The sequence below is a fragment of the Gordonia sp. NPDC003424 genome (genome assembly GCF_053588655.1).
Genome location: NZ_JBSFQJ010000005.1, coordinates 1 through 57,671, shown reverse-complemented (window position 1 = coordinate 57,671; position 57,671 = coordinate 1). Strand labels below are relative to the sequence as shown.

The following is a 57,671-nucleotide window of genomic DNA, read 5'->3' as shown; positions in this document are numbered from 1 at the left end:
CGGGCATCACCTTGTGCGCCACCACATCTGGCTTTACGCCCTCGGCTGCGATCTCTTCGGCGGTCTTGCCGAACGCCAGCACCTTGGTCTGCGCGAAGTAGTTGCTCATCAGCAGATCGTGCATCGAGCCGGTGCCGTCGGCGGTCGGGAGATCGTCGGTGGGCTCGGCGAATCCGATGAAGTCGGCCGGCACCAGCCGGGTGCCCTGGTGCAGCAGCTGGTAGAAGGCGTGCTGTCCGTTGGTTCCCGGTTCGCCCCAGAAGATCTCGCCGGTGTCGGTGGTGACCTGATGTCCGTGTGCGGTCACCGATTTGCCGTTCGATTCCATCGTGAGCTGCTGCAGATAGGCGGCGAATCTCGCCATGTCGTTGGAGTAGGGGAGGACCGCGCGGGTCTGGGTATCCCAGAAGTTGCCGTACCACAGGCCGATCAGGCCCAGGATGACCGGAGCGTTCTGCTCGAGCGGCGCGGTGCGGAAATGCTCGTCGACGATGTGGAACCCGTCGAGGAATTCGGCGAACCGCTCCTTGCCGATCGCGGCCATCACCGACAGCCCGATAGCGGAGTCGACGGAGTAGCGGCCGCCGACCCAGTCCCAGAAGCCGAACATGTTGGCGGTGTCGATGCCGAACTCGGCGACCTTCTCCGCGTTGGTGGACACCGCGACAAAGTGTTTGGCGACGGCGTCGGCGCCCGCGCCGAGCCGGTCGAGCAGCCAGGTGCGTGCGGCCGCCGCATTCGTCAACGTCTCCAGGGTGGTGAACGTCTTGGAGGCGATGATGAACAGCGTCGTCTCGGCATCGAGGTCGGCCAGGGTTCCGACCAGGTCGGCCGGGTCGACGTTCGAGACGAAGTGACAGCGGATGTCGGTGCCGACGTAATGCCGCAGCGCCTGATACACCATGACAGGACCCAGATCCGAGCCGCCGATGCCGATGTTGACGACGTCGGTGATCGATTTCCCGGTGTGGCCCTTCCATTCTCCGCTGCGCAGCGTGTCGGTGAAGGCGCCCATCGCGTCGAGCACCTCGTGCACGTCGGAGACAACGTCCTGTCCGTCGACGTGCAGTGTGGCGTCCTTGGGTAAGCGCAGCGCGGTGTGCAGCACGGCGCGGTTCTCGGAGGTGTTGATGTGTGCGCCGGCGAACATGTCGTCGCGACGATCCTCGAGCCCGGCTTCGCGGGCGAGGCTGCACAGGAGTTCCAGTGTTTCGGGCAGCACCCGTTGCTTGGCGTAGTCGATATGGAGATCGCCGACGTCGATGACCATCTCGCGGCCACGGTCCGGGTCCACCGCGAAGATTTCTCGGAGGTGCATCTTGTAGACGTGCGGCTGATGTGCGGCCAACGCCTGCCAGGACTGGGTTGCGGTGATGTCGTGATCGGTGGTGTCGAAGTCGCTGCCGGAGACGTCGCTCATGGTTCTCACCCTATTCGGTCGGTGCGAGCCGTGCGGCACTACCCGGAGGGTGACACCGATCTGCTCAGCGCCCGAGTGGTCCGCGGCCCAGTCGTAGCAGCAGCATCGCGAGGGTGTGCCCCTCCTGGCCGAGTTCGGCGAAGCGGTCGAGCACCTTGACCTCGCGGCTGTGCACGAGTCGCGGACCGCCCGAGGCCATCCGTGCCGCACCGATTTTCTTCGAGACGGCGGACCGGCGTTTGACGGCGGCCAGGATCATCGCGTCCATGCGGTCGATCTCGAGACGCAGCGTGTCGATGTCGTCGGGCAAGGCATCCACGTCGGACGACAGGTCGTAGGCATCCACGTCGAATGCGATTGCGGTGCCTGCGGTGCTGCCGGTCTGCTCGTCGGGTGTCTTGGCGTCGGTCACCCGACCGATTTTGCCACGCGGTCGGTGGCCCGTGAGACTGGAGCCCATGCTGAGCAGGCGGACGGTGTCGTCGGTGGCGATCGCACTGATCGTCGCGCAACTCGTGCTCCGGGGGTGGCTGGCGGCGGGTGGCAACTTCTACTGGGACGATCTGATCCTGATCGGCCGGGCCTCGTCGCATCCGATCCTCAGTTGGGACTACCTCGGACACAGCCACGACGGTCACTTCATGCCCGCCGCATTCCTGGTCGCCGGGATCTCCACCGTCATCGCGCCGGTCACCTGGACGGTGCCCGCGATCACGCTGATCGTCCTGCAGGCGATCGCCTCGCTGTGTGTGTGGCGGATGATCCGCGTGCTGGCGCCGGCCGCCGGCGTGGGCGCGATTGCGGCGCTGGCGTTCTACCTCTTCACGCCGATGACGGTCCCGGCGTTCGCGTGGTGGGCGTCGGCGCTCAACTCGTTGCCGATGCAGGCGGCGATGGCCTGGATCGTCGCCGACGCGGTGCTGCTCGCCCGGTCGGGCGGGACTGTCGCGGGGGCACGGGCGATCGTCATCAGGTCGTCGATCGTGTTCGTGATCGCGCTCGCGTTCTTCGAGAAGTCGCTGTTCATCCTGCCGGTGGCCGCGGTCGCCGCGGTGCTCGCGTGCCGTCGCCTCGGGGAAAGCGGCGCCACCGACGCCGACGCCACCGACGCCGACACGACCGACACCCCGGACTACACCGACACCGCGCTGACCCGCGCCTTCGTCGGCGCCCGCACTCTGTGGGCGGTACTCACGGTGATCTTCGTGCTGTGGACGCTGCTGTTCTTCTCGGTCTCCGACGCGACCGCCGGCGTGCACTCGGTGGCACAGACGATCCGCCTCGTCTGGCGGTCGGTCAACAACGCGATCGTCCCGTCGCTCGTCGGAGGACCGTGGGAGTGGGACCGCTGGGTGCCCAGCCCGCCGATGGGCTTCGCGCCGTTGTGGATGATCATCGCCGGCTGGGTGGTGCTCGGCGCGGTGAGCGTGTGGGCGGTGATGCGCCGGCGCGGCGCGGCGGCGGTGATCCTCTGCGCCGCGATCTACGCCGTGGTCGCGCAGATCCCGGTGATGTGGAACCGGTCGAGTTCCGACACCGCGCTCGAGCTGGCGCAGACCATGCGCTACCTGCCCGACACCGCGGTGGTGATGACGATCGCCATCGCGCTCGTCATCGGTGCACCGCCGTCGGCGAGGTCATCGGCCGACGCCCGACGGCATGCACGGTCGACCGACGACGCCGGGTCCCCGGCCGTGGTCGCCTTACTCGTCGGCGCCCTGCTGATCGTCTCGGCGTCGATCTCGCTGGTCTCGTTCTCCCGGTCGTGGCGCAACGATCCGACCGGCGACTATCTCGCCACCGCCAAGCGGTCGCTGGCTGCCAACCGTGACCACGCGATGTTCGATCAGGCGCTGCCGCTGGAAGTCCTGCTGCCGGTCGCCTATCCGGAAAACCAGATCAGTCACACCTTCGGCCGGGTCCGGGAACGACCCGAGTTCGCCTCGACCACCGACCGCCTGAACGTGCTCGACACCGCCGGGAACCTGGTGCCCGGAGCGATGACCCGCGCTCGTGGCATTCTCGCGGGTGCCGGGGCCTGTGATCGTCCGGAGGTGACCGGGCCGGTCCGGTTGCGGCTGGACGGACCGTTGATCACCTGGCGCTGGACGGTCGCGTTGGGGTACTGCGCCAACCGCGACGGCGTCGTCACCATGTCGCTCGACGGCGGTACGCCGGTTCGCGTACCCGTGCGGGCCGGACTGCACGTCGCCTACGTCCGACTCGACGGGCGCGGCACCGAACTCTCGCTGACCCCGCGAACCCCCGGGCTCGCACTGCACACCGGGGAGGGTCACGTCGGGGAGGTCGTCGACGCGCGATACGTCGGGTGACCGTGGGTGCCCGCGATCAGGCGGGCGCCTGGTCGTACACCCGGAGTTTCTCGGTGTCGACGCCCTGCGCCTGGGCCAGCTTGCGGAGTGCGTCGGCGACCTGTGTCTCGGCGACGAAATAGGTGATCGCGCGATCCCCGGCGGACGCGACCTGTTTCTTGAGCTGATCGGTCAGCAGCGCGGTCCCGGCCCAGTTCGGGTCGAACCCCGATGCGGTCACGTGCTCGGCGTAGCCGGGCGCGAACGCGACGAAGAGGTTGCCGTCCGGACCGATGCCGTCGAACAGGTAGTCGCCGATCTGGACGACATAGCTGCTGGGCAGCCCGGTCACCTCGTCGCTGTATTTCGCGGCGGCATCCTTCTTCGAGCCGGTGCGGACCATGGTGATCGGCGACTCCGACGACTTCTCCTGGTGGTCGATGTAGTCGTTGAGCATGCCCGCATCCAGCTCGCGGAACGGTAGGTACTGATAGTTGGTGGTCGGCTTGACCACATTGCCCGACGGCAGATTGGTCGCGGCGCAGTTGGTGGTCGCCTTGGCGCCATACGCCACCACGACGACGCGGGTGCACGTGCCGCCACGGACACCCGTCGGCTGGTTGTCGACGGCGAACGTCACGGTGATCCCGAAGTTCACGTGACCACGCAAGGCCGCCAGGTCGTCGGCGTACTGGGGGAGGATCGCGCCGCTGACCGTCGTCACGAAGTCGCACGAGGCGGGGGTGCAGCTGCCCGGTCCCGGCCCGGTGGAGACCCGGTCGCCGGCCAGCGGGATACCGGGCGCGGGCGCGTTCGTCAGGTCGGGCACCAGCTTGCGTTCGTTGTCGAACAGGTCGCCGAGGTCGTCGGCGGACAGCGGCGTGACGTCGGTGTCGAGGGAGATCTCCTGGTCGCCGTCGGTGAAGGTGCCCTTGATGTGGGTGACCGCGCCGGTGTCGGGGTTGTAGGTGGTCGTCATGTCGCCGACCTGCACCGTGTTGGGCGCGGGCGTGGTGATCTCCGGATCGCTGGTCGGCCAGAACCGAGCGTCGGGCAGTCCCTTGTTCGGTGACGGCAACTCGAGTCCGGGTTCGGGCGCGCGAACGCGCTCGGTGTTGCCGATCCGGCCTGCGAGACTGACCGGAGTGAGGATCTGCCCCAGGTCGGGGACGCCGGAGAACGTCAGCTCCGCCCACGTGTTGTTCGTGGGCTTCAGGTCGAGGTAGGTCAGGACCGACAACCCCTTGAACAGGTCGGTCCAGATCTGCGAGGGGCCGTTCATCCACCGGTAGTTGCCGATCTGCCGGTACTGCGCGGTGTTGTTCTCCAGCGTGATCGTGCCCTCGGCATTCTTCGTCGAGGTGACCGTCAGGTCGGAGAAACCGAAGGTACGGGGCTCGGAACCCTTGAACGTCGACGTCACCTTCCCGGAGTAACGCGCGCCCGGGCTCGTCCCGAGCTTGAATGCGACCGCGTCGAGTCGCTTCTGGGTCGCGAACGCCGCGGTCGGCGACGCCGAGCCGTTCTGCGGGAACGGGATGAAACACACCACCAGCGCCGCCACGAGCACGAGAAGACCTGCGGCGAGCACGATCGCCGGAACGGTATTGCTCTTCGGCTTCATCTCGATTCCTCCCCCGGGATGTCGGCATATCGTAGCGTCTGCGGACCCGGGGGCGGCCATGTCGGTCGCCGTGGCTGTCACAGGTCTGCAGTAGCCTGAACCGTGATGACAAGCTCCACCCGTGATACGTCCCGTACCTCCCCGAACGCCGCTGCCGACGAGCATTCCGAGCGTCTCCTCGACGGCCTGAATCCGCAACAGCGCGCGGCGGTGGTGCATACCGGTGCCCCGCTGCTCATCGTCGCCGGCGCCGGTTCGGGCAAGACCGCGGTACTCACCCGACGGATCGCCTATCTGCTCGCCGAGCGCGACGCCACCCCCGGGCAGATCCTCGCCATCACCTTCACCAACAAGGCGGCCGCCGAGATGCGTGAGCGGGTGATCGGACTCGTGGGTCCCCGGGCCGCGTACATGTGGGTGTCGACCTTCCACTCGACGTGCGTGCGCATCCTCCGCGCCCAGTCCGCGTTGCTCGGCTCACGGAACTCGAACTTCTCCATCTACGACGCCGACGATTCAAAACGCTTGCTGGGCATGATCATTCGTGATCTCGATCTCGATCCCAAGAAGTTCAACCCGCGCGGCGTCGCGGTGTCGATCTCCAATCTGAAGAACGAACTGATCGACCCGGACCAGGCGCTCGCCGACGCGTCGGACGGCGAGCCGACGGTCCTGCAGGTCGCGCAGATCTACGCCGAATACCAACGGCGACTGGCGGCGGCGAACGCCTTCGACTTCGACGACCTCATCGGGGAGACGGTCTCGTTGTTGCAGCGTCATCCGGAGGTCGCCGAGTACTACCGGCGCCGGTTCCGGCACGTGCTGGTCGACGAATACCAGGACACCAACCACGCCCAGTACGTGTTCATCCGCGAGCTCGTCGGCGAGGGCCCCGACGACGCGGCGGTGCCGCCGTCGGAGCTGTGCGTGGTCGGTGACGCCGACCAGTCGATCTACGCGTTTCGCGGTGCGACGATCCGCAACATCGAGGAGTTCGAACGGGACTTCCCGAACGCCGAGACCATCCTGCTCGAACAGAACTACCGCTCCACCCAGACGATCCTGTCCGCCGCGAATGCCGTGATCGCGCAGAACAGCAATCGTCGGGAGAAGCGACTGTGGACCGATTCGGGCGATGGTGAACTCATCGTCGGGTTCGTCGCGGAATCCGACCGCGAGGAATCCATGTTCATCGCCAAGGAGATCGAGGAGCTCACCGACTACTCGATCGGCGGATCGTCGTCGCACAAGTACTCCGACATCGCGGTGTTCTACCGGACCAACACGGGGTCACGATCGCTGGAAGAGGTGTTCGTCCGGCACGGCATCCCGTACAAGGTCGTCGGCGGGACGAAGTTCTACGAACGCAAGGAAGTTCGCGACGTCGTCGCCTACCTGCGTGTGGTGGCCAATCCCGACGACTCGGTCAGCTTGCGCCGCATCCTGAACACGCCGCGTCGCGGTATCGGCGACCGTGCCGAGGCCTGTGTGGCGGTGCACGCCGAGAACCGGGGTGTCAGCTTCTACGAGGCGCTCGTGGAAGGTGCCGAGGGCAAGGTGGCGCTGCTGAACACGCGGGCCGTCAAGCAGATCGGCGGGTTCGTGGAGCTGATCGAGGGGTTGCGCAACGATTTCCTGGCGACGTTCGGCGCCGCGGGCGAGGCGAGTGAGGATGTCGCGGTCGCCGACGCCACCGAGGAGGGCGCCGACATCGGCGAACTCGTGGACGCGATCGTGGAACGCACCGGCTATCGGGCCGAACTCGAGGCCTCGCGGGATCCGCAAGACGGTGCCCGGCTGGACAACATCAACGAACTCGTCGCGGTGGCACGGGAATTCAGCGCCGACGCGGCCGGTCTGGCGTCGTCGGACGACCTCGACGATCTCGACGACCTCGACGACGACATCCCCGCGAACGACGGTGAGCCCGAACCGGGTTCGCTGGCGTCGTTCCTGGAGAAGGTGTCCCTGGTGGCCGACGCCGATCAGGTGCCGGACGAGGGCGACGGCGTCGTCACGCTGATGACCCTGCACACCGCGAAGGGCCTGGAGTTCCCGGTGGTGTTCGTAACCGGTTGGGAGGACGGACATTTCCCGCATCTGCGGGCACTCGGCGATCCGGCCGAGCTCAGCGAGGAACGTCGGCTGGCCTATGTCGGGATCACGCGCGCCAAGGAACGGCTCTACCTCACCCGATCGGTGATGCGGGCGTCCTGGGGAACGCCGGTGTCGAACCCGGAATCGCGCTTCTTGCAAGAGATTCCGCAGCATCTGATGAATTGGCGGCAAACCGAGAAGCGGCGTTCGGCGAGCCGGCAGTTCGGTTCGTCCGGCGGTGTGTTCGGTCGACGCGACTCCGGTTTCGGTGGTGAGGCGCGTGGCCGGTCGTCGTATTCGCCGGACCCGGCACGTGGACGCAACAAGCAGGTGCACTACGAGGTCGGTGACCGCATCAACCATCCGAAGTACGGTCTGGGCAAGGCGGTCGCCAAGGAGGGCAGCGGACCGACCGAGCGGATCATCTTCGACTTCGGCGGCAACGTCGGCCGGATCGCGCTCATGACGCTGGGTGGGCTACCGGGAGAGAAACTGTAGGTTTCGCCGCACTCCGGTCCGTAGGATCGCCTCATGAAGCAATCAGACGGCGAGTATTACGTCACCGGCGACGAGGTCGCGGCCTTCCGGGATTCGGGCAAGAAGCATTGGTACATGGCCGAGGACGGCTCCACCGATCTCTACTCCGACGACCTCGAGATCACCCACGGCTGGCCGATCTATCTGATGGCGCGCGACGACGACTGGTTCGCCAAGTGGGACGGCAAGTTCGAAGAGGCCGCCGAAACCGAATTGAACCCGCATCTGATCAAGACGTTCGAAGAGCTGATCCTGCAGGGCAACTGGCCCCACGATCAGGACTGAGGAGAAATCCGCTCGGGAGCCGGATCAGCCGCCGACGTAGGCCGACATCCGCACGCCGTGTGCCGCGAGCCAGGGTGCGGGATCGATCTTCATCGTCCCGTTCTTCCAGACCTCGAAGTGGCAGTGCGGACCGGTGGAGAAGCCTTCGCTGCCGACCAGTGCGATCACGTCGCCGGCGGTGACCCGCTGGCCCTTCTGCACCAGCACGCCCGACGACGCCATGTGGCCGTACATCGTGACGGTGCCGTCGTCGGCGCGGATCTGAACCCAGTTGCCGTATCCCGACGCCGGGCCCGCCTCGATCACGACGCCGTCGGTCGCCGCGTGGATCGGGGTGCCCAGGGGCGCGGCGAAATCGACGCCGCCGTGGAAGCTGCCCCATCGCATCGCGAAGGTCGAGGTGAACTGGTACTGGCCGACGGGCAGGGGGGAGACGAACAGCGGTCGCCGCAGCAGGTTCTCGCGAGCGGCCTCGGCGGACGCCAGCTGCTTGCCGACCGCCAGCTGGTCGGTGAAGGTGGCCATGTCCTTCGTCGCGGACGCAGCGGCGACACCGGGACCCAGATCGGGGGTGGCGCCGGCCGGGTCGACGTTGGCGGTGTTGGCCGGAGTGGTGACCGTGTCGGAGGAGTTGACCTGAGCGACCGCGGTCACGGCGGCGCCGGCGGCCATGGCGATGAGTGCGGCGCGACCACCCTTGAGGGCGTTCGGCGGTGCGGGCAGGCGGTGCTTGCCACCTCGGCGGGTGGACTGGCCCTGTGTGGCGGGGAGGGTGGCGAACGGTTTCTGGTCCACCTGGCCGGCATCGTCGTCATCCTCGAAGGAGACGTCGCGGTAGGAGCCGAACTCGGCCTCCGGGATGACGATGTCCTGGGTGATCTCCGAGCGGGTGGGACGGTACTGGCGGTGTCGGCGCTCGGCGTCCCACGCGGGCGCGTCGCCGGCGATCTCGTCGATCGGGATGATCGTGGTCATTTCGTTGGCCGACTCGGCCCAGTCATCGCGTCCGGTGGTCGTGAGCGGTTCGGCGGCAGTGCCTCGTCCCGTCAAATCGTCCACCCGCTCTCTGCAATCGAGGACTACTGCGGTACCGCCTGTAATCCTTCTGTGACCCGTGCTGCCAGCCGACGGTAACGAAATGATTGCGGCAAGTCCAACGGTCGACCCGAAAATCCTGGGCAAATGTGAGTTGCATCACAAACATGTCTCGACAGATGAGTTCATCGGCAACTCGAGATTCGCGATGGCACATCGTCGTCGATCGGCGACAGACATGACATCACAGGTCGCCGGCGTCACATCGGGCGGGGTGCGAGACCGTACCGAGCGAGTGATCTGTCGCACAAGAGGCGGAGGTGGTGTAATGCCCGCTACTCCGCGGGTTTAGAGTCCGATATGGCCCGCGACAACCTCCCTTTTCCCGGCGGGCAAATCTACGAGATGGTGAGCTGAATGGATCTCTTCGAATACCAGGCGAAGGAACTGTTCGCCAAGCATGGGGTTCCCACCACACCCGGGCGGGTGACTGACACTGCCGCCGATGCGCGGGCGATCGCCGAGGAAATCGGCAAGCCCGTGATGATCAAGGCGCAGGTGAAGGTCGGTGGACGTGGCAAGGCCGGTGGCGTGAAGTACGCCGCCACCCCTGATGACGCACAGTCGCACGCCGAGAACATCTTGGGCCTCGACATCAAAGGCCACGTGGTCAAGAAGCTGTTGGTGGCCGAGGCCAGCGACATCGCGGAGGAGTACTACATCTCCTTCCTGCTCGACCGCGCCAACCGCACCTACCTGGCCATGTGCTCGGTCGAGGGTGGCGTGGAGATCGAGGTGACCGCCGAGGAGAACCCGGACGCGCTCGCGCGGGTGCCGGTCGACGCGGTGACCGGAGTGGACCTGGCGCTGGCCCGCGAGATCGCCGAGAAGGGCAAGCTGCCCGCCGAGGTGCTCGACGCCGCCGCCATCACCATCCAGAAGCTGTGGGAGGTGTTCGTCGGCGAGGACGCCACGCTGGTGGAGGTCAACCCGCTGGTCCGCACCCCCGACGACCAGATCCTCGCGCTGGACGGCAAGGTGACCCTCGACGAGAACGCCGACTTCCGGCATCCCGACCACGAGGCCTTCCAGGACCGGGACGCCACCGATCCGCTCGAGCTCAAGGCCAAGGAGAACGACCTCAACTACGTCAAGCTCGACGGTCAGGTCGGCATCATCGGGAACGGTGCCGGACTGGTCATGTCGACGCTGGACGTGGTCGCCTACGCCGGTGAGGCCCACGACGGTGTCAAGCCCGCGAACTTCCTCGACATCGGCGGTGGCGCCTCGGCCGAGGTGATGGCCGCCGGCCTGGACGTCATCCTCAACGACGAGCAGGTCAAGAGCGTGTTCGTCAACGTGTTCGGCGGTATCACCTCCTGTGACGCGGTCGCCAACGGCATCGTTGGTGCGCTGAACAAGCTGGGTGACGAGGCCAACAAGCCGCTGGTCGTCCGCCTGGACGGCAACAAGGTCGAGGAGGGTCGCAAGATCCTGGCCGATGCGAATCACCCGCTGGTGACGCTCGCCGAAACGATGGACGCCGGCGCCGATAAGGCCGCCGAACTGGCGAGCAAGTGAGGAACTGAGCCAATGTCGATCTTCCTGAACAAAGACAACAAGATCATCGTGCAGGGCATCACCGGCGGTGAGGGCACCAAGCACACCGCCCTGATGCTCAAGGCAGGCTCGAACATCGTGGGTGGTGTCAACGCACGCAAGGCCGGCACCACCGTGAGCCACACCGCCAAGGACGGCTCCGACCTGGAGCTGCCGGTGTTCGGCAGTGTCGCCGAGGCGATCAAGGAAACCGGCGCGGACACCTCCATCGCGTTCGTGCCACCGAAGTTCGCCAAGGACGCGATCATCGAGGCCATCGACGCCGAGATCCCGCTGCTCGTCGTCATCACCGAGGGAATCCCGGTGCAGGACAGCGCGTACGCGTGGGCCTACAACGTCGAAAAGGGCAACAAGACGCGGATCATCGGGCCGAACTGCCCCGGCATCATCACGCCGGACGAGTCGCTCGTCGGCATCACCCCGGCCAACATCACCGGCAAGGGCCCGATCGGTCTGGTGTCCAAGTCGGGCACCCTGACCTACCAGATGATGTACGAGCTGCGCGATCTCGGGTTCTCCACCGCCATCGGCATCGGCGGTGACCCGGTCATCGGCACCACCCACATCGACGCCATCGAGGCGTTCGAGAAGGACCCCGAGACCAAGGTCATCGTGATGATCGGTGAGATCGGCGGCGACGCCGAAGAGCGTGCCGCCGACTACATCAAGGCCAACGTCTCCAAGCCGGTCGTCGGGTACGTCGCGGGATTCACTGCGCCGGAAGGCAAGACGATGGGCCACGCGGGCGCCATCGTGTCCGGCAGCTCGGGTACCGCGCAGGCCAAGAAGGAAGCCCTCGAGGCGGCCGGCGTGAAGGTCGGCAAGACCCCGTCGGAGACCGCCAAGCTGGCGCGCGAACTCTACGAGAGCCTGTAGAGCGCTCCGCGATTCGACATCCGCAGCCGCTGTCCTGCCAAGGGCACAGCGGCTGCGGTGTTTTGGCCTAGGATTCATTCGTGGACAAGGACGTACCGCGTGACGTGGCGGTGGTGGTCGGCGCGGGTGCGCTCGGGGTCCGGCTGGGCGTCGGTGCCGCGCGGGCGGCCAGGGCGGGTGTGCGATACGCCCTGCGCCTGCCCGTCGTCGGTCCGGTGGGGCAGCGTGGCATCGATCGGCTCGCCGCCGACGGCCGGCGCGTCCTGAGTGCGGCTCCGGTAGCCATCGACGCGGCGACAGCCCTTGTGGTGGTGGTTATTTCGACGATCGTCGCGGAGCTGGACCTCACCGGCCTGGTGCGCGACAACGTCGACCTGAACGAGGTCGCGGCGGGTCTGGACATTTACGCCATCCTCGACCGGGTCGATCTGAACTCGGTGATCACCGAACGCGTGGATCTCGATGCGGCGGTGGCCAATGTCGACCTGGACAAGATCGCGGCCGGCCTCGACATCGACGCCATCGCCGCACGCATCGACGTCGACGCCATCCTCAACCGCGTCGACCTCATCGGACTGGCGAACGACATCATCGAAGGTGTCGACCTGACGGGCATCATCCGGGACGCGAGCACATCGGTCACCGCGGACGTGATGACCGATGTCCGGAGCAGTGGTGAGCGGGCCGACGATGCGGTCGCGAACATCGTCGCCCGGGTGCTGCGCCGGCATCCGGCCGCCGAGATCGAGGGGCCCCGGCCGGAAGCCGAACCGCATGACTGACGACGCGGCGACGCAGCCGCATCACCAGGTGCAGGACAGTGACCGGACCGCCGGCATCGTCAGCCGCAGTGTCGGCGCGACCGTCGATCTCCTCACCGTCGCCGCCATGCTGGGCGGGGTGTACATCGGTTTCACGATGGTCCTGCTCGTCGTGAATGCGCCCCAGGTGAAGTTCCCGAATCCGGGTCCGCTGTTCACCGCGACCGGATGGATCGTCGCCTCGATCCTCTACAACACGCTCTGCTGGGCCATTTCCGGACGCACCCTCGGCTGCGTGCTCATGGGACTACGGGTGCGCGGACGACGACGAAACGTCATGCGGCCCAGTGTCGCGTTGCTGCGCGCGGTGTTCTACACCTTTGTCCCGATCGGGCTCGCCTGGGTTGCCGTCGACCCCCGACGCCGTTCGATCCCCGATATCGTGCTCGGGACCAAAGTGGTGTACTCGCGCTGACGTGTCGCCGAGCGTCCGGGACGTCAGGGCTGCTTTTCGACGGTGGATTTCAATGCCGCCAAACCCTTTTCGAAGTCCTTGCCGATCATCCGGTCGAAGAGTCCCAGTGGTGCGGCGATGCGGGAGAACAGCGAATGGGGACCGGTCATCGTCCAGGTCACCTCGGTCATCGCGTCACGGGGAGCGAGGGTGAAAACGCTTGTGCTGGTGGACTTCATCGGCTTCTCGAACGCGACGTCGACGGCCACCCGGGAGGGTTCGGTGACGTCGGCGACCTTCATCGTGCCCTTGCCCGCCTTGCGGTTTCCCGACCAGGCGTAGCCGGCACCGGGACCGGCCTGTGGGCCGGAATACGTCCGGTCGAGGTGGGGATCGAGGCCCTCCCACGGCGACCACTTCCGCCATTCGTGCAGATCGACGATCAGGGGATAGATCTGCTCGGCCGGGGCGGCGATCAGCTCGGTGCGGGTCACGGTGTAGTCGGACACGATCGGGTCTCCTCGTTTGGGCGTTCGGCAACTGCATTATGGCGCCAGTCGGGCACCGGATCATGGTTTGGCGGTTCGATCGCCATACAGTGACATCGTGACGGAGCGAATCCTCGGGGTGGGCGCCATCATCTTCGACGACGACGGCCGACTCCTGCTCGTCCTGCGCGGCCACGAACCGCAGGCCGGGCGGTGGAGTGTGCCGGGCGGCAAGGTGGAGCCCGGCGAGTCGTTGCGCGACGCCGTCGCCCGCGAGGTGTGCGAGGAGACCGGGTTGCGCGTCGAGGTGGGCGAGTTGGCGTGGGTGGTCGATATTCCGGGCGCCGGGAGCGGAGCGAGCGGGCCGAATGTGCTCGGCGCCGGGAGCGGAGCGAGCGGGCCGAATGTGCTCGGCGCCGGGAGCGGAGCGAGCGGGCCGAATGTGCCGGGCGCCGGGAGCGACACAGTCTACGAGGTGCACGATTTCGTGGCCGTGGTGTCGTCGGGGACGCTGCGCGCCGGTGACGACGCCGCCGATGCCCGGTGGTTCACCGTCGAGGAGATGGCCCGGGTGCCGCTCACCGACGGGTTGATCGATCATCTGGTTCGTGCCGGCCTCTTGCACCAACCGTCGACATCGTCGGCGCTCACGGAGCAAGCTGAAGAAGATGCGACTCCACAACGACGTGAGGAGACACGATGACCGACCTGCTGCCCTTGAACCCCGATGAACTGCTCAGCACCACGCGCTCGGTGCGCAAACGGCTCGACCTCGATCGGCCGGTCCCGATGGATGTGGTGCACGAATGCCTGGAGATCGCGCTGCAGGCGCCGTCGGGTAGTAACACCCAGAGCTGGCATTGGATCGTGTTGACCGATGCGGACCTCAAACAGCAGATCGCCGATCACTACGCGCGGTCGTACGCCGATTACGCCGCCTCCCGGCCCAAGACCGACGACGCCACGATGGGGCGGATCCGGTCCAGTGCCCAGTATCTCGCCGACGTGATGGGACAGGTGCCGGTGCTGGTCGTCGGGGCGATCGACACCGGCAGCGATCTACCGGCCGGGAACCAGGCCAGCATCTGGGGATCGCTGCTGCCGGCGGCGTGGAGCTTCAGCCTGGCGTTGCGGGCCAGGGGACTGGGGTCGTCGTGGACGACCCTGCATCTCATCTACGAGAAGGAGATCGCCGAACTCCTGGGAATCCCGCCCTCGGTGCATCAGGGCGTGCTGCTGCCGGTGGCCTACACGAAGGGAACGGAGTTCAAGGCGGCGTCGCGTCACCCGCTTGACGACGTGCTGCACATCAACGGCTGGTGAGTCGACCGCACCCCGGTGATCCGCACGTCCGCCGGTAGAGTGCGGATCACCATGACCTCGTCGCCCACACCGTCGGAGCCGGTCGCGCGGACGCGCCGCGGCCAGGCGAAGGCTGCGCGGCGGACCGAATTGCTGGATGCGGCGGCACGATTGATGGCCGACCGCGGGTTCACCGGGGTGACGCTCGAGGACATCGGCCGTGCGGTCGGGGTGAGCGGCCCGGCCATGTACCGGCACTTCTCGTCGAAGACCGATCTACTCGATGCGATGCTCGTCGACATCAGTCAGCGACTGCAGGGCGGGGGTACCGAGGTCGTCGAGCGGGGCGCATCGCCGGAGGAGACGCTGCGCGACCTGATCGGTTTCCACATCGACGTCCTGGTCACCAAGCCCGATCTGATCGCGGTTCAGGACCGCGACCTGGGATCGATGACGCCGGAGGCCAACCACAAGGTGCGGTCTCTGCAGCGACGGTATGTGGAGGAGTGGGTCGACGTGCTGCTCGCCCTCGCCCGTGACCGCGGCGCGCAGCTCGGCCGCGACGAGGCCCGGGTGCGGGTGCACGCCACTTTCGGGCTGCTCAACTCCTCGCCCCGGCTCCCCGTGTTCCCGGAAACCGATCTGCGGCGGGTGCTGACCTCGATGGCGTGGGCGGCGTTGTTGTCGGATGTGATGTCGAGTGGGCGCTGAATCCCGTCGAGTGGGCGCCAGGTCGAACCCTGCGTGCCCAGTCAACGGAATTCGACGCCCACTCGACGGAATTCAGCGCCCACTCGACGGGACGTGTCAGATACCCAGAGTCGCCCGCATCCTGGCCAGCTCGCCGTGGTACCGCTCGACGTTGCCCATCTTGATGCTCTCGTAGCCGCGGACCATGTCGGGCAGGTCGGCCAGGGCCACCGCCGTCGGGATCTGTTCGGCACCAATGCGTCCCGAGGCCAGTCCGGCCAGCAGGGCGTCGACGACCTCTCGGTATTCGATGATCAGCGCACGCTCGGTGCGGCGGATCTCGCTGCGCCCGAACGGGTCCAGCTTGGTGCCGCGCAGCTTCTTCATGCGGGCCAGGCCGGCGAGCGGCTTGTCGGCCCACGCCCCGAGTGACATCTTCTCGCGCATGCCGAGCTCACGCAGCGTCGGCGGGTGCAGCCGCACCGCGACCTTCGCGTCATCGCCGTACTGCTCGGCGATCTGGGCCGCGAACACCGGGTCCGCGGTCAGGCGGGCCACCTCGTACTCGTCCTTGTAGGCCATCAACTTGTACAAGTTGCGTGCCACCGCGTCGGTCAGCGAATCACCGTGTCCCGCCACGTGAACGCGTGCCACCGTCGCCAGATACTCACGCGCGTAACGCTCGTCGGCGTAGGCGATGAGTTCGTCGTAGCGGATGGCGATCGTGGACCCGAGTTCCTCGTCGACGCCGAGGCCGGCGACCGCCGCGAGTGCCGCGGCACTCGGCGCCTGCTCGGCGACCTCCGCGGTGGTGCCGTGCAGATCCGCGATCGTGGTCGCGACCGCATCGGCATCGGCGACGACCTGCCGGCCGCGTCGGAAGGCCTGCGTGTTCGCTTCCACCGCAACACCGTTGAGGTCGATGGCCTGCTCGATCGAGTCGGCTGTGATCGCCAGCGCCCCGGCCTGGTACGCGGCACCCACCATCAACATGTTGGCGAACTGCTCATCGCCGAACAACGACGTCGACAGCTCTCCCGGATCGAGATAGACCGCGCGGGTGACCTTGGCGTCGATCGCCGCGTGCACCTGGGCGTCGGCCGGGAAGCCGACGGAGGTGTCGATGACCATCCGCCCGGTCGGGATCTGGGTGGTCGATACGACGGCCACCGTCTTGTCCGCGGCGGCCACCTTGAGGTTCACCGGGTCGGTCCCGACGAGCGGATCGCACGCCAGGTATAGATCGCAGTCGTCGGAGGCCACCTTGGCCGCCTGCTCGATGCCGTCCGGAGAGACCTTCACGTCGGAGACGACGGCGCCGCCCTTCTGGGCGAGACCGGTCATGTCGACGGTGCGGGCGGCGTGGCCGTCGAGCACCGCCGCGGTCGCGAGCACCTGTGACACGGTGACCACACCGGTGCCGCCGATGCCGGTGACGCGCAACGAGAACGTGTCCCGCAGCGTGGGCAGCGCCGGGGTGGGCAGCGCCGAGCCGGTGATGGCGGGCGCCTTTGCTGCGGCCCGCTTGGTGCCGGGAGTGATCGTGACGAACGACGGGCAATCGCCCTTGAGGCACGAGTAGTCCAGGTTGCACGAACTCTGGTCGATGCGGGTCTTGCGACCGAACTCGGTCGAGACCGGGTGCACGGAAAGGCAATTCGACTTCTCGCCGCAATCGCCGCAGCCCTCGCAGATCCGTTCGTTGATCATCACCCGGGTGGCCGGGGTGTTCATCGTGCCGCGCTTGCGCTTCCGCCGTTTCTGGGCCGCGCAGTACTGGTCGTGGATGAGGACCGTCACGCCGGGCACCGCCGCCAGGTCTTGCTCGACGGCGAGCATGTCGTCGCGGTGGCGGACCTCGACATTGCGGCCGAGGCCGCGGGCGCGGGTGTTGTCCGGGTCGTCGGAGGTCACCACGATGCGTGCGACGCCCTCGTCGTCGAGCAGCGAGACGAGGCGCGGCAGGCTGAACTCGCCGACGGCGTCCTGTCCGCCGGTCATGGCGACGGTGCCGTTGTAGAGCAGCTTGTAGGTGATGTTCTCACCGGCCGCGACGGCGGCGCGCAGGGCGAGCGACGCGGAGTGGGTGAAGGTGCCGTCGCCGACGTTCTGCACGAAGTGATTCGCGGTGACGAACGGCGCCATACCGAGCCACTGCGCACCCTCGCCACCCATCTGGGTGAGGCCGGTGACGTCGCCGACCTGCTTCGGGTCCATCAGCAACACCATGGCGTGACAACCGATCCCGGCGCCGACGAGCGTGCCGTCGGCGACCTTGGTGGAGCTGTTGTGGGGACAGCCGGAGCAGAAGTACGGCGTGCGTACGGCGAGCGGGAGTTCGATGCGCACCGGACGGGCGGCCTTGCGGTCCAACCAGTTCCGCGCGGCGTCGACGTGGTGATGGTGTGCGAGCCGATTGGCCAGGCCGCGGGTGACCGAGTCGACGTCGAGTTCGCCGAACCGGGAGAACAGTGTCGAGCCGTCCTCGTTGGTCTTGCCGACGATCTTCGGCGCCCGGGGATGCCGGAACAGGATGTCGCGCATCATCGTCTCGATGAAGTCGCGCTTCTCCTCGATCACGATGACCTCGTCGAGGTCGCCGGTGGCGGTGTCGAACATGAAGCGGTTGAGGATGTCTCGTTCGATCGGATAGACCATGCCCAGCTTGAGGATCCGGATGCCGAGACGGTTGAGGTCGGCGTCGGTGATCTGCATCAGCCGGAGCGCTTCGCGCAGGTCGAGGTAGGTCTTGCCGGCGGCGACGATACCGATCCGGTCGTCGGAACTGGACACGGTGATCTTGTTGAGCCCGTTGAGCCGGGCGTACTCCAGTGCACGCGGGATGCGCGTGGTGAGCTGATTCTGTTCCAGCTCCATGAGATTCGGGCCGAGCAACACGCCGCTCGGTACGTGCGGGCTGCGGCCCAGGTCGCCGTACACCGGCATGACGCGGTTGGGGTCGACGTGTGCGGTCGACGCGCCGTCGGCGACGTGCGCGGAGATCTTCATCGACGTCCACAGGCCACTCACGCGGCTCATGACGGCGGCGTGCACACCGAGATCGAGGATGTCCTGAGAGTCGGCGGGGTAGAGGATCGGCATGTACAGGTCGGCCAGCGCCATCTCGGAGGCGCACGGTACCGAGGAGCTCTTGGCGCCGGGATCGTCGCCGACGAGTGCCACCGCACCGCCGGACGGATGGGTGCCGATGAGGTTGGCGTGCCGCAGTGCGTCGGTGGCCCGGTCGAGGCCGGGGGCCTTGCCGTACCAGTAGCCGACGACGCCGTCGCGGACGACGCCTTCGGTGTCGGGAGCGAGGTCGGCCACCTGCGCGGCCACCTGCGAGCCCATCACCGACGTCGCGGCCAGCTCTTCGTTGAGTCCGGGGCGGTGGACGATGTCGAACGGTTCGAGGTAGTTGCGGCGGCGGGCGATCTCGAGGTCGTAGCCGGCGAGCGGGGAGCCCTCGTAGCCGGAGATGAAGGAGGCGGTGCGCAGATTCTGCCGGCGGTCGATGCGGGCGCGGTCGCGGACCATGCGCACGAGTGCCTGGATACCGGTGAGGTAGATGGAGCCCGATTCGCGGGTGTAGCGATCATCGAGCGAGAACGATGCTCCGGTGAATCCGTTCGGGCTGGGCTCGGTCGGGGTGGAGTCGTTGCGAGTGTGCGCGCCGATTTTTCGCGCGCGGTCATCTGCGAGGGTCATGGGGTTACCTGGCCTTCTTCATATATGTGGTCCGCGGCGACCGGGGTGGTGGCGTCGCGGGCATCGGTTATCGCGCCCGGGGGTGGTGGGCACCGTCCACAGTAACGGATTTTGGTGAGCCGCGTCACGTTCGCTGCGAGAATGAGATGGGGCGTGACAATCGCCGTGTTCGTGTCGTACGATGCGTTCAGTTAATCGCCACTAACTGAAAGGTCGATGGTGACCAGCACATTCAGCATTGACGCCGCGCCGGACGCGGGTGGTTTCCGGGAGAGCCACCTGGCCGGTGTGGATCGTCTCCAGCAACGACTGCGTGAGGTTCGACTCGGTGGCGGCGCGAAGGCCCGTGAACGCCACATCTCGCGTGGCAAGCTCCTGCCGCGCGATCGCGTCGACGGCCTGCTCGACGTCGGCTCGCCGTTCCTCGAGGTGGCGCCGCTGGCCGCGACCGGCATGTACGACGACCGGGTGCCGTCGGCCGGCGTCGTCGCCGGCGTCGGCCGGGTCGCGGGCCGCGAATGCATGATCGTCGCCAACGACGCGACGGTCTCCGGCGGCACCTATTACCCGATGACGGTGAAGAAGCATCTGCGTGCGCAGGAGATCGCGGCGGCCAACCGGTTGCCATGCATCTACCTCGTGGACTCCGGGGGCGCGATGCTGCTCCAGCAGGACGAGGTGTTCCCGGATCGTGAGCACTTCGGCCGGATCTTCTACAACCAGGCGACGATGAGCGCCGCCGGTATCCCGCAGATCGCCGCGGTGCTCGGCTCGTCGACCGCGGGTGGCGCCTACGTACCGGCGATGAGTGACGAGACGGTGATCGTGCGCAACCAGGGCACCATCTTCCTGGCCGGGCCGCCGCTGGTGAAGGCGGCGACCGGCGAGGACGTGACCGCCGAGGAACTCGGCGGCGGCGCGATGCACTCGTCGGTCTCCGGCGTCACCGACCACCTCGTCGACAACGACGAGCAGGCGCTGGCCAAGGTGCGCGAGATCGTCGCCACCCTCGGTCCCCGTGATGCCGCGCAGTGGGAGACCGTTCCGGTGCGGGACCCGAAGCGTCCACAGACCGACATCTACGACGTCGTGCCGACCGACCCGCGCACCCCCTACGACATCCGCCAGGTCATCGAGATCATCAGCGACGCCGGCGAATACACGGAGTTCAAGGCGAACTACGGCACCACGCTGGTCACCGCCTTCGCGCGCGTGCACGGACATCCGGTCGGGTTCATCGGCAACAACGGTGTGCTGTTCTCCGAATCGGCGCTCAAGGGAGCGCATTTCATCGAACTCTGCGATCAGCGCCGGATACCGCTGGTGTTCCTGCAGAACATCACCGGCTTCATGGTCGGCCGGGCCTACGAGGAAGGCGGCATCGCCAAGAACGGCGCCAAGATGGTGAACGCCGTCGCCTGCGCGCGGGTGCCCAAGCTGACCGTGATGGTCGGCGGATCGTTCGGCGCGGGCAACTATTCGATGTGCGGGCGCGCCTACTCACCGCGATTCCTGTGGTGCTGGCCCAACGCGCGCATCTCGGTGATGGGTGGTCCGCAGGCCGCCGACACCCTGGCGACGGTGCGGCGCAACCAGATCGAACGGTCCGGCGAGCAATGGGCGGACGCGGACGCCGAGGCGTTCAAGGCGCCCATCCGGGAGCAGTTCGAGCGGCAGTCCGACGCCTACTATTCGACCGCGCGACTCTGGGATGACGGCATCGTCGACCCCGCCGCGACCCGAACCATGCTCGGACTCGCGTTGGAGACCTGCCGATACGCCCCCCTCGAAGACCCGCGCTACGGCGTCTTCCGGATGTGATCATCATGAAGCGAGGAACCCCAGTGACCACGACCCCCACGCAGCCCGTCCGCAGTGTCCTCGTCGCCAACCGCGGCGAGATCGCCTGCCGAGTCATCGACACCCTGCGCCGCATGGGTATTCGCAGCATCGCGGTGTACTCGGACGCCGACGCGGACGCCAGGCACGTCCGCGAGGCCGACGTCGCCGTGCGACTCGGACCGGCGCCCGCCACGCAGAGCTACCTCGACATCGACGCCGTGGTGCGTGCGGCGCAACAGACCGGAGCCGATGCCGTCCATCCCGGCTACGGATTCCTTTCGGAGAACCAGAAGTTCGCGGCCGCACTCGCCGATGCCGGGATCGTCTTCATCGGTCCGCCCGCCGAAGCGATCGCCACGATGGGCGACAAGATCACCGCGCGTGCCGCCGTCGTCGAGCGCGATGTGCCGGTGGTGCCCGGGCTTTCGCGTCCCGGGCTCACCGACGAGAATCTGATCGCCGCGGCCCCCGACATCGGTTTCCCGGTCTTGATCAAGCCGAGCGCGGGTGGCGGCGGCAAGGGGATGCACCGCGTCGAGAAGCCGGACGATCTCCCCGCCGCGCTGCAACGGGCGCGCCGCGAGGCCGGATCGGCATTCGGCGACGACTCGCTGTTCCTCGAGCATTTCGTCGACACGCCACGGCACATCGAGGTGCAGGTCCTCGCCGACACCCACGGCAACGTGATCCATCTCGGCGAGCGCGAGTGCTCGCTGCAGCGGCGCCACCAGAAGGTGATCGAGGAGGCCCCCTCGGCGCTGCTCGATGCCGACACGCGGGCCCGGATCGGCGAGGCGGCGTGCGACGCGGCCCGCAGTGTCGGCTACACCGGTGCCGGCACCGTGGAGTTCATCGTCTCCGCGAAAAAACCCGACGCGTTCTTCTTCATGGAGATGAACACCCGCCTGCAGGTCGAGCATCCGGTAACCGAACTCGTCACCGGCGTGGATCTCGTGGAACAACAGATCCGGGTCGCCCGCGGCGAGAAGCTGTCGCTGACACAGGACGACATCGTGCTCGACGGTCACGCCATCGAGGCGCGTGTGTACGCCGAGGATCCCGCCAACGGCTTCCTGCCGACCGGCGGGACCATCACCCACCTCATGCAGCCGGAAGAGTCGAAAGCCGGTGGCGTACGAGTGGACTCGGCGATGTTCGAGGGACTCACCGTCGGCAGCGACTACGACCCGATGCTCGCGAAGGTGATCGCCCACGGCAGCGACCGGGAGGAAGCCCTCGAACGCCTCGACGCCGCGCTGGCCCACACCCGCGTGCTGGGCGTCGTCACCAACGTCGACTTCTGCCGATACGTCCTGGCGCAATCCGCCGTGCGTGACGCCGAACTCGACACCGAACTCCTCGACCGTCTCGTCGTCGATTACGTCGTGCCCGAACCGGTTCCGGAGGCTCTGGTCGTCGTCGGCATCGACCGGATCGGGCCCCGTGATCCGCACGACGTGTGGAACTCCGCGATCGGCTGGCGGATCGGGGACACCGCACCCGTGGTGACCCGACTGGTCCACGCCGGCCGGCACCACACGGTCGCCATCGGAGTCGAGGAGTCCACGCAGGACGCGCTCCGCGGCCAGGCGACCGTCACCTACGACGACGATCCCGAACGTGAATCCTGGAGTGCCGCCGTCGAATACCGCCGGATACGGCGCGGCGAAGGGGGCAGCGTCACCGAGCTGCGCCGCCTCATCGTCGACGGTGTCAGCCAGTCCTGGTCGAAGGAGGAGATCGACGGAACGTGGTGGGTGTCGGGCCCACGCGGCACCTGGACACTCGAACTCGCCCGGCCGCTGCTCGACGAGGCCGCCGACGAGAAGGCCGGAGAGGTCCTCAGCCCCATGCCGGGCACGGTCGTCGCGGTGGCCGCCGCCGCCGGCGACGAGGTCACCGCCGGCAGCCCGATCATCGTGGTCGAGGCGATGAAGATGGAACACACACTGACCGCGCCGACCGACGGCGTCGTGGCGCTGTCGGCCCGGGTCGGAGACAAGGTCGCGGCCGGGCAAGCCCTCGCGGTCGTGACGAAGGAAATGGAGAACTGATGGAACTCACGCAGGAGTACACCGATCTCGTGGCGACGGTGCGCGACTTCGCGCAGTCGGTGGTGGCGCCGGTGTCGGCGAAACACGATGAGGAGCACAGCTTTCCGTACGAAGTGGTGGCCCAGATGGGCAAGATGGGGCTGTTCGGTCTGCCGTTCTCCGAGGAATACGGGGGAATGGGTGGCGATTACTTCGCTCTCGCTCTCGCGCTCGAAGAACTCGGCAAGGTCGACCAGTCCGTGGCCATCACGCTCGAGGCCGGGGTCAGTCTCGGTGCCATGCCGATCTACAAGTTCGGCACCGAGGAGCAGAAACAGCAGTGGCTGCCGGACCTGACGGCCGGTCGTGCGCTGGCCGGGTTCGGCCTCACTGAACCGGGAGCGGGCTCGGATGCCGGGGCCACCGCGACCACCGCCAAGGCCGACGGCGACTCGTGGATCATCAACGGCGGCAAACAGTTCATCACCAACTCGGGTACCGACATCACCTCGCTGGTGACGGTCACCGCGGTCACCGGAGTGAAAGAGAGTGGCCGCAAGGAGATCTCGACGATCATCGTGCCGTCGGACACCCCGGGCTTCACCGCCGAACCGGCCTACAACAAGGTCGGCTGGAACGCGTCTGACACCCATCCGCTGTCGTTCACCGATGCCCGTGTGCCGCAGGAGAATCTGTTGGGGGAACGCGGACGCGGCTACGCCAACTTCCTGTCCATCCTCGACGAAGGACGCATCGCGATCGCCGCGCTGGCCACCGGCGCCGCCCAGGGGTGTGTCGACGAGAGCATCAAGTACGCCAAGGAACGTCAGTCGTTCGGCAAGCCGATCGGCGAGTACCAGTCGATCTCGTTCGCCATCGCCCGGATGGAGGCCCGCGCGCACGTGGCGAGGACCGCCTACTACGACGCCGCCGCAAAGATGCTGGCGGGCAAGCCCTTCAAGAAGGAGGCGTCGATCGCCAAGATGGTGGCCAGTGAGGCGGCGATGGACAACGCCCGGATGGCCACCCAGATCCACGGCGGCTACGGCTTCATGAACGAGTATCCCGTCTCCCGCCACTACCGTGACTCCAAGATCCTGGAGATCGGCGAGGGCACCACCGAGGTGCAGTTGATGTTGATCGCGCGGGAACTGGGGTTCGCATGAGCGAGCAGACGGTGGACGCACAGGCACAGACCAGGGTCGTCCAGCGGGGCCTGTGGTTCGAGGAGTTCGTCGACGGCACCATCTACGAGCACCGGCCCGGCCGCACGGTCACCGAAGCGGACAACGTGCTGTTCACCACCCTGACGATGAACACCCAGGCCCTGCACCTCGACGCTGCGTGGTCGGCTCAGCAGCCCGGATTCGGCGGGCAACGGCTGATCAACTCGATGTTCACGTTGTCGACGATCGTCGGTCTGTCGGTGTCCCAACTGACGCAGGGCACGCTCGTCGCGAACCTCGGATTCAGCGAGGTCGCCTTCCCGGCGCCGCTCTTCGCGGGCGACACCCTGTACGCCGAGACCCTGTGCACCGGGAAACGTGAATCGAAATCCCGGCCGGGGGAGGGCGTGGTGAACTTGACCCACATCGGCCGCAATCAGCACGGCGAGGTCGTCGCGCGGGCCGCGCGAGCCACGTTGGTGCGGAAACAACCCGTGGAGTGATGATGGAATTCGCGAACTCGCAACTGGCCAACCCCTGGTCGCCACCCGGACCGGCGATGTTGTTCTGTCCGGCCGACCGACCCGAACGGTACGAGAAGGCGCTCGACCGCGCCGACGTGGTGATCCTCGATCTCGAGGACGCGGTCGCGCCGGACAATCGGGCGGCCGCGCGCGAGGCGCTGATCGCTCACCCCCTCGATCCCGACCGGACGATCGTGCGGATCAACCCGGCCGGCACCGGCGACTATCGGCGCGACATCGCCGCCGTCGTCGAGACCAACTATCGCGTCGTGATGCAGGCCAAGGCCGAGGACCCCACGTCCATCATCGACACCGCGTTGCAGACGATCGCACTGATCGAGACACCGCTCGGCGCCACCCGTGCGCACGAGATCGCCGCGGCCGTCAACTGCATCGGGTTGATGTGGGGCGCAGAAGATCTGGTGGCCGGTCTGGGCGGCAAGTCGAGCCGGTTCGGGCCCGACGAGAAGCGCGCGGGGCAGTACCGCGACGTCGCCCGGTGGGTGCGTTCGTCGGTGCGGATCGCGGCGGCCGCGCACGGCAAGTTCGCCGTCGACTCCGTACATCTCGACTTCCGTGACGTCGACGGTCTGGTCGACGAGGTCCGGGACGCGGTGGCACTGGGCTACACCGCCACCGCCTGCATCCATCCGTCGCAGGTGCCCTACATCCGCGACGGCTACCGCCCGTCCGACGACGAGATCGCCTGGGCGCGACAGGTCGTCGACGGTTCCGCCGAACGGGGCGGCGGCGTGTTCAGCATCGACGGCCAGATGGTCGACGGACCGGTGCTGCGCCAGGCCGAGGTCGTTCTCGCCAGAGTCGCTGCCCTGCAAGATGTTCCGACCGCAACCTCCACAATCGAAGCGGAGTGACACCATGACCGAACTGGCCCACACACGTGGCGAGGACGTGCCGGATCTGCTCACCGAGACCATCGGGGCCACACTGGCGCGCACCGTCGACGCTTTCGGGGACAACATCGCACTGATCGACGCCGCAGCCGGAAAACAATGGAACTACCGGGAATTCCATCGAGACATCCGAGCCGTCGCGGCCGGTCTGTTGCGTCTCGGCCTGCAGCCGGGAGACCGGGTCGGGATCTGGGCACCCAATCGCTTCGAGTGGGTGCTGGTCCAGTACGCCACCGCGGAGATCGGCGTCATCCTGGTCAACATCAATCCCGCCTACCGGCAGAACGAGGTCGAGTACGCGCTGATCCAATCCGGCATCAGCGTGGTGATCGCCGCGGAGCGGTTCAAGGACTCCGGCTATGCCGCAATGCTCGCCGAGGCGCAACCGAAATGTCCTGATCTGCGGCAGATCATCCTGTTCGAGAACCCGGAATGGGCTGCGCTGCTGGCAGATCCGGACGCCGACGAGCTCGCCCGGGTCGCCGAGATCGCCGCCTCGCTCGATGCCGACGATCCGATCAACATCCAGTACACCTCGGGGACGACAGGATTTCCCAAGGGCGCCACGCTGACTCACCGCAACATCGGCAACAACGGTTATCTGGTCGGCGAACTGCTCAATTACACCGATGCCGACCGGATCTGCATTCCCGTGCCCTTCTATCACTGCTTCGGCATGGTGATGGGGAACCTCGCGGCCACGAGCCACGGTGCGACGATGGTGATCCCGGCGCCCGCCTTCGACCCGGAGGCGACCTTGCGTGCCGTGTCCGACCACGGATGCACCAGCCTGTACGGGGTGCCGACGATGTTCATCGCGGAGTTGGCGCTGATGGATCATCTCGGCTCTGAGTCGGACTTCGATCTCTCGACGCTGCGCACCGGCGTCATGGCCGGGTCGCCGTGCCCCGAGCACGTGATGCGACAGGTCGTCGACCGCATGCACATGCGCGAGGTGTCGATCTGCTACGGCATGACCGAGACCTCGCCGGTGTCCACCCAGACACGCGTCGACGACCCGCTCGAACTGCGGGTCGGCACCGTCGGGCGCGTCGGACCGCATCTCGAGATCAAGGTCGTGGACGCGGTGAGCGGTGAGACGGTGACGCGCGGCGAGACCGGCGAGTTCTGCACCAAGGGCTACTCGGTCATGAAGGGCTACTGGAACGACCCGGAGAAGACCGCCGAGGCCATCGACGCGGACGGCTGGATGCACACCGGCGATCTCGCGGTCATGGACGACAACGGCTACGTGAAGATCACCGGCCGTATCAAGGACATGGTCATCCGGGGCGGCGAGAACATCTATCCCCGGGAGATCGAGGAGTTCCTCTACACGCACCCCGACATCCGCGACGCGCAGGTGATCGGAGTGCCCGACGAGAAGTACGGCGAGGAACTCATGGCGTGGATTCAGCTCCGCGAGGGCGTCGTCGACTTCACCGAAGAGGACCTCCGCGTCTTCGCCGCCGGCAAGATCGCGCGACACAAGATCCCCCGATACGTCCACGTCGTGAAAGATTTCCCGATGACCGTCACCGGCAAGGTGCGCAAGGTGCAGATGCGGGCCGAGGCCACGGACATCCTGGGCTTGTAGCGCAGGCGTGACGCGGCGGGGCAGCCCGCCGCGTCATTCGAATGCGCGAGACGAGGAGATCGGCCAGGTCGTCGTGTCCCCGGCATGTACTAGTGTCGGCCCGGAACCATGCGCTCACCGCGGGGGCGAAGCGACGATTGAGCAGGAGAAGTGATGACCTACCAGCCGGGATCGGGATACGGGCAGCAGCCCGAATCTAATCAGCAGTCCTACGGCTCGGGCTATCCGCAGTCCGGGCAGCAAGAGTCAGAGCAGCAGGGCTACGGACAACAGGGTTACGGGCAGCAGCAGGGTTACGGCCAGTCGGGCTATGGCCAGTCGTACGGCCGGCAGGGGTATGGCCAGGGCTATGACCCGCAGTCCTACGGCCAGGGTTATGGACAGTCCTATGGCCAGCAGGGATACGGCCAGCACAGCCATGGACAGTCGGGCCATGGGCAATCGGGCTATGGCCAGCAGGGTTACGGCCAGCAGGGTTACGGCCAGCAGGGTTACGGGCAGCAGGGTTACGGGCAGCAGGGTTACGGGCAGCAAGGCTATGGCGGCCAAGAGTACGGGCAGCAGGCCTACGGCCAGCAGGGCTACGGTTACTCCGCTCCGAAGCCGGAGAGTCAGGGCTTGCCGGCCAACATCGGCCAGATCCTGGCCATCGCGATCGCGGCGTTGTCGCTGGTCAGCGTGGTGCTCAGCTTCTGGGACTACGGCGCCCACATGGAAGGCAGTCTGTTCCTGGGCGTCCTCGCGCTGCTCACACTGGTGCCGCAGGTCAGCGCCAAGCTGATCGTCCCGGTGATCACCGCGTTCGCGGTCGCCGCGGCGTTGTCGACCGTCTACCAGTCGATCTGGAGTTCCACCCACAGCATGTTGTCGTCGGTGCGTAACTCGGGGATCGAGTACACCCAGCTCGCTCTCGGATTGATCGTCGCGGCAATCGCGATCTTCTGGCTCCTCGTCGTCCTCGAGAAGCTCAAGGTGGCCCCCGCGACCGGCGATACCCCCGCGACGTCGGCCGCGACCACCGCGAACGTTGCGCCCACGGCGTCGACACCGGCCGACGCCGGATCGCTGACCAACGCGCAGACGACTGTGGTCGGCCACGGCGACGCGCAGGCCGGCGCCTACGGAACCTCGGGCGCACAGCGGAGCTCGCAGCCCGGATATGACGCGGCGGCCTACACGCCCTCGTCGCACACCCCCTCGTCGCACGCGCAGGCACCCGCCCCGTCGGCCGGCGCCTACAGCCCGTCGGCCGGGGCCGGGGCCTCCGACAGTGCCGCGCCGTCGGCATACCGGGCCGGTGGGAGCGCCGCATCGGCGGGCGCCGACGATGCGGGAGTGGAGAACTCCACCACGATCATCAACACGTCCGACAAGTCGACCGGTCACTGACGCCGAAGCGCTGAGCCCGACGCCCCGCCGACCCAGGTCGGCGGGGCGTCGGGCATGTGCGAGGTGCGTCGCTTTCCGCGATTGCTGCGGCGCGTCGGACGAATGTGACGGGTGGGGCATGTCAGGCTCGTACCGATGCCTGCGCCACCGACCGATAGCCTCGCGTCGCGTCTCCGTCAGATGCGACAGCTGAGTCGTGCCCAGCGTTCGATGTCCGAGGGCTCGGCCCGCGAACTCGTCGTGGTGGCCTTCGCCGTTCCCGTTCTCACGATGGCACTCGTCGTGCTCGCGGTGCTGGCCATCCTGTTGCTCGCCGGAAGCGGGCTCGCCGGGCTCGGCACGACGGTCGGAGCCCTGTGGCTCGCGATCCATCAGGTCCCGGTGACGATCAGCGGCGTCACCATAGGGGTCCTGCCGCTACTGCCGACGCTGGCGATCGCGGCTGCGACGGCCCGGATGGCGTGGTCGGCGAGCGGACCAGAACGTCCGACGTCGGAGTTGACCGCTGTCGGCCTCGCCGCCGTCGGCGGACCCCTGTTGATGACTGCGCTCTCGTTGGCGGTGATGATGGACGGGGCGTCGGTGACGCAGGTACAGAGCCCGGTCGCATTGATCGCCTTCGCCTACACCCTCGGCATTCACGCGGCGGCCGCGGCAGGCGGTATCGCGTTCCGGCGTCGGCAAGACCTCTTTCATCGCTTTGCCGTGACGGGGGCCGATCGCCGTGGACTGCGCCTGGGCGTGGTGGCGGTGACCGCGCTGCTCGGCTGCGGCGCGGTGGTCGTCCTTGTGCGGTTGATTGTCCGGTGGCATGACCTGGGCTCGGCGATCGCCGCCGGTAACGACTTCGACGGCTATCTGGGGCTGACCCTGTTGTCCGTGCTCTATCTCCCGAACGCGGTGGTGGGCGCGGCCGCGGTGCTCGTCGGCTCCGACGTCCACCTCGGCACCGCCTCGGTCGATCTGTTCACGGTTCATCCCGGGCCGTTGCCGCCGCTTCCGGTGGTCACTGTGATCCCGCAATCGGCGCCCGGGACCCTCGGCCTGCTCGCATGTGCCGTTCCCGCCGGGATCGCACTCGTCGTCGCCTTTCGGTGCCGCGATGTCGATCCGCTCGCCAATGTCCGATCCGTGGCGGTCGCCGGCGCGGTCGCCGCGTCGGCGATGGTGCTGCTCTGCGCGATGGCAGGGGGAGCCCTGGGCGAGTTCGGTGCCGTCGGAATCACCGTCCCGACCGTCGGAGTGTTCACCCTCGGATGGATCATCGTCGTCGGTCTGGTGGTCGCCCTGATCCACGGATGTCTGCCCTCGACGCGGGCGGCTCGGCTCGCCGTCGACGACGAGCTGTGGGACGACGACGAGGTCGGCTATGACGACGACTACCTCACGGACGAGTTCGACGACGAGTATGCCGACGAGTATTCGGAGGATGACGAATACGGCGAGGACGACCTCGACGTCGATCCCGACGGCTCCGATCACACCGGCAGTGACTACACCGATGACGAGTACTCGGACGACGAGTTCACCAACGCCGACACCGTCGAATACTCTGCCGACCCGCGTTGACCGGGCGGTGTTGCGGTCCGAGACCCGACGCGTCTGGCATCCGCGCGTCCCACTAGGCTGACACGCGTGAATGCAGCCCCGGCCACCCGATCCGTGTCCGCGGCTCGGGTTCCCATCGTGGTGATGGCGTCGGGCACCGGCTCGCTGCTGGAATCCTTGCTGCGACGTACCGAATCCGACGAATCGCCGTTCCGCGCGGCCGCGATCGTCGTCGATCGTGACTGCCGGGCCGCCGACATCGCCCGTGACGCCGAGATCCCGTTGATCGACTGTCGGCTGTCGTCGTATCCGGACCGCGCGGCCTGGGATGCCGCGCTGGCCGCCGCGGTGGGGGATGTGGAGCCGGAGTGGGTGGTCACCGCGGGTTTCATGAAAATCCTTGGGCCCGCATTCCTTTCTCGATTCGGTGGGCGCATCGTCAACTCGCATCCCGCGCTGCTGCCGTCGTTTCCGGGCGCGCACGGTGTCGCCGACGCGCTGGCGCACGGGGTCAAGGTGACCGGTGCGACCGTCCATCTCGTCGATGACGGGGTCGACACCGGGCCGATCCTCGCCCAGGAGGCCGTCGCGGTCCGCGACGACGACACCGAGGACACCCTGCATGAACGAATCAAGTCGGTCGAGCGGGTACTGCTCGCCGACGTGGTGACGGCCCTCGTCGCCAATGGTGTAGTGATCGACGGACGAAAGGCCACCATCAAGTGAACGCACAGAGCCCTGCCGACGGCGCCCGCCGACCGATCCGCCGTGCCCTGGTGAGCGTGTACGACAAGTCCGGACTCATCGATCTCGCAACGGCACTGAACTCTGCCGGGGTCGAGATCGTCTCGACTGGTTCCACCGCGAAAACCATTGCCGATTCCGGCGTGGCTGTGACCGAGGTCTCGACCGTCACCGGGTTCCCCGAATGCCTCGACGGTCGTGTCAAGACGCTGCACCCGAAGGTGCACGCCGGCATTCTCGCCGACAGCCGCAAGCAGAGCCACGTCGACCAGCTCGCCGACCTCGGTGTCGCACCGTTCGATCTCGTCGTCGTCAACCTCTATCCGTTCACCGACACCGTCGCATCGGGCGCGTCGCCGGACGAGTGCATCGAGCAGATCGACATCGGCGGACCGTCGATGGTGCGTGGCGCGGCCAAGAATCATCCGACGGTGACCGTGGTCGTCGATCCCTACGACTACGACGCCGTCGCGGAGGCCGCGCAATCTGGCGGATTCACCCTCGCGCAGCGACAAGAGTTCGCGGCCAAGGCATTCCGTCACACCGCCGACTACGATGTCGCGGTCGCGTCGTGGATGTCGAGTGTCGTGGCGCCCCCGCAAGACGGCTCCCGGTTCCCGGAGTGGGTCGGCGCCACCTGGAACAGGTCGTCGGTGCTGCGTTACGGCGAGAACCCGCATCAGGCTGCCGCACTTTATCTTTCGACCTCCGCGCCGAGTGGCCTGGCGTCCGCCGAGCAACTGCACGGCAAGGAGATGAGCTACAACAACTACACGGACTCGGATGCGGCGTGGCGGAGCGCCCACGATTTCGACGCCCCCGCGGTGGCGATCATCAAGCACGCGAACCCGTGTGGCATCGCGATCGGCGACGACATCGGCGAGGCACATCGCAAGGCGCACGCCTGCGATCCGGTCAGCGCATACGGCGGCGTGATCGCCGCCAACCGCGAGATCACCGTGGAGATGGCCGAGCAGGTGGCCGAGATCTTCACCGAGGTGATCATCGCACCGGGATTCGCCGACGGAGCGCTGTCGGTGTTGACGCGCAAGAAGAACATCCGCATCCTGCGGGCGGTGCCGCCATCGCACGCCGGCATCGAGACCCGTCCGATCTCCGGGGGACTGCTCATGCAGCAGCGTGATGTCCTCGACGCCGACGGCGACGATCCGGCCAACTGGACGCTCGCGGCCGGCGCCCCGGCCGACCCGGACACCCTGCGTGACCTCGAATTCGCCTGGCGTGCATGCCGTTCGGTGAAGTCGAACGCCATCCTGCTGGCTGCCGACGGCGCGTCTGTCGGTGTCGGCATGGGACAGGTGAACCGGGTCGACTCCGCACATCTGGCGGTCAACCGTGCAGGTGAGCGCGCGGCCGGCAGTGTGGCCGCGTCGGATGCGTTCTTCCCCTTCCCGGACGGCTTGCAGGTGCTCATCGCGGGCGGTGTGCGAGCGGTGGTGCAGCCGGGCGGCTCGATCCGCGACAACGAGGTCATCGAGGCGGCCGCCGAGGCGAACGTGACGCTGTACCTGACCGGCGCGCGGCATTTCGCGCACTGACCCCCGGTGAATCCGGCCGAGTTCGCATTCCTCGTCGCCGCCGGGTTCGGTGCGGGACTGATCGGGTACATCACCGGACTGGCATCGGTGGTCAGCTATCCGGCGCTGCTTGCGGTGGGCCTCAACCCTATTGCCGCGAACGTCACCAACACCGTCTCACTGGTGGCGGTGGGCATCGGCAGCACCGCACAGTCGGGCAAGGCGATGATCGATGGCGACCGGCGACGCCTGATCGGCGGGGTCATCGTGTCCCTGATCGGCGGGACGATCGGTGCGGTGACGCTGTTGGTCACGCCGCCAGGCGCTTTCGAAGCGGTGGTGCCGTTCCTCGTCGCGCTGGCCGCGATCTCGCTGCTGCTCCAGCCGATGCTCCGACGATGGGCCACCAGTCATGAAGACCGGCCCGGCGTGTGGCTGTTCGGGTTGCTGCTGATCTCGGTGTACGGCGGGTACTTCGGTGCCGGAGCAGGGATCATGGTGCTCGCCCTGATGCTGGTGCTCACCAGCGAACCGCTCTGGCGCGCCGCACTGTCCAAATCCCTGTTTCTGGGGATCGCCAACACCGTTGCGGCGGTGGGCTTCATGCTGTTCGGCCCGGTGCACTGGCTGGCCGCACTGGCGATGGCCATCGGCTGCCTGGCCGGTGGTTACTGCGGACCGCCGGTGGTGCGGAGGCTGCCGGCCGGGCCGCTGCGCATCGTCGTCGGTCTCGGCGGGCTGGGTCTCGCGGTCTGGCTGGCGGTGGGCTGAGCCCCCCGCATCGCAGCGGCAACGTCTGCCGCGGCGTTTTTCTCAGCCTGCGGCTAACCCTGTGCAGCGGTCCGTCCGTTGGGTACAAACCACTGGTGTCCCTGCCCGCCGGTGTGCCTGACGCGCCCGACGGGCAGACTCGTGCGAAACTGCTGGTGACGTGCGGTCGGTCAGCGCGGAGCACGTGGCTCGGCAGCAGGGTGAGGAGGTGTGGCATGACGCGAGATGTCCCGGATCATCGCATGGATTGGTCTGACGGTACCCATCACGGATCGCCACCGGTCGCTCCCGGCCTTCGCCCCTTTGCCCACCATCCGAGAAAGATCCTCCGTCATGACCATCTCCACCACCGTCGCCTCTGATGCCGCCGACGGCATCGACCTCATCACCGACCTCGATGTCGACGAGTTCGGCCCCCACTTCGGAGCCGAGATCCGCGGCCTCGACGTCGCCTCCGCGAGCGACGACCAGATCCGGGCGATCCGTCGACTCTTGATCACGCGCAAGGTGATCGTGCTCCGCGATCAGCACCTCGACGACGCCGCGCACATCGAATTCGGTCGGCGCCTCGGCGACCTCACCTTCGGCCACCCCGTCTGGAACTCCGGCGACGTGCCCGACGAGGTCTACGCGCTCGATTCCAGCGACAACGGGTTCGCCGATGTCTGGCACACCGACGTCACGTTCATGCCGCGCCCGCCGATGGGCTCGATCCTGCGGCCGGTCACGTTGCCACGCAACGGCGGTGACACCAACTGGGCCGACGCGGAACTTGCATACCAGTCGCTCTCGGCGCCCGTGCAACGCATGGTGGACGGCCTGCGCGCGGTCCACGACGGTAGCCGCGAGTTCGGTTATTACCTTGCACAGCGTCGGGGAGGACGTGGAAATGTCTGGGACGGTAAGGAAGTCACCGACCTTCCGCCGGTCGTCCATCCCGTGGTACGGGTCCACCCGGAGACCGGACGCAAGTCGCTGTTCGTCAATCCCGGGTTCACCTCACACATCGACGGTGTGTCTGCCGCCGAGAGCAGAGGCATCCTCGATCTCCTGTACGCCCACCTGACCAAGCCCGAGCACATCGTCCGCCATCGGTGGCGTCTCGGGGATCTGGTGTTGTGGGACAACCGGAATACGCTGCACTATGCGAATCGCGACTATGGCGACAACCGACGCGTCATGCACCGCATCACCTTGCGTGGCGACGAGCCGATCGGGGTCGGCTGACCGAGGCGCCGGCCAATCCTCATGTCTTATCCTGGTTTTCGCGGCGGCGTCGGTTGCGTTCTCGTTCGTGGCGTCGTCGGGCGTGTTTGGACGCCACCCGGCTCTGCGTGCGGGCGGGTGGGGTTGAGTCCTGTGGTGGTGCACCGTGATCCTGCGGATCATCCGGTGCCGGTGGGGTTTTGAAGCGGATCCGCCGCAGCCCGGGCAGCAGGTTCTCCAGGGTTTCCGGCTCACCCGGGATGATCAGGCCTTCGGGCGTGGTGAACTCGGTGACCGTGGCGCCGGTCGGACCGGGCATCTGGTCGTCGACCCACAGCCCGAACGTTTTTAGCAGATGCCCCAACCGGCCTTTGGCATTGATGTTTTCGGCGGTGGTCTGACCGCCGACCGCCGGGTCGATGTGGTCGAATTCGGCCACGTGGTCGAGGTCGGCGTCGAACGCCGAGGTGCCATCACCGGGTATCACACTGAACCCATCGCGGACCCGCACGAACGTGTCCAGCGCGGTCGACGGCCGATACGGATTGGCCGCCGAGTGCGCGAGCAGGGTGTAGCTGCCATCCGGATTCATTGGTGTCCCTGTGGGGACGAGCGGCCGCAGGACGGCGTCGGGGCGAGCCACCAGGTCCCGCACCTGCTCGTCGCCGATCACACCGTGGCCGGCGAGGAACCCGGCGTGTTCGGCGGTGCCGGCGACGGTGGATGCGTCGGCGACGACGTGGATGACCACCGCCGTCGACGGCGGCGTTGTGGTGCCCGGCTCGGGAATCTGAGCGGTGCACTCCTCGAGGCCGCACAGGCACTCGAATGGGTTTCCGGTGAGCAGCGCGAACGACGCATCGGACTCGCGCTGCCCGGTGGTCCGCGGATCTTGTCCGCACACCGACGTAGCCAGGGCGGTCACCGCCGCAGCGGCGATCTGCGCGTCCTCGGCCGACATGGTCGCCGCGACCTGCGCCATCCCGTCGGCGGTGGGTTTGGTCCAGAACCGGCGGGCGTTCTTCGCGCGGCGGCGGGCTTCGCGCACCGCCTGCGGATCGTGGCGAAACACGATGCGGTCCACCATCAGCTGCAGCCGATGCGCCGACCACCCACCGCGGTGGGCGTCGAGTTCGGCGGCGATCTCGGCATCCACCAAGGCTGCGCAGTCGGTGCCGTCGATCAGGTCGGTACGGGCGATGATCTTCCCGATCCGCTCGGCACTGATACGGCCATTTCGTAACCGCTGCGCCACCAGCGGTAGCCGGTCACGCAGCGCGAGGGCCTCGTGCAGCAGTTTCTCCGCGGCATTCTGCGAGATCGCCAGGGCGATGGCGATGCGGGCGGCGCAGTCGGCGACCCCGTCGACCTGGAACAGGTCGTCCTCTCGCGGTTCGGCACCGACGAGCCGGTGGTGTAGTTCGGCTGCGCACCGATAGTCCTGCCAGGCCAGAAACGAGCGGCCCCGGGTGGTGGAGACGAACCCGCCGACCAGATCATTGACCTCGGCCGCATCGAGGTCTTCGGCGTCGACGAACCCGGTGAACCGCGGCGACAGGTCCGGCCATGGTGACGCCTCACGCCACCAGTCAGCCAACGACTCGACCGCCACCGACGACACCCTTCCACGACAACCCACAGGGAACAGTCCGATCGGCACCCACCGTCACAGTCGCTGAAACACTCACGTGCGCAAGCACTTCAGCCGCATCATCCATCACCCGAACGAACTGACACCACCATAAACCAGGGGTACGACAAGAATCTTTGGCCGAGACCAGGCCCGAAGATACCCAGCATCTTCAACCGAATGGTTGACAAAGGGGCGGATGAGGAGCAGGCTTGTATTCAACCGAGCGGTTGAGGAGGCCGGAGGGCGTGACCGACGAACTGTCCAAAGTATTTGCCGCACTGGCTGATCCGACACGGCGCGATATGGTTGCGCGGCTGGCGGTGGGCGATGCGACGGTCAGTCAGCTCGCCGAGCCGTACGAAGTCAGCATCCAGGCGGTGTCCAAGCACCTCAAGGTGCTCGAGGACGCCGGCCTCGTCAGCCGCACTCGGGAGGCGCAGACGCGTCCGGTCCATCTGGAAGCAGAGGTGTTCGACCTCATGACCAAGTGGATAGAGCGGTACCGGCGCCGGGCGGAGGAGCGCTACCAGCGCCTCGACGCTCTGCTGGCGGAGATGAACGATGGCCCCGCGGCGACCCGACGCCGCGGGGAGAGGAAGAACAAACAGAAAGGAAAGGCATCATGAGCACAGTGCAGACCCGGTATCCCGAGGCCGCGATCGAAGCCGACAAGGATGTACCGATCATCCGCATCACGCGTGACTTCCGCGGCACGCCGGCGCAATTGATGAAGGCGCACACCGACCCCGAGCTCTTCGTGCGATGGGTCGGGCCGGATTCGATAACCAGCCGCGTCATCGACTGGGACGTTCGCGACGGTGGCAGCTGGCGATATGTGTCGACCCGTGGAGAAGACGAGTTCGGTTTCCGTGGTTGCTTCCACACGGTCTCCGACGACACCATCGTGCAGACCTTCACCTGGGACGGACTACCCGATCAGGTTGCGCTGGAGAAGCTCTGGTTCGAGGACCTCGGCGACGGTACGACACGGTTACATGCGCAATCGCTGTGCGACAACTTCGCCGACCGCGATCAGTGGCTCGCATCCGGCATGGAGGTCGGCGTGAACGAGGGGTACGCGGCGATCGATCGGCTCCTCGACTCCGGCGAGGTGTGAGCGTGTCGTCGTCGATCACCGGACTGGCGCCTGCCGAACGTCATCGTGCAGTCGCCGCCGGGTTCACCGAACAGGTTGCGGTGGTGAGCGATTGGGATGCGCCCACGCCGGTCGGACAGTGGGCTGCCCGCGACGTCGTCGCGCATCTCGTCGAGTGGTTTCCCGCGTTTCTCGCCGGCGGGGGAGTGATCCTGCCCGACGGGCCGTCCGTTGACGACGGCCCCGACGTCGCATGGCGAGCGCACTCCGACAGTGTTCAGGCGCTGCTCGACAGTCCCGCCGCCGACGACACCTTCCGTCACCCCATGGCAGGTGAACATCGGCTGGCCGACGCGATCGACCAGTTCTACACCGCCGACGTCTACATGCACACGTGGGATCTTGCGGTCTCCGCCGGCCGTCGGCCGGATCTGGATCCTGCATTCGCCACGCAACTTCTCGACGGCATGGCCGGCATCGAAGAATTGCTGCGGTCCTCGGGCCAGTACGGCCCCGCGATGCCCGTGCCCGATGACGCGGATCCGGTGACCCGCCTGGTGGGGTTCATCGGCCGCGACCCCGGGTGGCGGGCCGCAGCTCCCCGTGCGTGATCGGATCAGCGGAGTACCGTGGAGAAGGTGCCAGAGGAGAATTACGTCACCCCCACCTCGCAAACCACCGAAACCCGCCATCCGTCCGCGCGTACGCTCGGTGAGCTGCGCGCCAGCGGCCACATCCAGCGCAGCGTGCGCGACGAGATCCGCAACAACCTGCTCATCGCGCTCCGCGAGGGCCGCGATCCGTGGCCGGGCATCGTCGGCTTCGAGGCCACCGTCGTCCCACAACTCGAGCGGGCGCTGATCGCCGGACACGATGTGGTGATGCTCGGCGAACGCGGCCAGGGCAAGACCCGCATCCTGCGCACACTCGTCGGACTGCTCGACGAGTGGACGCCGGTCATCGCCGGGTCGGACCTGGGGGAACATCCCTACGAGCCGATCACCCCGGCGTCGATTCGCAAGGCCGCCAATCTGCTCGACGACCTGCCGATCGAATGGCGGCATCGGAGCCAGCGCTACAGCGAGAAGCTGGCGACGCCCGACACGTCGGTCGCCGACCTCGTCGGTGACATCGACCCGATGAAGGTCGCCGAGGGCCGCAGCCTCGGCGATCCCGAGACCATCCACTTCGGGCTGATCCCGCGAGCGCATCGCGGCATCGTCGCCATCAACGAACTGCCCGACCTCGCCGAGCGCATCCAGGTGTCGATGCTCAACGTGATGGAGGAGCGCGACATCCAGGTTCGCGGCTATACCTTGCGGCTCCCGCTCGACGTGCTGGTGATGGCCAGCGCGAACCCGGAGGACTACACCAACCGCGGCCGCATCATCACCCCGCTCAAGGACCGCTTCGGTGCGGAGATCCGCACCCACTACCCGATCGAACTCGACGACGAGATCGCGGTCATCGAGCAGGAGGCCGACCTCACCGCCACGGTGCCGACCTTCATCACCGAGATCCTCGCCCGGTTCACCCGTTATGCCCGCGATCATCCGTCCATCGACCAGCGCTCCGGTGTGTCTGCCCGATTCTCCATCGCCGGCGCGGAAACCGTTGCGGCCGCAGCACTGCACCGCGCCGCGGTGACCGGGGAGGACGTTGCCGTCGCCCGCGTCGTCGATCTCGAATCGGTGATCGAGGTGCTGCGCGGCAAGATCGAGTTCGAATCCGGTGAGGAGGGACGCGAACTCGAGATCCTGGAACACCTGATGCGAAAGTCGGTGGCCGACACCGTACGTGCACATCTGGGCGGCATCGACATGGCGCCACTGGTGACCGCGCTCGAGCAGGGTGAGCCGGTGGTCACCGGCGATCGGGTCACCGCGGCCGACTTCCTCGATTCCCTTCCGTCGCCGGAGACCACCGCCGAGGTGATCGACGAGATCTGCGAACGCCTCGACGCCGATATCGACGGAGAACGGGCCAGCGCAGTCGAATTGGCGTTGGAAGGGTTGTTCCTCGCCCGCCGGATCGGCAAGGAGGCCGACGAGTCCGGCCAGACGATGTACGGCTGACGGCCGTCCTGACCTCACTCCATCGGAGCTGAAATTATGGCGCACAAGAGTTTCCATCGCTCGCGATACCAGCGCTACACGGGTGGGCCGGATCCGCTCGCGCCCCCGGTCGACCTGCGTGAGGCGCTGAGCGAGATCGGCGACGACGTGATGGCCGGGGCGTCGCCGCAACGTGCCCTGCGCGAGTTCCTGCGTCGCGGAACGACGGACATGCGAGGCCTGGACAAGTTGCGCGAACAGATCAACCGGCGACGCCAGGAGTTGCTCAAGCAGCGCAATCTCGACGGCACCTTCGCCGAGATCCGGGAGCTGCTCGACCGTGCGGTTCTCGAGGAACGCAAGCAACTCGCCCGCGATCTGGACGACGATGCGCGGTTCGCGGAGATGCAGATCGGCAGTCTGCCCGCCTCGACTGCGCAGGCCGTCGAGGAACTCGCCGACTACAACTGGCGCAGCCCGCAGGCACGCGAGGACTACGAGAAGATCAAGGACCTCCTCGGCCGCGAACTGCTCGACCAGCGGTTCGCCGGTATGAAAGAAGCCCTCGAGGGTGCCAACGAACAAGACCGGCAACGCATCTCGGAGATGCTGGCCGACCTCAACCAGCTGCTCGACGCGCACAACCGAGGTGAGGACACCACCGAGCAATTCGACGAGTTCATGAACCGCCACGGCGACTTCTTTCCGGAAAACCCGCGCAACACCGAAGAACTCATCGACTCGCTGGCCCAAAGAGCTGCTGCCGCACAGCAGTTCTACAACTCGCTGACACCGGATCAGCGGGCCGAACTCGACCAGCTCGCCCAACAGGCATTCGGCTCACCGGACCTGATGAGTCAACTGGCACAGATGGATTCGGCACTGCGGCAAGCCCGTCCCGGCCTGGACTGGGACAACGCCCAGTCCTTCTCCGGCGATCAACCCATGGGACTCGGTGAGGGTGCCGCCGCGTTGCGGGACATCTCCGAGCTAGAGGCGCTGAGTGAGCAACTGTCGCAACAGTATGCGGGTGCCCAGATGGACGATATCGACCTCGATGCGCTCGCCCGGCAACTCGGCGATGAGGCGGCGGTCGATGCCCGCCGACTCGCCGAGTTGGAGAAGGCGCTGTCCGAACAGGGCTTCTTCGACCGCACCTCTGACGGCCAATTGCGGTTGAGCCCCAAGGCGATGCGGCAGTTGGGACAGACGATCTTCAAAGACATCGCCGAGCAGCTCTCCGGCCGCGGCGACCGGCAGACGCGCCGATCCGGCGCGCTGGGCGAGCCGACGGGTGCGTCGCGGGAGTGGGAGTTCGGCGACACCGATCCGTGGGATGTCACCCGGACGGTGTCGAACGCGGTGTTGCGCACCATTTCCGAGAGCCCGGAGCCGTCGAGGGCGGTGGGTCAGGTGGCCCGCGACGGGGTGCGCATCGACGTGCGCGACGTCGAGGTGGCCGAGACCGAGGCGCGCACCCAGGCGGCCGTGGTGCTGCTCGTCGACACCTCGTTCTCCATGGAGATGGAGGGCCGGTGGACACCGATGAAACGGACCGCCATCGCGCTCAATCACCTCATCTCGACGCGCTTTCGAAGCGATGAGCTCCACCTGATCGCGTTCGGGCGGTACGCGCGGTCGATCGACATCGCCGAATTGACCGGCCTGCAGCCGCGGATGGAGCAGGGTACAAACCTGCATCACGCGCTGTTGCTGGCGCAACGACACCTGCGCCGGTTCCCCAACGCCCAGCCGGTGGTCCTCGTCGTCACCGACGGCGAGCCGACCGCCCACCTCGACCCGAGTGGCGAACCGTTCTTCTTCTATCCGCCCCATCCGCAGACGATCGCCCTGACCGTGCGTGAACTCGATCATGTCGCGCGGTTCGGAGCGCAGGTCACCTTCTTCCGGTTGGGTGAGGACCCGGGGCTCGCGCACTTCATGGATCAGATCGCGCGGCGGATCGGCGGTCGGGTGGTCACACCCGACGTCGACGGCCTCGGCGCGGCCGTCGTCGGCGATTATCTGCGGTCGCGGCGGGGACGACGGCACTGAGAACGAATACAACTGTGGTGTGAGAGGTGTTCCGCGACAATAATTGTCGTGGCCAACCGCCGACGCCGCGGTTGTATTCGCAGACGTCACCTCAGGGTCAAGATCAGGGGTCCTCAGGGTGGTCTGTCGGGGTGCGCGGCCACTACCCTGGACGACGTGACATCCCCTGCCGAACTCCCGCAGCCCGACGATCGCCGATCCCGCCTCCGGGCGGCGGACGCCGATCGGGAGCTGGTTCACCAGATTCTCGCCGCTGCCATGGCGAACGGGAGTCTGTCGCCGGCCGAATACGAGGAACGTGCCGGCCGAGCGGTGGCGGCCAAGACCTTCGGTGATCTCGATGATCTGACCGACGACCTGCCGGTCGGACAGCTCGGTGTCCCGATCCCATTCGAGGGTGAGCCGACACCGAGCCGGGTCAGCACCGGATCGGGTCTGCGTCCGATCCGACATGCGTTCGCGTTCATGTCCGGCACCGAGATCGGCGGGCGGGCCGCGGTCGGCGAGTCGCTGACCGCCATCGCGCTGATGGGTGGCATCGAGATCGATCTCCGGCAGGTCGAGTTCACTGCGCCGCTGCTGACGATCAGGTGCACCTCGATCATGGGCGGCATCGACATCACCGTGCCTCCGGACGTCACCGTCGAATCCAACGGGCTCGCGATCATGGGCGGGTTCGGCGGACGTGCGGCCGGCGCGGGAGTGGCCGGCGCGCCGACGGTGCGGATCGTCGGATTCGCGCTCATGGGTGCGGTCGACGTCAAACGCAAAGAACGCGAACCCCCGGCGCAGTGAATCGCCGGCGCACCGTCACGCCAGCAGCAGGGCGACGACGGCGATTGCGGGGATCGACAGCAGGGTGGTGATCAGCGCCGTGTCTCGCGCCATGATCTGTGCGCGGCGATAGCGGGTCGCATAGACGAGCACGTTCTGCGCGGTCGGCAGGGTCGCGATCACCACCTGGGCGAACAACTGGTGTCCGGTCTCGCCGAAACCCCAGCGTGCGAGCACATAGACCAGTGCCGGCATTGCCAGGATCTTCAGCACGGTCGCGAGCGCGATGGCCCGCCGCGGTGCCTCACCCTTCTTGAAGACGGCGACGCCGGTCAACGACAGCCCGAAGGCAAGCAGTGCTCCCGGCACCGACGCATTGCCCAGCATCTTCAGCGGTTCCAGGATCGCCTCGGGTGGATGCCAGCCGACGGCCGAGATCACCAGGCCCAGCACTCCGCCGAGCACGATCGGATTGCTCACCGGCGCGATGACCACCTCGCGTACCCACGCCCGTGCCGAGGTCGGCCGGGCCGCGGGATCGGCGGTGAGGTCGAGTGCGACGAGCGCGATCGGGGAGAACACGAGGATCTGGAACAACAGAAGGGGAGCGATGAACGTCGCGTCGTGCAGCACGAAGATCGCGATCGGCAGCCCGAGGTTGACGCTGTTGACGTACGACGACGCCATGCCGCCGATGACCAGTTCCGGGACATCGTGGCGCAGCCACGCCCGGGCGATCGCCAGATAGACCGCGGCGATGAACAGAGCGCTGCCGCCGGCGATGATCAGTGTCGACGAGAAGATGACCGACAGGTCGGTCGTCACGAGCGACGCGAACAGCAAGGCCGGCGTGCAAACGAAGAAGACGAGGCGGGAGAGCACCTCGTGTGCGCCGTCGCCGAGCACGTGGGTCCGGCCCAACAGATATCCGACACCCACGACGATGAAGATGACGGTGAAGCCCGATATCACCCCAGACACCCGGACGAGTGTAGGCAGAGGCCGTGCGTGACGATGTCATGGGTCGACCGGACCACCTAGGCTGGACACGACATTGCGGACACCTCCTTACGTGCACCGGGCCGACAGCCCGGGAAAGGACTCACCGATGACGAATCCGACCGATCCCACTCCCGGCGATCCGGATACCCCGGACTCAGGACAACGGCCGGTCCCACCCGCCGAGCCGACTGCCCCATCGTCGGAGCAATCGGGCCAGGCGGGTTCCGCATACGGCGAAACGCGGGCATACGGAACGACGCCGCCCTATGGGTCGACACCGTCCTATGGGTCCGCGCCGTCTTATGGGTCGACGCCGGACTCCGGCTCCACACCCTCTTACGGCTCCACACCCTCTTACGGCTCCACGCCGTCTTACGGGTCGACGCCGGATAGCGGGACCCCACCGTCCTACGGGTCCACACCCGACGCCGGGTCGACCCCGACCTACGGCAGCACGCCCGGTTACGGCACGACGCCCGGTTACGGCGCCGCACCTGACTACGGCACCAACCCCTACGGTTCGTCCCCGAGCTACGGGTCACCCGCGAGCTATGGCTCGAACCCGGACTCCGGCGCGACCCCGACGTACGGCAGCACCCCCGGCTATGGCAGCGCCCCGGATTACGGCAGCACTCCCGGCTACGGCAGCACCCCGAACTACGGCACGCCCGACCAGGGCACCTCGCCCTACGGAACCCCGCCCGGATACGGTTCGTCGCCGTACGGCGCGGCCCCGCAATACGGAGCGGCCCCGCAGTACGGTGGCCAGGGATATGGCGCTCCCGGATACGGCGGCTACGTCTCCGGTCCGCCGCAACGCAACGGCAAGGCGCTCGGGTCGCTGATCTGCGGCATTCTCTCGTTCCTGGTCTGCCCCCTGGTGCTCAGCGTCGTGGCGATCGTCCTCGGCCGGTCGGCGCAGAGCGAGATCGCCATGTCGGGCGGAACACAGACCGGTGAAGGCATGGCGAAGGCCGGGTTCGTCCTCGGCATCGTCTCACTCGTGCTGTACGTGCTGATCTTCATCCTGATCTTGGCCACCGGCGGATTCCACATCAGCGCCGGCACCAGCTGAGGAGCCGTTTTGGAGCTTCGGGCATTCAGACGGTAGTCTTGGGAGGTTGTGTGCGCCGCCCGACAGGGCCCCGCGGCCGTCGAGGCCGGCGCACCGATCGGCGGGATCGTCCGGCACACGTGGCAGGCGAACCCCACAGACTCAGCACGTAGGAGAAGGGCTCAACCATGGCTGTACCGAAGCGCCGGATGTCGCGGGCCAACACCCGCAGCCGCCGTTCGCAGTGGAAGGCGGACAACCCGGCTTTGCAAGAGGTCAAGGTGAACGGTGTCGCACAGCGCATCCCCCGTCGCCTGGTGAAGGCCGCCAAGGCCGGCGTCATCGACCTCGACCGCCGCTAAACCGACGGTTTCACGACGACCGCCCCGGGATTCACCCGGGGCGGTCGTTGTGCTGTCGGTCTGACACGATGAGCGGGTGCTGCAGGAGATCCTGAACGACGCCGGTATCGCCGTGTTCGCCGCGTCGGGCGCCATGCTCGGCGTGCGCAAGGACTTCGACCTGTGGGGGATCGTCACGGTGGGAGCGCTCACCGGTGTCGGGGGCGGCATCCTGCGCGACGTCCTCCTCGGCATCACCCCGCCCACCTCGATCCAGAACTGGCAGCCGATCGTCGTCGCGACCGTCGCAAGTCTCCTCGTATTCGCGTTCCACCCGACCTTCACCGAACTGCGTCGCAGCATCCTGTTGCTCGACGCGGTCGGCATGGGCCTGTTCGCCGCCAGTGGCGCGGCCGTCGCGATCGATCACCACGTGAGTGCCTTCGCCGCCTCGCTCGTCGGACTGCTCACGGCCGTCGGCGGAGGCGTGATCCGCGACATCCTGGCCAACGAGGTTCCGCTGCTGCTGCAGCCGGCCGATCTCTACGCGGTGCCCGCACTGCTCGGTGCAACGGTGGTCGGACTCGGTGGAACCAACACCGACATCCCGCTCGCGGTCTGGCTGGTGACCGGATCGGTCCTGGCCACAGGCCTGCGCATCGTGGGTCTGCTGTTCGGGTGGCGGTTGCCCACCGCACCCCGTCGTCGGCGGGCCGACCCGACCCACTGAGCGCGAACCCCGGCAACTACCGATTTCGCCCCACAGAGCAACGGTGGTCGGCCTATGGTCAGCGCGTGGTGCGGATGTGGGGGCGGATCGCGGGAGTGGTGACGGCAGTTCTGCTGGTGGTCGTGTGCTGCCTGGCCGGGGAGGGACCGTCGGCAGCGGCGCCGCAGGTGGGTCGTGGCGCAGGCAGCGTCACACAGGCGTACCTGCTGGGCGCCACTCCCGGAGCGGCGGTGCGACTCACGGACGCGGCAGGCACGGTGGTGGGCGCTGGTCGGATCGATCGCCTGGGCTCGTTCCTCGTCCGCGACCTGACGCCCGGGACCGGCTACCGCTTCGACGTCGGCGGCCGGGCGGGTAATCGATTCGCGGTGCTCGACGGGCCCACGCCACCGCCCGCCGCACAGTATCGGCAGGTGTTGCAGCCGGGGCTGAACTACATCCGCATGCGCGACGGCCTCACGTTGGCCGCCGTCGTCCGGCTCCCGGTCGGAAAAACCATGTCCGACGGTCCCTTTCCGACCGTCGTCGAATACTCCGGGTATCAGACCGCGGCACCCGACGACTTCGCCCTCGGAGCCATCGCGTCGACCGCGCACCACCCCGACCCACTGGCCCCGTCGATCAGCACGATGTTCGGTGGAATCGTCGCGCCCACCGCGGGATTCGCGTCGGTCAACGTGCAGATGCGGGGGAGCGGTTGTTCCGGAGGTGCCTTCGACCTCTTCGACTACCCGACGATCTACGACGGGTACGACGTGATCGAGACCGTCGCCCGGCAATCCTGGGTCTCGCACCACCGGGTCGGCATGGTCGGGGTGTCGTTCTCGGGTATCTCCCAGATCTCCGTCGCGGGGACGCGGCCGCCGCACCTGGCCGCGATCGCTCCGATGAGCGCCACCGACGACCTGTACTCCACCGGCTTCCCCGGTGGGATCTTCAACAGCGGTTTCGCCAACTCGTGGCTGCAGGAACGGCAGAACGACGCGCGGCCCGCGCCCGGCGGCGGTCAGCCGTATGCGGCCGAACTGATCCGGCGGGGCGATCGGATGTGTGCCGCCAACCAGCGACTGCGCTTGCAGACACAGGACATGGCCCACCTGGTCGAGCAGAATCCGACGCGCACCCCGTCACTGTTCGACCACCGGTCCCCGGCCGAATGGGCTGCCCGGATCACCGTGCCCGTGTTTCTCTCGGGCGCGCTCCAGGACGAACAGACCGGCCCGCAATGGACCTCGATCATCGAACGCCTCCGCGGCAACCCGAACGTCTGGGTCAAGGCCGTCAACGGCGGCCACATCGACTCCGCCGACCCGCAGATCCTCGGGCCGTGGAATGAGTTCCTCAACATCTTTGTCGCACAACGGGTGCCGCCGGACAATCCGGCACTCGTCGCGCTCGCGCCCATCATCTACGGGTCAGCCACCGGAACTCCGGGCCAGCCCGTCGTCGCCTCTCGATTCGCCGGCGCACCCAGCCTCGCCGCAGCCCGCGCCGCCTTCGCCCGCGACCCGCGGGTGCAGGTCTTGTTCGACTCCGGCCGCGATCCGGCATCACCGATCCTCGGAAACCTCTCCGCACCATGGTCGTTGGGTTTCGGTGACTGGCCACCCGCGGCCACCGGCGTGGGCACACGATTCGCGCTGGACACCGGCGGTCGGCTGACGGCGCGTCCGGGAGCGTCGTCGACGGTGTCGTTCCGGCCCGATCCTGCCGCACGACCCGCCGGTACCCTCGACCACACCGCCTCCTCCCAACTGCCGTGGCAGGCGTTGCCGCCGTACAACTGGTCACCGATCCCGGGCGTCGCGGGCGTCGGATTCCTCAGTGCCCCAAGGGCGGTGGACACCGTGGTGGTCGGGCCGGGAAGTCTGGATCTGCGGCTGGCATCGTCGGCGGCGGACACCGACCTCCAGGCGACGGTCTCCGAGGTGCGACCGGACGGTCGGGAGACCTACGTGACGTCGGGCTACCTGCGGGCGTCGCTTCGGCGGGTGAATTCCGCTGCGACGCCACTGAACCCGTCCCGCAGCTGGCTGGCACCGCAACCGCTGCCCACGGGCTTCTCGACGGTGCGGATCGCGCTGAACCCGATCGGCTATGTCTTCCGTGCAGGTTCACGCATCCGCATCGCCATTACCGCCCCGGGCGGCGACCGACCGTCCTGGCGGTTCGCCACCCCGGTCACCGAGGGTCGGGTCGTCGACACCCTCGCGCTGGGCGGGGGCGGGTCGACCCTGAATCTTCCCGTCGTGCCGGGGGCCCGGGCCCCGATTCCGTTGGGGCCGTGCGACGGACTGCGCGGGCAACCGTGCCGCACCTACGTCCCGGCGTTCAACGGCGGGTGAGCCGGACCTCAACCCTGCGCGAGCAGCTTGTTGATCTGCCGGCTCGCGAAGTTGGGTGCGAACTTCGCGACGTTGGCCAGCACCGTGGTCTGCAGCCCCACCGAGTACGAGGTGCGGCGCAGACGACGGTCGTTGGTGCTCGGGTGCACCGACTCCCAGACCTTCTCCGCGATCTGTTCCGGCGTGATCCGCACACCCAGGGTGCGAGTGGTCTTGGCGCTGGTGTCGGCCAGTTTCGTCTTGGCCCACAGCGGCCAGATACCGACCACTCGGATGCCGTACGGTTCCCACTCCAACTCGAGCGCCTCGGTCAGGCCCGCCACATAGAACTTTGTCGCGCTGTAGGTCGCGATGTCCGGCTGACCGTAGATCGCCGACGCCGACGCGATGTTCACCAGGTGCGAGCCCGGGGTGGCCCGGAGATATTCGAACGCCGCCTGTGCGCCGAGGGTGACGCCGAGTGCATCGATCTCGATCTGACGACGGACCGCGTCGGGGGAGATCTCGTTGAGTGGACCGGCCACCAGGATGCCCGCGTTGTTGTCCAGAACGTCGAGCCGCCCGCCGGTGTGCGAGGTGAACTCGGCCAGCGCATCGGCCCACTGCTTGTCGTCGCGGACGTCGAGTTCGCCGACGATCCAGTCGGGGTGATTCGCCGTGACCTTGGACAGCGCGTCCCGGTCCACGTCGTAGACGCCGACGGTCCATCCCTCCCGCGCGAAACGTTCCGCGGTGGCCAACCCGATACCTGCCGCGCCGCCCGAGATGAAGATCGATGACATGTGGCTCTCCTGCCTCTGACCAGCTCAAACAATGGTGCCGAGCCGAACTTACCGGCCAGTATAGTTCTGACCCCGTTTACTCCGTCAACCACCGATGTTATCGTGACAACACGCATTGTCATAACAGTGCTCATTGTCATGAATTGGAGGGTGTGGCCGATGACTGCAGCGATGGAACGGACACTGGACAACGTCGTCAGCATGCGGGACGAGGGACCCAACGAGGTCTCGGAACGGCTGCTCGCGTCGGCGGCGCGACTGTCGCGCAACGCGATGACGGAGATCGACTGGTCGGCGCCGATGGACCCGACCAAGTACGGATGCAGCCCGGAATGGTCGTCGTTGTACGGCACCGACTACTGGGACGAACTCACCGAAGAGCAGCGGATCTCGGTGACCCGCCACGAGTTCGCGTCGATCATGAACATCGGCATCTGGTTCGAGATGATCCTGCAGGAGATGGTCATCCGCGACCAGTATCTCGGCGAGTATCACAGCCCGGAATTCCAGTTCGCGCTCACCGAGATCGCCGACGAATGCCGGCATTCGATCATGTTCGCCAAGGCATCGGAGAAGATGGTCGGCACGTCGTACAAGCCGACGAAGAAGGTGGGCCGACTCGGCAAGCTGTTCAAGCGCACCGCCAAGAACGAGGTAGCCTACGCCGGCATCTTGGTCGCCGAGGAGGTGCTCGACGTCTTCCAGCGTGGCTGTATGCGCGACGACCGGGTCCTCCCGTTCATCCGCACCGTCAACGAGATCCACGTCCTCGAGGAATCGCGGCACATGAAGTTCGCCCGCGAAGAGGTGCGCGAGTCGATGGACGGTGTGGGCTGGCCGCGACGCCAGTTCAGTGCGCTCTCCGTCGCGCTGGGCGCCTACTTCATCGTGACGAGTCTGGTGCAGCGCAAGGCTTTCGAGGACGCCGGCCTTGACGCCGATCGAGCTGTCGCGGAGATGAGGTCCAACTCGCATTTCCATTCGATGATCCGCAGCAGCTGTGCCCACCTGATGGAGTTCCTCGACGAGGTCGGCCTGCTGACCCGTCCGGCGATGCACTACTACCGGAAAGCACACATGCTCTGATGTTTGTCATCACCCAATCCTGTTGCAGCGACGCGGCATGCGTGTCGGTGTGCCCGGTCAACTGCATCCATCCGACACCGGAGGAACGCGGGTTCGGCAGTTCCGACATCCTGCACATCGACCCGGAGGCGTGTATCGACTGCGGTGCGTGCGCAGATGCCTGCCCGGTGGACGCCATCTACCCCGCCGACAAACTCGGTACCCGCGACAAGGTCTTCATCGAGATCAACGCCGACTACTACAAGCAGAACGCCGACATCACGTCCGGGTGGGATCAGGTGACGTACCCGGCGATACCGAAACTTCCTGCGGGACTGCGGGTTGCGCTGGTCGGCACGGGGCCGTCCGGCGGATATGCACTGCGCACGATTCTCGATCGCACCGACGCGCAGGTGACGGTGATCGACAAACTGCCGACGCCGGGCGGCCTCGTGCGCGCCGGTGTGGCGCCGGATCATCCGGGCACCAAGGGCGTGTTGCGCGGATTCGACCTGCTGTATCGGGACCCTCGCGTGACGATGGCGACCAACGTCGAGATCGGATCCGCGCCCGGTCAGGTCACACCGGCCGAACTGGCCGAGCATTTCGATGCCGTGTTCTATGCGGTGGGTGCGAGTGAGTCACGGCGACTGGGCATTCCGGGTGAGGATCTCCCCGGCTCGACGTCGGCGACCGACCTCGTCGCCTGGTACAACGCGGTGCCCGGCAGGGCGGCGCCGCCGATCCCGGCCGACGGGACCGGCCGTGCGGTGATCATCGGCACCGGCAACGTCGCGCTCGACGTCGCGCGAATCCTGGTGTCACCACCGGAGTTGTTGGCCACCACCGACATCGCTGACCGTGCCCTGCGCATCCTGGAGCAGCAGGACATCCACGAGGTGGTGATCCTCGGGCGTCGCGATCAGGCCGCGGCCGCCTACACCGCCGCGGAATACCGTGCACTGTCGACGATTCCGGGTGTCGAGGTAGTGGTGCACGACGACCCGGGCGCCAAGCTGCCCCAAGTGAGCGAGCCGGCAGACCCGAACAACCGGCGCATCGTGTTCCTGTTCCACTCTGCGCCAATCGAAATCGCCGGTGACGATCGGGTGGAGGGGGTGACCGTCCAGACCGACGAGCATCGCCACACCGTCGCCGCGGATCTCGTGGTGCGGTCGATCGGCTACCGGTCGACGCCCATCGACGGCCTGCCCTTCGATCACGAACGCGGTGTCTTCCCCAACGCCGAGGGCCGCATGCTCGACGCCGACGGTGAGATCGTGCCGGGGGCCTACGTGTTGGGCTGGGCCAAGCGCGGTCCGAGCGGCGGGATCGGGACCAACAAGGTGTGTGCCGAGGTGACCGTGGAGGAGTTCATCGACGATGCCGCGCACGGGCGGCTGACACGCACCGCGCGCGAAGCCAAGGAGTTCACGTCGTTGCTGCGCAAGCGGACCAGGCATGTCATCGGATACCGGGGAATGCGGGCTATCGACGTCAGCGAGCGCAGGCGAGGTTCGGTGGAGGGTCGTCCGCGCGTCAAGTACACCGAGGTTGCGGAGATGGTCGGTGCGGCGGGGTGGCGTAAGCGCTGAGCAACCGGTGAATCGATCCAAGATGCTCGGATTGCCGTGTTGCTCAGCGCACTCTCAGTCGAAGTGGCTAAAAATGTACGCATGCGCATCCTTGTGGTCGACGACGATCGGGCGGTACGGGAGTCGCTGCGCCGGTCGTTGACCTTCAACGGGTACACCGTCGACACCGCGGCCGACGGCCTGGAGGCACTGGAGAAGATCGTCGCCGACCGTCCCGATCTCGCGATCCTCGACGTCATGATGCCGCGGCTCGACGGGCTCGAGGTGTGCCGACGTCTCCGGTCGGCAGGCGACGACCTGCCGATCCTCGTGCTCACCGCCCGCGACTCGGTGTCCGAACGGGTTTCCGGACTCGACGCCGGCGCCGACGATTACCTGCCCAAGCCGTTCGCCCTCGAGGAACTCCTCGCGCGCCTGCGCGCGCTGCTGCGTCGCGCCACGCCCGACGACGCGGGCGATTCCGAGGCGCTGGCGTTCGCGGACCTCACGCTGGACCCGGTCACCCGTGACGTCGCGCGTGGCGAACGCGCGATCAGTCTGACCCGCACCGAGTTCGCGCTGCTCGAGATGTTGATGGCGAACCCGCGTCGGGTGCTCTCGCGCAGTCGCATCCTCGAAGAGGTGTGGGGCTACGACTTCCCGACCTCAGGCAATGCGCTCGAGGTGTACGTCGGCTACCTGCGTCGCAAGACCGAGGCCGACGGCGAGCCGCGACTCATCCACACGGTGCGCGGCGTCGGCTACGTGCTGCGGGAGACACCGCCGTAGTGACGGCCGGGAACGGGACGGGGCCGTTCGCTGCGCAGCCCGCACCGACACCGTCCGCGGCCGGCTCGTGGGCGCACCGGCTGCGGCGCAAGCGAGACGAGCTCACCGAGATGCGTCCGCCGATACCCCTGACGCGGGCGGTGTCGCTGAAGACCCGCGTCACCATCCTGTCGGCGACGGTGGTGCTCGTCTCGGTCAGCCTGATGGCCGCGGCCGCGTACTTCGTCGTCTACCGGGCGATGTACAACGAGGTCGACTCCCAGCTCGAGAGCCGCGCCGACGGGATGACCGCGCTCGCCAAATCCGGCCTCCTCAACGAGCGTCCCGAATCACTGGTCACCGGAACGGTGTTCTCCACCAACATCTCCCTGGCCCTCGTCCGCCCCGACGGCCGTACCTATCTCATCGGGTCGGTGCCTTTCGAAGACGTCGAACGGCAGGTCGCCCGGTCCACCAACCCGCCCGGCGGACAGAACCAGAGCCTGCGCACCGTCCACAACCAGCGTGTCCTCGCCCGCAAACTAGACGACGGCAACACCCTCGTGCTGGCCCAGAGCCTGTTACACACCGATCGGGTGCTCAAGCGGCTGGCGTGGGTGCTGCTCGTCGTCGGCGGCGGGGGAGTGGCGCTGGCCGCGCTCGCCGGCACCACTGTCGCCCGAGCCGGTCTGCGTCCGGTCGCACGACTCACGCGTGCCGCCGAAAGGGTTGCGCGCACACAGGATCTGACGCCCATCCCGGTCAGCGGCAACGACGAACTCGCCCGTCTCACCGAAAGCTTCAACACGATGCTGCGGGCGCTGGCGTCCTCGCGCGATCAGCAGGCGAGGCTGGTCGCCGACGCCGGGCACGAGTTGCGCACGCCGCTGACGTCCTTGCGCACCAACCTCGAACTGCTGATCGCCTCGAGCGCGCCCGGCGCACCCGCGATGCCCGCCCAGGACATGATCGAACTCCGCTCGGATGTGATGGCCCAGATCGAGGAGCTGTCCACCCTGGTCGGCGATCTCGTCGACCTCGCCCGCGAGGACGCGCCGGCCGTGGTGCACGAGGAGGTGGATCTCGCCGAGGTGGTCACCACCGCACTCGAGCGGGTCCGGCGGCGGCGCAGCGACGTCGACTTCCAGGTCTCACTCGAGCCCTGGTACGTGTTCGGCGAAGACCACGGTCTGTCACGTGCGGTCCTCAACCTGCTCGACAACGCGGCCAAGTGGAGTCCCCGTGGACGTCCGGTCGAGGTGACGCTGCGGCAAATCGACACCGCCGTCGCCGAACTGACCGTCGCCGATGCCGGACCGGGCATCCCGGAGGAAGATCGCGAACTGGTGTTTGAACGCTTCTACCGGTCGACGCAGTCGCGATCGATGCCCGGTTCGGGCCTGGGATTGGCGATCGTGCGACAGGTTGTCACCCGCCACGGGGGAACCGTTTGGGCCGAGCAGTCCCACCTCGGTGGGGCACTCATCCGCATGACCCTGCCGGGACGTCCGACGCCGCAGGAACCATCCCCGCAGGTTGTTCGTCAATAGGGTGCATGACTTCGGCTTCGGTGGCCGCTCCCGGCGCCGGATCCAATAGTGTGATGTTCGGGAATCGACTGGGGCGCTCGCCCAGGTCGTGCGTGTGGGGACGATCGTCTCGCGGACGGTCGACGAGAGCGAGGAAGACGATATGACGAGTGGTGGTTCGCAGGGTGGGCCGGACCCATACGGCCCCAACCCGGGACCCGGTCCGTACGGTCCCGCCGGATACGGCGGCGGGTACGGCACTCCACCCGGCCCCAACCCTGCTCCGGTGGGTGCCCCGGGGTCGTCGGATGCCAGCACCTACGGCAGCCACGCCGCCCCGACACAGCGCCTCGGTGACACATACACCGGCGGCCAGGCGAGTCCCTATCAGCAGTCGGGCGCCTACAGCGGTGCCCCCGGCACCGGGCAGTTCCCGTCGCAGCCCTATGGCATGGCATCGGGCGGCACCCCGACCACGCCGGGCATGACGCCGTACGGAGCCCCGGAGCAAGCTCCGAAGCCCAAGCGATCCGGTGGTGCTAAGACCATGCTCGCCGTGGGCGCCGTCGCTCTGGCCCTGGTCGCCGGTGGCATCGGCGGGGTCATCGGCGCGAACATCTCCGACAACGACTCGTCGGCAGCTCACAGCGGTCCGCTCGGCGGCGACCCGAACGCGGGGTCGAACGCCGCGGTCCCGGCTCCCGAAGGATCGGTGCAGCAGGTCGCCGCCGACGTCCTGCCGTCTGTGGTGTCCATCGATGTACGGTCCGGCAACTCCGAGGGCGAGGGCTCGGGCGTCATCCTGTCCGCCGACGGCGTCGTGCTCACCAACAACCACGTGGTGTCGGCGGGCGGGAGTCAGCCGGCCAGCCAGGTGGTGGTGAACTTCCACGACGGCACCCGGGCCCCGGCACGTGTGCTCGGCGCCGATCCGATCTCCGACATCGCTGTCATCAAGGTTGATCGGTCGGATCTGAAGCCCATCACGGTGGGCACCTCCAAGAATCTGGCCGTCGGGCAGGACGTCATCGCGATCGGCGCACCCCTCGGACTTGAGGGCACGGTCACGACGGGCATCATCAGTTCCCTCAACCGCCCGGTGTCGACCTCCGGTGAAGGCGGCGGCACGACGTCGGTGATCGACGCCATCCAGACCGATGCGGCGATCAACCCGGGTAATTCGGGTGGTGCGCTCGTCAACGCCAAGGGTGCGCTCATCGGTATCAACACCGCGATCGCCAGCCTCGGCGGGTCCGACGACCAGCAGACCGGCAGCATCGGCCTGGGATTCGCGATCCCCATCGACCAGGCGATGCGCGTCGCCAAGGAACTACAGGAGACCGGCAAGGCCACCCAGGCCGGCCTCGGTGTCTCGGTGCGCCCCAACACCAGCACGGATCAGCCGGGCGCATACATCTCGAGCGTGACGGCGGGTGGTCCCGCCGACAAGGCAGGCATCCCCAAGGACGCGGTGATCACCAAGGTCGACGACCGAAACATCGCGAGTGGGGATGCCCTGGTGGCCGCGATCCGGTCGCACGCGCCCGGTGACACAGTGAAGATCACCTACGTCTCCAACGGACAGACCAAGACCGTGTCCGTCACCTTGGAGACCTTGCAGACCAACTGAGAACGTGCACGTCACCCCGCGAGGGGCCGAAGGAAGGCTGAGCATGAACGACTCCGGATCGACCGCCATCGACCCCGACGACGTGGTGGCCGCCGACGCCGCCGCCCGCGAGTTCGTCGCCCGGCACTATGACGACGAGGCCCGCACCGCGGCCGGCGTGCCCGAGATCGGGCGGGCACTGGTGGTCGTCGTCGACGACCGCGCCGCGCACGGCGAGGACCAGCGCCTCCTCGGGCCGCTCGTCGGCGAGCTGTTGGCCGAAGGTGGCTTCCACGTCGACGCCACCGTGACGGTGTCCGGCGACGAGGTCGAGATCCGCAATGCGCTCAACACCGCGGTGATCGGCGGCGTCGACCTGGTGGTGTCGGTGGGCGGAGTCGGTGTCGGGGCGCGTGACGTCACCCCCGAGGCCACCGAACCGCTGCTCGATCGTCGCCTGCGTGGCATCGAAGAGGCGGTGCGCAGTTCGGGTCTGGCCGCCGGCGCCACCGACGGTGGATTGTCCCGTGGTCTTGCGGGAATCTCCGGACAAACCCTCGTCGTGAACCTGGCGAACTCGCGCGCAGCCGTGCGTGACGGCATGGCCACGGTCGCGCCGTTGGCCAAGCACGTCATCGAGGCGATCAGCGAGTTCTGACCGCATTGGTCCATCCTGTGAATGACGAGCCGGACGAGCAGTCGGAACCGGCACCTACCAGCGGTTCCGGCGGCACGCCAGGTATCGATCCTGCATGGAAGAGGAAACGAAGGGTCGATGACGTCTTCGGCGACGACCTTCCTGAGGTAACCTCCGACGAGAGTGATGAAGGTCACACTGGTTTGCCGAGGAGTTGGTATGACGTGAATCGCCCCCCGCACTATGAGTGATCTTGCGTGTTCTGACATGCCGGAAGCAGCGTGTTTTCCTCCCGTTAACGTAAATCCGACTGTCTATCGCAAATGTGCGGTTTAAGATCCGTGGTGTCCCGGTTGGGACACGGTCGATTCCATCTGTTGCCCAGCGAGATATCGCTCCGATAACGTTCCGGATCGACGACGATTTCGGTGCTCGACAGGGGACCGAGAGGGAGTTCTGCGCACAGCCTGAGAACATCACGGCAGTGCGCAGGGGTTTGCGGAAGATTTCTTCCAGCTGACCGGGGCCGACGGGGTGTTCGGTTGCGGTGCGGGGGTCCGCAGCCCAAAGGGTCGACTCGTGAACACGTGGTTGTGTGGCACGAGAGGAACAACCGAATCCTGTGAGAGGGAACGAATGAGCAAGTTCAGCAAGCGTGGGCAGCGCCGTGTTGCCGGTGCCGCCGCTGTGGGCGCAGTCGCGGCCATCGGCCTGGCGAGCATGGGGGCCGGCAACGCCGCGGCAGCGCCATTGGCGAATGGGTATAAGGAGTCCACCGGCATCTCCGGTGAAAAGGTGCAGGTCTGGCGGACCGGCGAGGCCTACTCGATCGGTCAGTCGCTCGCCAACAACCCGTCGGAGCGCGCTGGGTCCGTCAGCGGCACCTACCGGGCCCAGCTGAGCAAGGGTCTCAACGGCAAGATCATCCTCAACTACATCATCGGTTGCCAGGTGGACATCAGCGGAATCTCGCTCGGCCTCGGCGGAAGCTTGAGCTTGAGCAGTGGTGGCGTGAGTGGTTCGCTATCGGTCCCGCTGCAGCCGGGTCAGGTTCGTGAGGTCACGGATGTCTTCGACAAGGACATCAAGGACGGCGGTAGCGCCACCCTGCAGGGCGGCACCGGTCTGGTCGCCTCCGGTTGCGGTGGGTACGCATCGGCTCGGTCGGTGATCAAGGTCGTGGCCGGGAACGGTTACAACACCGACGACGGCACCGCTAACGGTTCGGGCACCTACATGCAGACCACGCTGTACGGCCAGCCTTTCAGCCTCGGATAACCCTGCCACCCACCTGAGACTCTCAGACTCGATTCCCGAAGGAACAACATGAAGAAGATCAACGCACGTTTGGCCGCAGCGGCGGGCGCCGCTGGTGCCGTCGTGATTGGCCTGAGCAGCCTGGGCGCGGGCGGAGCTGCCGCCGGACCGCTACCGAATGCCAGCAACACCAAGACGTTGGCCGACGGCACGCCGGTCACCATCAGCATCCTGAACCAGTCCTACAGCGTCCAGCGTCAGGTCACCAACGTCCAGACCAGCCGAAACGTCTGGGTGTCCGGCAAGGTGAAGGCTGTCGTCGGCGGCAAAGCCACTGGTGGGGCCATCAAGGCCGGCTATCAGTTCGGTTGCCAGGTGACCTTCGGTGCCAGTGCCGGTACCGGCGGTGGACTGTCGGTCGCGCCGCCAGCCGGCGCCGGTGGCCAATTCACTGCGACTCCCGACGCAAACGCTACCGCCGGCGTCACCCTCGGCCCGGGATCGTCGCAAGTCGTCTGGATCATCAACACCACGTCGGGCAGCAACACCGCGTACGACAGCTACAACGTGAACAATTACACGTTCAAGGGCAACGTCGGCGGCGTGGCCTACTCGCAGGAGGCCGTGAAGGTTGACGGTTGCGCGGGATACGCAGAGGCCCGCGCCATCGCGCAGGTCACCGTCGACACCGATTCGGTGAAGGGCGTCGTCTCGATCGCCGGGCCGAAGTTCAGCCTCGGCTGATCTCGCCCGACCACCACAACTGAACAAACCCGCTGGGCGGGATCGGACCTCGACCGCCAAGAGGACGACCACCCCGACGGAGAGCAGCCACCACGACCGCACCACGGCGAACACGATCACCCCGGCGATCGGCATCAGGAT

49 protein-coding genes (1 of these 49 running past the window's edge) are annotated in these 57,671 nt (G+C 67.1%); 40 read left to right on the top strand and 9 right to left on the bottom strand.

The window, feature by feature from the left end:
• Window positions 1-1,420: the 5' portion of a glucose-6-phosphate isomerase gene (gene pgi, locus ACWDTI_RS09340; RefSeq protein ID WP_449737791.1), read on the bottom strand. The gene continues 269 nt to the left of window position 1, outside the view; 1,420 of the gene's 1,689 nt are visible here — the first part of the coding sequence; the start codon lies at window positions 1,418-1,420; the stop codon falls past the left edge of the window.
• 64 nt (window positions 1,421-1,484) lie between these two features.
• Window positions 1,485-1,832: a chorismate mutase gene (locus ACWDTI_RS09335; protein ID WP_449737790.1), complete on the bottom strand. Its 348-nt coding sequence runs from the start codon at window positions 1,830-1,832 to the stop codon at window positions 1,485-1,487.
• Between the two features lie 46 nt (window positions 1,833-1,878).
• Between ACWDTI_RS09335 and ACWDTI_RS09330 the strand changes: the two genes are divergently transcribed.
• Window positions 1,879-3,753, top strand: a complete 1,875-nt coding sequence (locus ACWDTI_RS09330; RefSeq protein ID WP_449737789.1) for a hypothetical protein — start codon at window positions 1,879-1,881, stop codon at window positions 3,751-3,753.
• A gap of 16 nt (window positions 3,754-3,769) precedes the next feature.
• On the opposite strand, the gene ACWDTI_RS09325 is transcribed toward ACWDTI_RS09330, so the two are convergent.
• Window positions 3,770-5,356, bottom strand: coding sequence for a hypothetical protein (locus tag ACWDTI_RS09325; protein ID WP_449737788.1), 1,587 nt, complete (start codon window positions 5,354-5,356; stop codon window positions 3,770-3,772).
• Between the two features lie 105 nt (window positions 5,357-5,461).
• On the opposite strand from ACWDTI_RS09325, the gene ACWDTI_RS09320 reads away from it, so the two are divergent.
• A complete protein-coding gene (locus tag ACWDTI_RS09320) occupies window positions 5,462-7,951 on the top strand; it encodes a UvrD-helicase domain-containing protein (RefSeq protein ID WP_449737787.1) in 2,490 nt (829 codons plus the stop codon).
• Window positions 7,952-7,984: 33 nt separating this feature from the next.
• Window positions 7,985-8,275: a hypothetical protein gene (locus ACWDTI_RS09315; RefSeq protein ID WP_449737786.1), complete on the top strand. Its 291-nt coding sequence runs from the start codon at window positions 7,985-7,987 to the stop codon at window positions 8,273-8,275.
• A 24-nt stretch (window positions 8,276-8,299) separates the two neighbouring features.
• On the opposite strand, the gene ACWDTI_RS09310 is transcribed toward ACWDTI_RS09315, so the two are convergent.
• Window positions 8,300-9,334 (bottom strand): M23 family metallopeptidase, encoded by a 1,035-nt coding sequence (locus ACWDTI_RS09310; protein ID WP_449737785.1) that lies wholly within the window; start codon window positions 9,332-9,334, stop codon window positions 8,300-8,302.
• Between the two features lie 393 nt (window positions 9,335-9,727).
• Between ACWDTI_RS09310 and sucC the strand changes: the two genes are divergently transcribed.
• The 4 genes from sucC to ACWDTI_RS09290 all read left to right on the top strand — a co-directional run bounded on the left by sucC (window position 9,728) and on the right by ACWDTI_RS09290 (window position 13,042).
• A complete protein-coding gene (gene sucC, locus ACWDTI_RS09305; protein WP_449737784.1) occupies window positions 9,728-10,891 on the top strand; it encodes an ADP-forming succinate--CoA ligase subunit beta in 1,164 nt (387 codons plus the stop codon).
• 12 nt (window positions 10,892-10,903) lie between these two features.
• Complete coding sequence (gene sucD, locus ACWDTI_RS09300) at window positions 10,904-11,806, top strand: succinate--CoA ligase subunit alpha (RefSeq protein WP_449737783.1); 903 nt, start codon at window positions 10,904-10,906, stop codon at window positions 11,804-11,806.
• An 80-nt stretch (window positions 11,807-11,886) separates the two neighbouring features.
• Window positions 11,887-12,588: a hypothetical protein gene (locus tag ACWDTI_RS09295; protein ID WP_449737782.1), complete on the top strand. Its 702-nt coding sequence runs from the start codon at window positions 11,887-11,889 to the stop codon at window positions 12,586-12,588.
• Complete coding sequence (locus ACWDTI_RS09290) at window positions 12,581-13,042, top strand: RDD family protein (protein WP_449737781.1); 462 nt, start codon at window positions 12,581-12,583, stop codon at window positions 13,040-13,042. Before ACWDTI_RS09295 ends, ACWDTI_RS09290 begins: the two co-directional genes overlap by 8 nt.
• A gap of 23 nt (window positions 13,043-13,065) precedes the next feature.
• Here the strand turns inward: ACWDTI_RS09290 and ACWDTI_RS09285 are convergent, their stop codons facing one another.
• Window positions 13,066-13,533 carry an SRPBCC family protein gene (locus tag ACWDTI_RS09285; protein ID WP_449738042.1) on the bottom strand — a complete coding sequence of 156 codons (468 nt, stop codon included), beginning with the start codon at window positions 13,531-13,533 and terminating at the stop codon, window positions 13,066-13,068.
• A 94-nt stretch (window positions 13,534-13,627) separates the two neighbouring features.
• Between ACWDTI_RS09285 and ACWDTI_RS09280 the strand changes: the two genes are divergently transcribed.
• From ACWDTI_RS09280 to ACWDTI_RS09270, 3 genes are read left to right on the top strand one after another with little or no spacing between them, the layout of a single operon-like run.
• Window positions 13,628-14,212: an NUDIX hydrolase gene (locus tag ACWDTI_RS09280; RefSeq protein ID WP_449737780.1), complete on the top strand. Its 585-nt coding sequence runs from the start codon at window positions 13,628-13,630 to the stop codon at window positions 14,210-14,212.
• Complete coding sequence (locus ACWDTI_RS09275) at window positions 14,209-14,832, top strand: nitroreductase family protein (RefSeq protein ID WP_449737779.1); 624 nt, start codon at window positions 14,209-14,211, stop codon at window positions 14,830-14,832. Before ACWDTI_RS09280 ends, ACWDTI_RS09275 begins: the two co-directional genes overlap by 4 nt.
• Before the next feature lie 51 nt (window positions 14,833-14,883).
• On the top strand, window positions 14,884-15,522 hold the full coding sequence (locus ACWDTI_RS09270; RefSeq protein ID WP_449737778.1) for a TetR/AcrR family transcriptional regulator: 639 nt from the start codon (window positions 14,884-14,886) through the stop codon (window positions 15,520-15,522).
• Window positions 15,523-15,618: 96 nt separating this feature from the next.
• Here ACWDTI_RS09270 and ACWDTI_RS09265 read toward each other — a convergent pair whose 3' ends face one another.
• Window positions 15,619-19,209, bottom strand: coding sequence for an indolepyruvate ferredoxin oxidoreductase family protein (locus ACWDTI_RS09265; protein ID WP_449737777.1), 3,591 nt, complete (start codon window positions 19,207-19,209; stop codon window positions 15,619-15,621).
• Between the two features lie 216 nt (window positions 19,210-19,425).
• On the opposite strand from ACWDTI_RS09265, the gene ACWDTI_RS09260 reads away from it, so the two are divergent.
• The 12 genes from ACWDTI_RS09260 (at window position 19,426) to ACWDTI_RS09205 (ending at window position 34,502) form a co-directional block, all read left to right on the top strand.
• Window positions 19,426-21,030 (top strand): carboxyl transferase domain-containing protein, encoded by a 1,605-nt coding sequence (locus ACWDTI_RS09260; RefSeq protein WP_449737776.1) that lies wholly within the window; start codon window positions 19,426-19,428, stop codon window positions 21,028-21,030.
• 23 nt (window positions 21,031-21,053) lie between these two features.
• Complete coding sequence (locus tag ACWDTI_RS09255; RefSeq protein ID WP_449737775.1) at window positions 21,054-23,105, top strand: acetyl/propionyl/methylcrotonyl-CoA carboxylase subunit alpha; 2,052 nt, start codon at window positions 21,054-21,056, stop codon at window positions 23,103-23,105.
• Window positions 23,105-24,250 carry an acyl-CoA dehydrogenase family protein gene (locus ACWDTI_RS09250; RefSeq protein WP_449737774.1) on the top strand — a complete coding sequence of 382 codons (1,146 nt, stop codon included), beginning with the start codon at window positions 23,105-23,107 and terminating at the stop codon, window positions 24,248-24,250. Before ACWDTI_RS09255 ends, ACWDTI_RS09250 begins: the two co-directional genes overlap by 1 nt.
• Window positions 24,247-24,753 (top strand): MaoC family dehydratase, encoded by a 507-nt coding sequence (locus ACWDTI_RS09245; protein WP_449737773.1) that lies wholly within the window; start codon window positions 24,247-24,249, stop codon window positions 24,751-24,753. Before ACWDTI_RS09250 ends, ACWDTI_RS09245 begins: the two co-directional genes overlap by 4 nt.
• Window positions 24,753-25,649, top strand: a complete 897-nt coding sequence (locus ACWDTI_RS09240; RefSeq protein ID WP_449737772.1) for an HpcH/HpaI aldolase/citrate lyase family protein — start codon at window positions 24,753-24,755, stop codon at window positions 25,647-25,649. Before ACWDTI_RS09245 ends, ACWDTI_RS09240 begins: the two co-directional genes overlap by 1 nt.
• Window positions 25,650-25,653: 4 nt before the next feature.
• Entirely contained in the window at window positions 25,654-27,285 is a 1,632-nt protein-coding gene (locus ACWDTI_RS09235; protein ID WP_449737771.1) for an AMP-binding protein, read from the top strand.
• A gap of 153 nt (window positions 27,286-27,438) precedes the next feature.
• Window positions 27,439-28,674, top strand: coding sequence for a DUF5336 domain-containing protein (locus ACWDTI_RS09230; RefSeq protein ID WP_449737770.1), 1,236 nt, complete (start codon window positions 27,439-27,441; stop codon window positions 28,672-28,674).
• 135 nt (window positions 28,675-28,809) lie between these two features.
• Window positions 28,810-30,243 (top strand): cell division protein PerM, encoded by a 1,434-nt coding sequence (locus ACWDTI_RS09225; protein WP_449737769.1) that lies wholly within the window; start codon window positions 28,810-28,812, stop codon window positions 30,241-30,243.
• A gap of 123 nt (window positions 30,244-30,366) precedes the next feature.
• Window positions 30,367-30,948: a phosphoribosylglycinamide formyltransferase gene (gene purN / locus ACWDTI_RS09220; RefSeq protein ID WP_449738041.1), complete on the top strand. Its 582-nt coding sequence runs from the start codon at window positions 30,367-30,369 to the stop codon at window positions 30,946-30,948.
• Entirely contained in the window at window positions 30,945-32,525 is a 1,581-nt protein-coding gene (gene purH / locus ACWDTI_RS09215) for a bifunctional phosphoribosylaminoimidazolecarboxamide formyltransferase/IMP cyclohydrolase (RefSeq protein ID WP_449737768.1), read from the top strand. The genes purN and purH overlap by 4 nt, the downstream gene beginning before the upstream one ends.
• A gap of 6 nt (window positions 32,526-32,531) precedes the next feature.
• The gene (locus ACWDTI_RS09210; RefSeq protein ID WP_449737767.1) at window positions 32,532-33,275 is read left to right on the top strand and encodes a sulfite exporter TauE/SafE family protein; all 744 of its coding nucleotides are present in this window, start codon (window positions 32,532-32,534) and stop codon (window positions 33,273-33,275) included.
• A gap of 333 nt (window positions 33,276-33,608) precedes the next feature.
• On the top strand, window positions 33,609-34,502 hold the full coding sequence (locus ACWDTI_RS09205) for a TauD/TfdA dioxygenase family protein (RefSeq protein WP_449737766.1): 894 nt from the start codon (window positions 33,609-33,611) through the stop codon (window positions 34,500-34,502).
• A 19-nt stretch (window positions 34,503-34,521) separates the two neighbouring features.
• Here the strand turns inward: ACWDTI_RS09205 and ACWDTI_RS09200 are convergent, their stop codons facing one another.
• Window positions 34,522-36,093, bottom strand: coding sequence for a DUF222 domain-containing protein (locus ACWDTI_RS09200; RefSeq protein WP_449737765.1), 1,572 nt, complete (start codon window positions 36,091-36,093; stop codon window positions 34,522-34,524).
• A gap of 266 nt (window positions 36,094-36,359) precedes the next feature.
• On the opposite strand from ACWDTI_RS09200, the gene ACWDTI_RS09195 reads away from it, so the two are divergent.
• From ACWDTI_RS09195 to ACWDTI_RS09170, 6 genes are all read left to right on the top strand, one after another.
• Window positions 36,360-36,740 carry an ArsR/SmtB family transcription factor gene (locus ACWDTI_RS09195; protein WP_449737764.1) on the top strand — a complete coding sequence of 127 codons (381 nt, stop codon included), beginning with the start codon at window positions 36,360-36,362 and terminating at the stop codon, window positions 36,738-36,740.
• On the top strand, window positions 36,737-37,231 hold the full coding sequence (locus ACWDTI_RS09190; RefSeq protein ID WP_449737763.1) for an SRPBCC domain-containing protein: 495 nt from the start codon (window positions 36,737-36,739) through the stop codon (window positions 37,229-37,231). The genes ACWDTI_RS09195 and ACWDTI_RS09190 overlap by 4 nt, the downstream gene beginning before the upstream one ends.
• Before the next feature lie 2 nt (window positions 37,232-37,233).
• Window positions 37,234-37,821: a maleylpyruvate isomerase family mycothiol-dependent enzyme gene (locus ACWDTI_RS09185; RefSeq protein WP_449737762.1), complete on the top strand. Its 588-nt coding sequence runs from the start codon at window positions 37,234-37,236 to the stop codon at window positions 37,819-37,821.
• A gap of 18 nt (window positions 37,822-37,839) precedes the next feature.
• Entirely contained in the window at window positions 37,840-39,285 is a 1,446-nt protein-coding gene (locus ACWDTI_RS09180; RefSeq protein WP_449737761.1) for a sigma 54-interacting transcriptional regulator, read from the top strand.
• Between the two features lie 36 nt (window positions 39,286-39,321).
• Window positions 39,322-41,319, top strand: coding sequence for a VWA domain-containing protein (locus ACWDTI_RS09175; RefSeq protein ID WP_449737760.1), 1,998 nt, complete (start codon window positions 39,322-39,324; stop codon window positions 41,317-41,319).
• A gap of 156 nt (window positions 41,320-41,475) precedes the next feature.
• On the top strand, window positions 41,476-42,114 hold the full coding sequence (locus ACWDTI_RS09170; RefSeq protein WP_449737759.1) for a DUF1707 SHOCT-like domain-containing protein: 639 nt from the start codon (window positions 41,476-41,478) through the stop codon (window positions 42,112-42,114).
• Window positions 42,115-42,129: 15 nt separating this feature from the next.
• Here ACWDTI_RS09170 and ACWDTI_RS09165 read toward each other — a convergent pair whose 3' ends face one another.
• Window positions 42,130-43,074: an AEC family transporter gene (locus tag ACWDTI_RS09165; RefSeq protein WP_449737758.1), complete on the bottom strand. Its 945-nt coding sequence runs from the start codon at window positions 43,072-43,074 to the stop codon at window positions 42,130-42,132.
• Window positions 43,075-43,201: 127 nt separating this feature from the next.
• Here ACWDTI_RS09165 and ACWDTI_RS09160 point away from each other — a divergent pair, with 127 nt between their 5' ends.
• The 4 genes from ACWDTI_RS09160 to ACWDTI_RS09145 all read left to right on the top strand — a co-directional run bounded on the left by ACWDTI_RS09160 (window position 43,202) and on the right by ACWDTI_RS09145 (window position 47,565).
• Window positions 43,202-44,170 (top strand): DUF4190 domain-containing protein, encoded by a 969-nt coding sequence (locus ACWDTI_RS09160; protein WP_449737757.1) that lies wholly within the window; start codon window positions 43,202-43,204, stop codon window positions 44,168-44,170.
• A 167-nt stretch (window positions 44,171-44,337) separates the two neighbouring features.
• Window positions 44,338-44,511, top strand: coding sequence for a 50S ribosomal protein L32 (gene rpmF / locus ACWDTI_RS09155; protein ID WP_160903017.1), 174 nt, complete (start codon window positions 44,338-44,340; stop codon window positions 44,509-44,511).
• Window positions 44,512-44,587: 76 nt separating this feature from the next.
• Window positions 44,588-45,220: a trimeric intracellular cation channel family protein gene (locus ACWDTI_RS09150; RefSeq protein WP_449737756.1), complete on the top strand. Its 633-nt coding sequence runs from the start codon at window positions 44,588-44,590 to the stop codon at window positions 45,218-45,220.
• Window positions 45,169-47,565 carry a CocE/NonD family hydrolase gene (locus ACWDTI_RS09145; RefSeq protein WP_449737755.1) on the top strand — a complete coding sequence of 799 codons (2,397 nt, stop codon included), beginning with the start codon at window positions 45,169-45,171 and terminating at the stop codon, window positions 47,563-47,565. Before ACWDTI_RS09150 ends, ACWDTI_RS09145 begins: the two co-directional genes overlap by 52 nt.
• Window positions 47,566-47,573: 8 nt before the next feature.
• Here ACWDTI_RS09145 and ACWDTI_RS09140 read toward each other — a convergent pair whose 3' ends face one another.
• Window positions 47,574-48,347 carry an SDR family oxidoreductase gene (locus tag ACWDTI_RS09140; protein WP_449737754.1) on the bottom strand — a complete coding sequence of 258 codons (774 nt, stop codon included), beginning with the start codon at window positions 48,345-48,347 and terminating at the stop codon, window positions 47,574-47,576.
• Between the two features lie 159 nt (window positions 48,348-48,506).
• Between ACWDTI_RS09140 and ACWDTI_RS09135 the strand changes: the two genes are divergently transcribed.
• From ACWDTI_RS09135 to ACWDTI_RS09100, 8 genes are all read left to right on the top strand, one after another.
• Window positions 48,507-49,433, top strand: a complete 927-nt coding sequence (locus ACWDTI_RS09135) for an AurF N-oxygenase family protein (RefSeq protein WP_449737753.1) — start codon at window positions 48,507-48,509, stop codon at window positions 49,431-49,433.
• Window positions 49,433-51,007 carry a 4Fe-4S binding protein gene (locus ACWDTI_RS09130; protein ID WP_449737752.1) on the top strand — a complete coding sequence of 525 codons (1,575 nt, stop codon included), beginning with the start codon at window positions 49,433-49,435 and terminating at the stop codon, window positions 51,005-51,007. The genes ACWDTI_RS09135 and ACWDTI_RS09130 overlap by 1 nt, the downstream gene beginning before the upstream one ends.
• Before the next feature lie 81 nt (window positions 51,008-51,088).
• The gene (locus ACWDTI_RS09125; RefSeq protein ID WP_449737751.1) at window positions 51,089-51,775 is read left to right on the top strand and encodes a response regulator transcription factor; all 687 of its coding nucleotides are present in this window, start codon (window positions 51,089-51,091) and stop codon (window positions 51,773-51,775) included.
• A 110-nt stretch (window positions 51,776-51,885) separates the two neighbouring features.
• Window positions 51,886-53,304, top strand: a complete 1,419-nt coding sequence (locus tag ACWDTI_RS09120; protein ID WP_449738040.1) for an ATP-binding protein — start codon at window positions 51,886-51,888, stop codon at window positions 53,302-53,304.
• Window positions 53,305-53,446: 142 nt separating this feature from the next.
• Entirely contained in the window at window positions 53,447-54,913 is a 1,467-nt protein-coding gene (locus ACWDTI_RS09115) for a S1C family serine protease (RefSeq protein WP_449737750.1), read from the top strand.
• A 43-nt stretch (window positions 54,914-54,956) separates the two neighbouring features.
• Window positions 54,957-55,550 carry a MogA/MoaB family molybdenum cofactor biosynthesis protein gene (locus ACWDTI_RS09110; protein WP_449737749.1) on the top strand — a complete coding sequence of 198 codons (594 nt, stop codon included), beginning with the start codon at window positions 54,957-54,959 and terminating at the stop codon, window positions 55,548-55,550.
• Window positions 55,551-56,165: 615 nt separating this feature from the next.
• Complete coding sequence (locus ACWDTI_RS09105) at window positions 56,166-56,807, top strand: MspA family porin (protein WP_449737748.1); 642 nt, start codon at window positions 56,166-56,168, stop codon at window positions 56,805-56,807.
• A gap of 48 nt (window positions 56,808-56,855) precedes the next feature.
• A complete protein-coding gene (locus ACWDTI_RS09100) occupies window positions 56,856-57,530 on the top strand; it encodes an MspA family porin (protein WP_449737747.1) in 675 nt (224 codons plus the stop codon).
• The last annotated feature ends 141 nt before the right edge of the window (window positions 57,531-57,671 follow it).

Excerpts from the sequence above, each read along its gene's own strand:
- ACWDTI_RS09330 (WP_449737789.1), top strand. The coding sequence starts at position 1,879 with ATGCTGAGCAGGCGGACGGTGTCGTCGGTGGCGATCGCACTGATCGTC.
- ACWDTI_RS09325 (WP_449737788.1), bottom strand. The coding sequence starts at position 5,356 with ATGAAGCCGAAGAGCAATACCGTTCCGGCGATCGTGCTCGCCGCAGGT.
- ACWDTI_RS09320 (WP_449737787.1), top strand. The coding sequence starts at position 5,462 with ATGACAAGCTCCACCCGTGATACGTCCCGTACCTCCCCGAACGCCGCT.
- ACWDTI_RS09315 (WP_449737786.1), top strand. The coding sequence starts at position 7,985 with ATGAAGCAATCAGACGGCGAGTATTACGTCACCGGCGACGAGGTCGCG.
- sucC (WP_449737784.1), top strand. The coding sequence starts at position 9,728 with ATGGATCTCTTCGAATACCAGGCGAAGGAACTGTTCGCCAAGCATGGG.
- sucD (WP_449737783.1), top strand. The coding sequence starts at position 10,904 with ATGTCGATCTTCCTGAACAAAGACAACAAGATCATCGTGCAGGGCATC.
- ACWDTI_RS09290 (WP_449737781.1), top strand. The coding sequence starts at position 12,581 with ATGACTGACGACGCGGCGACGCAGCCGCATCACCAGGTGCAGGACAGT.
- ACWDTI_RS09275 (WP_449737779.1), top strand. The coding sequence starts at position 14,209 with ATGACCGACCTGCTGCCCTTGAACCCCGATGAACTGCTCAGCACCACG.
- ACWDTI_RS09270 (WP_449737778.1), top strand. The coding sequence starts at position 14,884 with ATGACCTCGTCGCCCACACCGTCGGAGCCGGTCGCGCGGACGCGCCGC.
- ACWDTI_RS09265 (WP_449737777.1), bottom strand. The coding sequence starts at position 19,209 with ATGACCCTCGCAGATGACCGCGCGCGAAAAATCGGCGCGCACACTCGC.
- ACWDTI_RS09260 (WP_449737776.1), top strand. The coding sequence starts at position 19,426 with ATGGTGACCAGCACATTCAGCATTGACGCCGCGCCGGACGCGGGTGGT.
- ACWDTI_RS09250 (WP_449737774.1), top strand. The coding sequence starts at position 23,105 with ATGGAACTCACGCAGGAGTACACCGATCTCGTGGCGACGGTGCGCGAC.
- ACWDTI_RS09245 (WP_449737773.1), top strand. The coding sequence starts at position 24,247 with ATGAGCGAGCAGACGGTGGACGCACAGGCACAGACCAGGGTCGTCCAG.
- ACWDTI_RS09240 (WP_449737772.1), top strand. The coding sequence starts at position 24,753 with ATGATGGAATTCGCGAACTCGCAACTGGCCAACCCCTGGTCGCCACCC.
- ACWDTI_RS09235 (WP_449737771.1), top strand. The coding sequence starts at position 25,654 with ATGACCGAACTGGCCCACACACGTGGCGAGGACGTGCCGGATCTGCTC.
- ACWDTI_RS09230 (WP_449737770.1), top strand. The coding sequence starts at position 27,439 with ATGACCTACCAGCCGGGATCGGGATACGGGCAGCAGCCCGAATCTAAT.
- ACWDTI_RS09225 (WP_449737769.1), top strand. The coding sequence starts at position 28,810 with ATGCCTGCGCCACCGACCGATAGCCTCGCGTCGCGTCTCCGTCAGATG.
- purN (WP_449738041.1), top strand. The coding sequence starts at position 30,367 with ATGGCGTCGGGCACCGGCTCGCTGCTGGAATCCTTGCTGCGACGTACC.
- ACWDTI_RS09205 (WP_449737766.1), top strand. The coding sequence starts at position 33,609 with ATGACCATCTCCACCACCGTCGCCTCTGATGCCGCCGACGGCATCGAC.
- ACWDTI_RS09190 (WP_449737763.1), top strand. The coding sequence starts at position 36,737 with ATGAGCACAGTGCAGACCCGGTATCCCGAGGCCGCGATCGAAGCCGAC.
- ACWDTI_RS09175 (WP_449737760.1), top strand. The coding sequence starts at position 39,322 with ATGGCGCACAAGAGTTTCCATCGCTCGCGATACCAGCGCTACACGGGT.
- ACWDTI_RS09160 (WP_449737757.1), top strand. The coding sequence starts at position 43,202 with ATGACGAATCCGACCGATCCCACTCCCGGCGATCCGGATACCCCGGAC.
- rpmF (WP_160903017.1), top strand. The coding sequence starts at position 44,338 with ATGGCTGTACCGAAGCGCCGGATGTCGCGGGCCAACACCCGCAGCCGC.
- ACWDTI_RS09140 (WP_449737754.1), bottom strand. The coding sequence starts at position 48,347 with ATGTCATCGATCTTCATCTCGGGCGGCGCGGCAGGTATCGGGTTGGCC.
- ACWDTI_RS09135 (WP_449737753.1), top strand. The coding sequence starts at position 48,507 with ATGACTGCAGCGATGGAACGGACACTGGACAACGTCGTCAGCATGCGG.
- ACWDTI_RS09130 (WP_449737752.1), top strand. The coding sequence starts at position 49,433 with ATGTTTGTCATCACCCAATCCTGTTGCAGCGACGCGGCATGCGTGTCG.
- ACWDTI_RS09125 (WP_449737751.1), top strand. The coding sequence starts at position 51,089 with ATGCGCATCCTTGTGGTCGACGACGATCGGGCGGTACGGGAGTCGCTG.
- ACWDTI_RS09120 (WP_449738040.1), top strand. The coding sequence starts at position 51,886 with ATGCGTCCGCCGATACCCCTGACGCGGGCGGTGTCGCTGAAGACCCGC.
- ACWDTI_RS09115 (WP_449737750.1), top strand. The coding sequence starts at position 53,447 with ATGACGAGTGGTGGTTCGCAGGGTGGGCCGGACCCATACGGCCCCAAC.
- ACWDTI_RS09110 (WP_449737749.1), top strand. The coding sequence starts at position 54,957 with ATGAACGACTCCGGATCGACCGCCATCGACCCCGACGACGTGGTGGCC.
- ACWDTI_RS09105 (WP_449737748.1), top strand. The coding sequence starts at position 56,166 with ATGAGCAAGTTCAGCAAGCGTGGGCAGCGCCGTGTTGCCGGTGCCGCC.
- ACWDTI_RS09100 (WP_449737747.1), top strand. The coding sequence starts at position 56,856 with ATGAAGAAGATCAACGCACGTTTGGCCGCAGCGGCGGGCGCCGCTGGT.